Below are 57,671 nucleotides of genomic sequence, written 5' to 3'. Positions count from 1 at the left end.
CTGGACCCGCAGGCCGCGCTGCTGGTGCGGATCCTCGCCGAGGGCGCCGGAACCACGGTGATCGCTGGCGACCCCGACCAGGCCGTCTACACCTTCCGCGGTGCCGACGCCCGATCCCTGACCGATCTCGAGGTGCCGGCGGCGCGGCGGATCGTCCTGCACACCAACCACCGTGCGGGCCCGGCCATCCACGCCGCGACCGCGCGTATCGCCTCGCGCCTGCCGGGCCGGGCCGCGCATCGCACCACCTTCACCGACCTGGGTCCCGCGGAACGCGGCGAATCGGATTCGGGGGATACCGCGCCCGCCGCGCAGGTCCGGGTCCGGGTGCTCGGCAGCCCGGCCAAGGAGGCCTCGCTCATCGCGGACCAGTTGCGCCGCGCCCACCTCACAGACGGGGTCCCGTGGTCGCAGATGGCGGTGATCGTGCGATCGGTTCCGCTGCTGCTACCGCCCTTGCGCCGAGCGCTGCTGGCTGCCGGAGTCCCGGTCCGGCAGCCAGCGACCGATACCCCCCTGGCGCGCCGCCGCGGGGCCGCCTGGATGCTGCTCTCGCTGCGCGCCGTGATCGCCGGGGAAGCCGCCCGCCGGGGTACGGGATCCACGGAATCACTGTTCGGACCGGACGACGCGCTCGACCTGCTGGGCGGCCCGCTCGGCGGCGCCGATCAGATCGCCATGCGCCGTCTGCGCCGCGGAATCCGGCGCACCACCCTCGAACTCACCCGATCGACGCCGGCAGCCGCCGATGCTGCGGTCGAACCGCCCGAACCCGAGGATGCGCTACCCGCACCGGGAACCGGCCCGTCCGAACCCGGACACGTTCTACCCGAACCCGAACCCGAACCCGGACACGCGCCGGCCGAACCGGAGTACGAGCCGCCGATCCCCGACCCGGAATCGCCGCAGGCGCAGCGCCCGCACGACTTCCCGCGCCCCGAATTCTTCCGTGACGCGGACCGCCGCGCCGACGACACGGTGCGCTACGCCGAGGACGCGGACTGGTTCGGTCTCGAGGGGGACCACGCCTACCGCGACCCGTGGGACGGGCTCCCACCGGAGCGCCCGGACGAAGACGACGAGTTCGGCTCTCCGCCGGATGTGCCCGACGCAGGTACGGCATCCACAGCGGCCAGCCACTGGGCGCCGGCGGGCCGGGAGCGCGACGAGTTCGGACCGCAGCCGGCGCCCGCCGATACAGACGACGGAGTCGAGCCGTCACGAGAGCACTCGGGCGCCGGAGAGGGCTGCGGATCGCCACCGGAGGGCCCGGACAGCGACAACAGCTCCGGCTGCCTGGCAAGTGCCTACGACATACAGCGGGCTCCGGTGGACGAGAGCGGGGTCTCGGCCCGGTTCGGCAGGTTCGGACCGGGCCATAGCGGCGCCCTCGAGGACGACCTGACCGGTCACCTCGGTCCGGAACGTCGGCGGCCGGCCGAGCACCCGGTCGCGGGCAGCGCCGAGACGATGGCTCGCCGTGCCACCCCAGGAGGCCGCGACTATGGCGGTACCAGCGAGTCACCTCGGGGTACCCGCCGGGCGGCCCGCAGCGAAGACGGAGACGGAAATACCTGCACCGGTTCAACTTCGGAGGACGGCCGCCCTGTCGTCGGCGACCCCGGCGTCACCGGCGATCGCGGACAGATTTCCGATCGCCCGTCGGTGGATATCCTGCGCGACCTGCTCCTGGGTTCGGGGGACGAGCGGATCCTCGCCGGTCTCACCGAAGTCGAACTCGCACCGCTGAACCGGGCGTTGCGCGCGCTCGGCCGTGCCCGCCGGGTCCGGCATGAGGGTGGCAGCCTCGAGGATGTGCTCTGGGCGCTGTGGACCGGGTCGCGGCTGGAGAAGCGCTGGCTGGCGCAGTCGGAGCGCGGCGGGGCAGCGGGAATGCAGGCCGATCGCGATCTCGATGCGGCGGTCGCGCTGTTCGATGCGGCGGCCGCCTACACCGACCGGTTACCGGGCGCGACCCTCGAGGGGTTCGTGGAATACCTCACCCAGCAGCAGATCGCGCAGGATCGGGCGGCGCGGTCGCGGCAGGACGAGGCCGTCGATCTGCTGAGTGCGCATGCCGCGGCCGGGCGGGAATGGGAGGTCGTCGCGGTCGCCGGGGTTCAGGAGGGAATCTGGCCGGATCCACGTCCCCGCGGCACCTTGTTGCACACCGAGGACCTGGTGGATCAGATCGCCGGTATCACCGAGCGGGTGAGCCGGTCCGCGCCGATTCTGGCCGAGGAACGGCGGCTGTTGTTCCTCGCCTGCAGCCGGGCTCGCCGCTCACTGCTGGTGACGGCCGTGGAATCGGTTACCGGTGAGCGCGATCTGGTGCCGTCCCGGTTTCTGGCCGAACTGGTCGGCGGCGAATCCGACGGTGAGCCCGGCGCACTCCCGATCGCGGAGCCGGGCCGCGTGCTGGCGCTGCACGCGTTGGTGGCCGAACTGCGCGCGGTTGTCTGCGATCCGGATTCCGGTGCCGAACGGCGCCGCCGCGCCGCCGCCCAGCTGGCCCGGCTGGCGCTGGCCGGGATACCGGGTACCGCGCCCGGCGACTGGTACGGCGTGCCCGGCCTCAGCTCCACCGAAACCCTGTGGGATGACGACGGGCCGATCGCGCTGTCCCCGTCGACCGTCGAGTTGCTGCGCACCTGCCCGCTGCGCTGGGCGCTGGAGCGGCACGGCGGGTCGGACGGGGAGAACCCGCACGCGGTGAAGGGAACCTTGGTGCACACCCTGGTGCAGGCGCTGGCGGGCCGGGTACCGCTCGACCGGGTGCGCGCCGAACTCGCCCGCAGCTGGACGAGTATCGATCCCGGAACCAGTTGGCATTCCCGGCAGGAACTGCGCCGCACCGAGGCGATGCTGGACGCGTTCGTGGCCTGGGTGCGCAGTACCCGAGCCGAACTGACCCAGGCCGGTGTCGAGGTACCGGTCGACTGCGAACTGCCCGGCCGCGGCGAGGAGGAACCTGCGGTCCGGATCCGCGGCCGGATCGACCGTCTCGAACGCGACGACCGCGGCCGTTTCGTGATCGTGGACGTGAAAACGGGGAAAAACCTTGTCAGCGAGGCCGATGCCGCCCAGCACGCCCAGCTGGCGACTTACCAGGTCGCGGCGGCAGCGGGCGCACTCGACGAGACCACAGCCGACCCCGGGCCCGGCGGTGCGCGGCTCGTGTATGTCGGACTGCCGGCTTCCAGCGGTATCGCGAAGGAAAGGGTCCAACCGGCATTCGACGCCGAAGCTCTCGACACCTGGCGGGATACGATCCACACGGCCGCAGCCACCACGGCGGGCCCCGGTTTCCTGGCGATCCGCAACGACGGCTGCCGCCACTGCGCCGTGAAGAACAGCTGCCCGGTTCAGGACGCCGGACGTCAGGTGACCGACGAGTGAGCGCCCGGGTCACACCGGGGCAGCTGGCCGATGCGCTCGGCCTGCCTCCGCCGACCGCGGAACAGGCCGCGGTGATCGCCGCTGCACCGGGTCCGGCGCTGGTGGTGGCGGGTGCCGGCGCCGGTAAAACCGAGACCATGGCGGCGCGGGTCGTCTGGATGGTGGCCAACCGCCTCGTCACCCCGGAGGAAGTGCTGGGCCTGACCTTCACCCGGAAGGCCGCCCAGCAGCTCACCGCCCGGATCCGGACCCGGCTGGCCCGGCTGGCCGGATCCCGCCTGCTCCGCGACCTCGATCCGACCGGGGAGCTGCGCACCACCCTGACCGCCGCAGAACCGGAGATCAGTACCTATCACTCCTACGCCGGCCGGTTGCTGCGCGAACACGGGTTGCTGCTGCCAGTGGAACCGTCGGCGGCGCTGCTCACCGAAACCCAGTTGTGGCAGGTCGCGCATCAGGTGGTGCGCAGCTGGGACGGCGATCTGGAGACCGACCGTGCACCGCTGACCGTCACCGAGGCAGTTCTCGCGCTGTCCGGGCAGCTCGCCGAACATCTCGTAGAACCCGAACAGCTGTCCGAAGCGCATACCGAGCTGGAGAAACTGGTCCACACGCTGCCCCCCGGGCCCCGCCAGCGAGGTGGGCCGAACAAGGAGCTGCTGTCGATTCTGCGGGCGCAGCGGGAGCGGGTCGCGCTCTTGCCACTGGTCCGGCAGCTACGCGAAACCCTGTATCAGCGCGGCGCGCTCGACTTCGGGGCCCAGATGTCGCTGGCGGCGCGGCTCGCAGCCGAACATCGCGAGGTCGCCGATGCCGAGCGGGCGCGGTTCCGGCTGGTTCTGCTCGACGAATACCAGGACACCGGTCACGCGCAGCGCATCCTGCTCTCGGCGCTGTTCGGCGCCGGGTACGCGGCCGAACGCAGCGGCCCCCGGCGCAGCGCACCGCAGGCACCGGCGGTGACCGCGGTCGGTGACCCTATGCAGTCGATCTACGGGTGGCGTGGCGCGTCGGCGGCCAACCTGCCCAGGTTCACCACCGATTTCCCGTGCGGACCCGGCGATCCGGCGCCGGTCCTGCCGCTGCTCACCAGCTGGCGCAACCCGCCGGAGGCGCTGAACCTGGCGAATATGGTCGCCGAGCCGCTGCGTGCCGCGGCCCGTGCGAGCGGCGGGGTCACGGTGGATCCGCTGCGGGCCAAACCCGAGGCCGCATCCGGTGATCTCGCTCTCGCCCTGTGCGCCACCGTGACCGACGAACGCCGCTGGATCGCCGAGCGGATCGCCGCCGAATGGGCGCGTGCCCGCGCAGCGCAGCGGCCACCTCCCACCTCGGCGGTACTGATCCGCCGTAATGCCGATGCCGCCGAACTCGCCGAACAGCTACGCGCGCAGGGACTGCCGGTGGAGATCGTCGGTCTCGGCGGGCTGCTGGCGACGCCGGAGGTCGCCGATATCGTCGCGACCCTGCGCCTCATCGCCGACCCCGCCGCCGGCAGCGCGGCGGTGCGGATCCTCACCGGGGCCCGCTGGCGGCTCGGCGTGGCCGATCTGGCCGCGCTGGCACGGCGGGCCCGGGAACTGTCGATCGGGCACGACCCCGGTGGCGAAATCACCGATGCGACCACGCTGGCCGCAGCGCTGCGGGAGGTGGCGCCGGAACCCGCCGAACGTGCCGGCCCGGCCGATGCGATCGCCGACCCCGGCCCGCCGCAACGCTATTCGACCGCCGGGTATCGGCGGATCACCACGCTGGGCCGGGAACTGGCAACGCTGCGGGAACGGGCCGGGCAGCCGCTGACAGAGCTGGTCGCCGACGTGGAGCGCACTATCGGGGTCGGTGTGGAGGCACAGGCGCGTCGTGCCCTGACCGGAGCCGGCGCCGGACGCGAGCATCTGGATGCGTTCGCCGAAGTCGTGGCCGGTTACGCCGCGGATTCCGGGGCGAGCCTCGGCGGGTTGCTCGCGTTTCTCGCGGCCGCGGAATCGGTGGAGAACGGACTGGAGCCCGGGGAGGTGGAGGTCGCCCCGGACCGCGTCCAGGTGCTCACCGTGCATGCGGCCAAGGGCCTGGAATGGGAGGTGGTGGCGGTACCCCATGTGTGCAAGGAGGTGTTCCCGTCCACCCGCGGGGTGAACACCTGGCTGGGCGCGCTGGCCGAGCTGCCCACCTCGCTGCGTGGCGATCGCGCCGGCGCGGATTCGCCGGATGGGGTACCGGTATTGGATCTCGCCGACTGCGCCGACCGTGGCGACCTGCAACGTTGCCTGGCCGCGCACAAGAAGGCGTTGCAGCGCCGCCGGCTGGACGAGGATCGCCGGCTCTTCTATGTAGCGCTGACCAGAACCGAACGGGTGCTGCTGGTCTCCGCCCATCACTGGCCCGAATCCGGTGACAAACCGAAAGGTCCCTCGGAGTTCCTGCTCGAGGTGAAGGCGGCCGCCGAGTTACCGGACAGCGGTATGGAGATCGCGAATTGGGCGCCCGAACCCGGAGAAGGCGAAGCGAACCCGCTGGCCACGACCCCCGACACCGCGCCCTGGCCCGGCGACCCGCTGGGCGCCCGTCGCGCCGATATCGAGGACGGTGCCGCCCTCGTCGATGCCGCGCTGGCCGAACTCGTCTCCGGAACATCGGAACCGGAACCGGATGACGATCCGGACGGCTGGATCGCCGACGTCGATGCCCTGCTCGCCGAATTCCGGTCGACGGCTGCCACGGTCACCGATGTGGAACTGCCCAGCCAGCTCCCCGCTACCGCGCTGGTCGAAATGCGCGCCGACCCGGGGAAGCTCGCTGCCCGGCTGCGCCGCCCGCTGCCGTACCCGCCGAATGCGCTGGCCCGCCGCGGCACCGCTTTTCACGCGTGGGTTCAGCGCTGGTTCGCGACCGACCAGCTACCCGGCCTCGACGATCTGCCCGGCTCTGTGGATGCCGGGGCCGCGGCAGATGTGGAATTGGCCCGGATGCAGGAAGCCTTCTTGTCCTCGCACTGGTCGGCACGCCGTCCGGTGGAAATCGAAGTGCCGTTCGAAACCACCATCGCCGGGATCGTGATCCGCGGCCGGATGGACGCCGTTTTCGCCGAACCGGGCGACGGCTGGACCGTCGTCGACTGGAAAACCGGCGCCGAACCCGGTCCCGCCGACGAACCTGCCGTCGCCATGCAGCTGGCCGTCTACCGCCTGGCCTGGGGGCGCCTGCTGGCTGCGCGGACCGGGGAATCCGAAGAGCAGGTGCTGAAACGGGTCGGTGCGGCCTTCCATTATGTGCACACGGGCCGGACCGTTTCTCCTGACCGGTTGCCCGGGCCCGCGGAACTCACCGAACTACTCACGAACACACCGGGACCGGAACGCGCCGGCTATCCGGACGAGAAATCCCGGCAGTGACGACCCGGATGCCCGGTGTCGTGCCGGGCAGTGCGCGCCCGTGCCCACGTCCCGGCGAGCGAATCGAGGCCCCGGGCCGACCGAGCGCGGTCGCAGTCAGGATGCAGGCCGGGACCGCGGCGTCGCTCTGCCTCCGGTCCCGGTGGCGGAGCCTGCCCCGGTTGCGCACCTGCGTCGCGCGCGTGTCCGTTCAGGGACGCGGTGTCCGCCGACCCACCGCCAAAGCCTGGGTGATCAACGGCACCTGTAAGGGCAGGCGCAGCAGCGAGATCGCCTTGAGCGCGAACGGTGCTTTCGGGTTGCCCACCGAATCCGCTGTGAACTGGATATTGGCGGGGAACACAGCGATGAACAGCAGGGCCGCGAGTCGCCCGCCCAGCCGCCGGGTCCGCGGGACCAACAGTGCGGTCCCGACACCGATTTCGGCCACCCCGGACCAATACGTATAGGAGCGCGCCTTCCCCGGCAACTGTTTCGGCACGATGGAATCGAACGGTTCGGGAGTCACGAAATGCATGGCCCCGGCACCCAGGAGGATCGCGGCCAGGCGCAGCGCGGGAGCACGGCCGGGATCGGGGGTGGTACCCGAAGGTGTGTCGTCTGCCATGAGATCCACCGTAATCCGTGGATCCGGGCGAAGGCGGCCCATCGACCACCGAGCGTGCACGGCGGCCCGACGCGCTGCGAGCGGGTAGGCTCCCGAGCTGTGTCGGAGGGACTGAGGGTGTCTAATCCCCGGGGTAGCGGATGGTAGCCCCGGTCAGTGCCCGGTTCGCCCAGCTGGGTGGGCGGGGGCGGCTCGGCGGCGAGCGTCCGGATTTCGCGCTGGTCGGGTTGCTGCGCATCCCGGAGGCACAGAGCAGTCCGTGGATTTCGCTGACCCGCCGGGTGTTGTTCGCGGTCGGCCTGCTGTGCACCGCCGCGATCGTCGTCTACCTCGGCCGTGACGGCTACAACGACAGTTCCGACGGCTCGGTGGACCTGCTCGACGCGTTCTATTATGCGACCGTATCGCTGTCCACCACCGGATACGGCGATATCTCACCGGTCACCGATTCAGCGCGGTTGGTGAATATCTTCGTCATCACACCGCTGCGGGTGCTGTTTCTCATCGTCCTGGTCGGCACCACTCTGGCGGTGCTCACCGAACGTTCCCGCCAGGCCTTGAAGATCCAGCGTTGGAGGCGCACCGTGCGTAATCACACCGTCGTCGTCGGGTACGGCACCAAAGGCCGTACCGCAATCGACGCCATGATCGGGGACGGGGTGCAGCCCGCCGAAATCGTTGTCGTCGATACCGACGCGGTGGCTCTCGAAGCCGCCGCCACCGCGGGCCTGGTCACCGTGCACGGGACGGCCACGCAATCCGATGTCCTGCGGTTGGCGGGGGTACAGAACGCGGCGTCGGTCATCGTGGCCGCCAACCGCGACGACACCGCGGTGCTGGTCACTCTGAGCGCCCGGGAGATCACCAAGAAAGCGAAGATCGTCGCCTCGATCCGGGAATCGGAGAACACCCATCTGCTGCGCCAGTCCGGGGCCGATTCGGTGGTGGTGTCCTCGGAGACCACCGGCCGGCTGCTCGGTATCGCGACCACTACACCCAGCGTCGTGGAGATGATGGAGGATCTGCTCACTCCGGAACACGGTTTCGCGGTCGCCGAACGCGAGGTCGAGCCGGGTGAGGTCGGCGGATCGCCGCGCCACCTCAGCGATATCGTGCTCGGTGTGGTGCGCGACGGCGAGCTGATCCGGGTGGGGGAACCGGCTGTCGACGCCCTGGAAACCGGGGACAAACTGCTCTATATCCGTCGCGCACGCTGACCCGGATATCCCGCGGTTCGCGCCGCGATACTCTCGGGACGTGGCGGTATTCGAGCTCAACCAGATCCCCCTGTTGTCCCGTTCGGCGCTCGACCGCGCCGACCATCTGCGCGGCGACGCACAGGTGCTGGAGGAAGGCTGGGCCACCGCCCGGCTGTTACGGATAGGGCGGCGCGGTACGGTTCGCTATGAATCCGGGGCTCTGGTCTGGGAAGCCGCCACCGAACTGTCGGCCGGGCCGAGCCCGGACGCGGTGTTTCTCGGTGTCCGCGAAGGTGTGCACCTGTGGGCTGTCCGTGATCGCGAACTCGCCGGCGAACTGCGTGACCTGCGTCAGCTTGCCGACAGCCGGATCGACGATTTCACCGCCGGAGTGCTTTCCGCCGCGCTCGCCCTGATCAACTGGCATGCCGGCGCGGCTTTCCACGGCGCCGACGGTAGTCCGATGATTCCCGCCAAGGCCGGGTGGTCCCGGGTGACCGAGGACGGCCGGGAGGATTTCCCGCGCACCGATCCGGCGGTGATCTGCCTGATCCACGACGGCGGCGACCGGGTCCTGCTGGCTCGCCAGCACAGTTGGCCGGCGACGATGTTCTCGCTGCTGGCGGGGTTTGTCGAGGCCGGGGAATCGCTCGAACGCTGCGTCGAACGGGAGATGTGCGAGGAGGTCGGGCTCGAGGTCCGCGATATCCGCTATCTCGGCAGCCAGCCGTGGCCGTTCCCGCGGTCGCTGATGCTCGGCTTCTCCGCGCTCGCCGATCCGGAGCAGCCGCTGGTCTTCACCGACGGTGAGATCGCCGAGGCCCGCTGGTTCACCCGTGACGAGGTGCGCGCGGCACTGGCGTCCGGGGGCTGGCCGGCCCGGCCGGGTGCTGGAATCGACCCCGCTCCGGCCGCGGGTCCGAAGCTGCTGCTGCCGGGCTCGGTATCCATCGCCCGCACCATCGTGGAATCGTGGGTCGCCGCCGACGGTGCCGATTCGCCCGCGGAATAAGCGGTCACCCGGCGGACCGGGGGCCGCACAGCGACGGCATCGCCCGGCCGCACGGCGAACGTCTGCGGGCCGGGCGGGTGTTCACCGAGCGCGAAGCCGCCCCGTCGTGGCGGACCGGCCGGTTCGTCGCGCCTACTATGGAGAACATGCAGCTTCACGAAGCGCCGGCCGGTTCGCTCGGTGCGCGCGCGCTCCCCGGACACCACCCGGACGTCGTACCGGCGGGTGAGGCGTAATGAGCGATTTCGGATTCGGGTTCTCCCAGGGCGGCGATGACGACGACCGCGGCCGCGGTGACAAGCCGGGTGGCGGTAACGACCCGTTCGGCCTCGGTGGCGGTGCGGCAGGTTTCGATCCGGCGGCCCTGGGCCAGATGCTCACCTCGCTCGGACAGATGCTCAGCGGTATGGGACAGGGTGTGGCCGGTGGTGGCGGCTCCGGTCCGGTGAACTACGACGTAGCCAAACGGCTTGCCCGCCAGCAGCTCGGTCAGACCGTTCCTCCGGTATCGAGCGGTACGGTCACCGCCGTCACCGATGCCGCGCACCTCGCCGAACTGTGGCTCGACGATGCGACGACCTTCCCGGCCGGTGCGACGAGCGCCGTGGCCTGGACCGCCAACGACTGGATCGAAAAAACGCTGCCCACCTGGCAGCGGCTCTGTGATCCGGTAGCGCAGCAGATCTCCGGTATGTGGACCGCCGGGCTGCCCGAGGAAGCCCGCGAGATGGCCGGGCCCATGATGGGGATGCTCGGCCAGATGGGTGGGCTCGCCTTCGGTTCGCAGCTCGGGCAGGCACTCGGCCAGCTCGCCAAGGAAGTACTGACCGGAACCGATATCGGTTTGCCGCTGGGCCCGGCCGGCACCGCCGCGCTGCTGCCCACCGCGATCTCGGAGTTCAGTGAGGGGCTCGAACAGCCGGAGAGCGAGATCATGGTGTTCCTCGCCGCCCGCGAGGTCGCCCATCAGCGCCTGTTCGTCCACGTCCCGTGGTTGCGCCAGCAGCTCCTAGGCGCCGTCGAGGACTACGCACGCGGGATCACCATGGATTTCTCCGCACTCGAAGAGGCGGCCCGTGATCTCGACCCCTCGGCACTGACCGATCCGAGCAAACTCGAGGAGATCCTGTCCCAGGGCAGTTTCGAACCGCAGACGACCCCCGAGCAGAAACAGGCCCTGGACCGGCTGGAGACCTTGCTGGCCCTGATCGAGGGCTGGGTGCAGGTTGTGGTCGGCGCGGCGGTAGGTGAGCGTCTGCCCGGTGCGGGCGCACTGGCCGAGACACTGCGGCGCCGCCGCGCCACCGGTGGTCCGGCCGAACAAACCTTCGCCACCCTCGTCGGTCTCGAGCTGCGACCCCGCAAGCTGCGGGAGGCCGCCACGCTGTGGCAGCGCTTGACCGACGACGCCGGTATCGCGGCCCGCGACGGTGTCTGGGCTCATCCCGATCTGCTACCCGACGCCGCGGATCTCGATGCGCCCGCCGGTTTCATCGATTCGGTGATCGGCGGCGGTGCCGGCGCATTCGACGATCCGATGGCTCAGCTGGCCGCCACCGAGGCCGCGGAGCGGGAACAGGCCGGTAGAAGCGAAAAAGACGAGACGCAGGATCCGCCCGCCGAGCGAGGTGGAGAAGAATCCGGCCCGGAGAATCCCGAATCCGGTAAGGGCAAGGGCTGATCCGGTCGCCGGGCGGTCGCTGTCGTTCGGGACCCGGGAGCGCAGTGAAATGCCGCGGCGGACCCGGGTGTGTGCTCGTTTCGCACCGATTTCCTACGCACCTTCGAGTGGTGTCGCGAACCGCTCGCCAGCTGGCAAGATCGTAGTTATCCACAGGCCATTTGCCTGTGGATAACTCCCTTTCGGGAACCTGTTGCGCCGCAACGGCCGTCGCATACTTCGGGCATGACGACGCTTCGGCCGCGCGGGCCTCTCCTGCATCCTCGGATACCGATCCTGGTGCGCTCGACCGGCCAGGTCCAACTGGGCTGGGATCCCGAGACCGCTGTACTGTGCGAAGCCCCGGGCCTGGATACCCAGCAGGTCCTCGGATTTCTCCGCCTACTCGACGGGCTGAACAGCCGGCCGGCGATCGTCTGGCGGGCACGTTCGCTCGGTCTCGATCCCGGGCGTGCGACCGGGTTGTTCGAGGTGATCGATGCGGCGGGCCTGGTGATACATCCCTCCTGTCCCGCAGGTTGTGTCCGAACCATCCGTGTCCACGGGACAGGCCCGCTCGCCGACGCGATCAGTTCCGGGCTGTGTGCGCTCGGTATCCGGCCGTCCCGCTCCCGCGACCGGAGCGGCCGGCAGCCCGGCCCGGTCGCTCCGGCGGACCTGGTCGTGCTTGCCGATGCGTTGATTCCCGATCCGTGCCTGGTCCGGGAGCTGTTCAGGGCTCGGATCGCGCATCTGGTGGTCCGGCTGCGCGATGGTAAAGGACTCGTCGGCCCGCTGGTTCTGCCTGGATTCACCAGCTGCCTGCGCTGCGCCGATTTCGCCAGAGTCGATCGCGATGCCGATTGGCCGCGATTGGCCGCTCAGCTGCTCGGCCGGACGGGGCATGCGAGTCCTGCCGGTATCGCCGCTGTGGCCGCCCTGGCACTCGGCGAACTCGAGACGATTCTCGCCTGTGACCCGGTTTCGCCACCGGAGACGCTGAACCGCACGTTGGAGTTCGACCTCGGCACCCGGCAGCTGCGCCGCCGTTCGTGGACCCCGCACGAGCGGTGTGGTTGCCTGGCATCGCAAAACCCCGGTGTTCTGTGATGACACTCACACTTGTGGTAGCTGTGGTAATTCTCTTCGGTTTTCCGTGGCAGATCCGCCGGTCTGTCGGCCATGATGGTGGAGTGTCTGAGATCGTGCGCCGGCCTATGTCCCGCAATGCGAAGTTAGCCAAGATTCCGCTCGGTGTGGCGGGTCGTGCCGCGGTCGGTTTCGGGCGCAAGCTCGCGGGGGGCGATCGCGAAGAGATCAACACCGAGATGAATCAGAAGGCGGCCGAGCAGCTGTTCTCCGTGCTCGGTGAGCTCAAGGGCGGCGCGATGAAGTTCGGTCAGGCGCTGAGTGTGATGGAGGCCGCGGTTCCCGAAGAATTCGGCGAGCACTACCGCGAGGCCCTCACCAAACTACAGGCTGCGGCCCCGCCGATGCCCGCGGCCACAGTGCATCGAGTTCTCGATCAGCAGCTGGGCACCGACTGGCGAAAACGTTTCGAATCGTTCGACGACACCCCGGCCGCCTCGGCCAGTATCGGTCAGGTGCACAAGGCGGTGTGGTCGGACGGCCGCCAGGTCGCGGTGAAGGTCCAGTACCCCGGCGCGGACGAGGCGTTGCGTGCGGATCTGCGGACGCTGAACCGGATGACGGGCCTGTTCGCGAAGGTCATCCCCGGTGCCGATGTGAAACCGCTGCTGGCCGAGATCAACGAACGTACCGAAGAAGAGTTGGACTACCGGAACGAGGCCGCGAATCAGCGCGCCTTCAGCAAGGCATACGACGGGCACCCGGAATTCGTGGTGCCGAAGGTGGTCGCCAGCGCGCCGAAAGTCATTGTCAGCGAATGGCTCGACGGTACATCGGTTTCCGCCATCATCGCCGCAGGCGCCGCGGATCCCGAGGGCACCCGCGTCCTGCGTAACCGGGTCGCCGGTTTGATGGGGCGCTTCCACTTCTCCTCGCCCGAAATCGTCGGACTGCTGCACGCGGACCCGCATCCGGGCAATTTCATGATCACTCCCGAGGGTAAGCTCGCGGTGATCGACTACGGCGCCTGCGCCCCGATGCCGGGTGGTTTCCCCGAGCTCCTGGGACGGATACTCGCGCTGGCAGTGGCCGAGGAATACGGGGAGCTCACCGAACTACTGCACGCCAACGGCTGGGTGCTGCCCGGTAAAACCCTCACCGAGCAGGAGATCGAGGACTATCTGCGCCCGTTCACCGACCCGATCCGCTCCGAATCGTTCCATTTCACCCGCCGCTGGATGCAGCGGGTGGCGGGTAAGGCCACCGATTACTCCTCGCCGGAGATGAAAACCGCGCGAGCCATGATGCTGCCCGGTGAATATGTGATGATCTTCCGCGTGCTGGGCGGTTCGATCGGCATCTGTGCCCAGCTCGATGCCGAGGTGCCCTTCATGCAGCTGGCCTCCCGCTGGCTTCCGGGGTTCCGCCAGGAACGCGACACCGCCTGAAATCTCTTGTGGCCCAACGCCGATCAGCACACCTTCGGAAAACTTCACCCCTGAAAGCGAACGAGCCGCTCATCGGCGAAGCGATGAGCGGCTCGTTTCTTGTGTCGGCGCGAATCCGCGGGCGGATGACCGCCGCCGCGGTCAGACACAGCTGGCGACCTTACGCGGCCGGCCCCGCGGGCGCTTGCGGGCGATGACGACCCCCTGATCGAAGATCTCGCCGCCCCAGACACCCCACGGCTCGCGCCGATCGATGGCAGCGTTCAGGCAGCCCTTACGGATCGGGCAGGACGCGCACAGCGTCTTGGCCTGCTCCAACTGGACGGGGCTCTCGGCGAACCACAGATCCGGATCACCCGCCCGGCAGGGCAGAGTGCTCAGCGGCTGAGTTTCGGGATCGGTTGCCAGGGTGCGACACGCCACATCAGTAGCGGCCTGCGGCCAACTCTGGGTGGTGGTGACCACGTCGTTCTCCTTCAGCTTGTTGTGCAGCGATTCGGTGTTCGGTGCTGCGAAACCGCTGCCTTGTGAGCTGAAGGCCAAAAAAATGGCCACGGTTTCGCATATGCGACCCGTGGCCAGGAGATTCGGGGTGTTACCCCGGACCTGGTCGGCGGTGGGGCCGCCTGTTCACGGTCGCGTGATGTCCTTTGCGGAGGCTTTCTGCTCCCTTATCGGCCACTGCGGGTGCTGCTGCGGTGAGATCGATAGCGAGCGAGCCGGCGGCTGCGAATGCAGCTGCCGGGTGCCAGATCGCGACGGACCGGTCCTGCTGTTCGACGAAGTTCGGCTCATGCGAATAGCGCAGGCGCGGCTGCGCACCGAAACGATCGATGCAGGACGGACCGGTCCCCTGCAGAGCGAGGACCCCCCGGGAAGCAGCTGACAACCGCGTATTCGGGATTACGGTGGCGATTCCGTAATTCGACATGCTGTTCATCCTTCTGCCTCCCTCCTGTACTCGTGATCCGAAAATTCCGATGATGCGCGTGGATGTACCCTCCCGAGCGCGATTCCCACCTTAAGGCAATCTCACCGGACTCGACAACCTATTTTCTACCTGCGGTTTTGTGCTCGACCGCGCTACGGCTGCGAGAGAGAACGCCGCCGGGACCTGATGATCGCCAGAACCTCGGCGCCGTACCGGCGCACCTTCGCCGCGCCGACCCCGAGCGCTGCCAGCCCCGCCTCGTCCTCGGGGAGCTGTTCGGCAATTGCGGTGAGCGTGTTCACCCCGAGGATCCCGCGCGGGTCCACCGCGAGTTCCGCCGCCTTCTCCCGGCGCCAATCCTGCAGTGCCCCTAACAGTTCCAGATCCGGTTCGCCCACACACCCTTTGCATCGGCGCAGCAACACGGTCTCCGAATCGATCAGCACTCGTCCGCAGACCCGGCAGACCGGACGGGCCGCTTCTGTTCCCGGCCGCGCCGGTGTAGCGACGCGGGACGCCGGTGATTCCTCGGGGATCAGGCCGGTGAGAAACCGGGAGCGCCGGCGACTGCGGCGATCCCCGTCACCCCGCGATAGTGCCCAGGACAAGCGCAGATGGCTCCGCGCCCGGGTGACCCCGACGTAGAGGAGTCGACGCTCTTCCTCGAGCGCGGCAGGGTCGGCGACCGAACCGTCGCCGTTGAGGACATAACTGATCGGCAGTGTCCCGTCGGTCAGGCCGACGAGGAATACCGCGTCCCATTCCAGCCCCTTGGCCGCGTGCAGGGAAGCGAGGGTCACGCCCTGCACAGTCGGTGGGTGGCGTGCCTCGGCGCGCGCGGCGAGTTCGCGTAGCAGTCCGGCCGGATCCAGTTCGGGATGCTGTTCGGTGAGCTCTTCGGTGAGGCGCACCAGCGCGATCAGCGACTCCCAGCGTTGCCGGGCCTGCGCCCCGGCCGGCGCCGCGGCGGTGAGTCCGATCGGGGCCAGCGTCGCCCGGACCAGGGTGACCAGATTCTCACCGGTACGTGATGCGGCGGGCAGATCGTCGCGGACCGCGGTTCTGCGTAGTTCCTCGACCGCTTGGCGGACCTCCGGCCGCTGGAAGAAGCCCTCGCCGCCGCGAACCTGATAGGCGATGCTCTGTTCGGTCAGTGCCTGTTCGTAGGCCTCGGATTGGGCGTTGATCCGGTACAGCACGGCGATCTCCGCGGCGGGGGTACCGCCGGCCAGCAGATCGGTGATGCGGTGTGCCACCGCGGCGGCCTCTTCGCGCAGGTCGGGGTATTCGGCGAATGCGGGCTCCGGCCCGTCGTCGCGCTGGCCGATCAGTTGCAGCCGGGTTCCGGCTATCCGGCCCTTCGCCATCCCGATCACCCGGTTGGCCAGATCGACCACCTGTGGTGTGGAGCGGTAGTCACGTTCCAGCCGCACGACCGTCGCGTCCGGGTAGCGGCGGGAGAAATCCAGCAGGTATGTGGGGCGGGCGCCGGTGAATGAATAGATGGTCTGGTTGGCGTCGCCGACCACGGTGAGGTCGTCCCGGTCGCCGAGCCAGGCATCCAGTACGCGCTGCTGAAGGGGAGTGACATCCTGGTATTCGTCGACGACGAAGCAGCGGTAGCGTTCCCGGAACACGTCGGCGACCGCCGGATAGCCCTCGAGCGCCGCGGCGGTGTGCAGCAGCAGATCGTCGAAATCGAGCAGCATGCCTTCCGGTGTGGTCTTCAGCGTTTCGTAGGCCGCGTACACCTCGCCGATACGCGCCGCCGGGAAGGGGATATCACGCTGCCGGGCTGCGGCCGCGGCCGCGTAGTCCTCGGGTGCCACCAGTGCGGATTTCGCCCATTCGATCTCGCTCAGCAAATCCTTCACGCTGTCGGTGCCCGACGCGACTCCCACCCGGTTCGCGGCCTGGGCGACCACCGGGAACTTGCGGTCGAGCAGGCGCCACGGGACCTCACCCACCACCTGCGGCCAGAAATAGCGCAGCTGACGCAGCGCCGCCGCGTGAAAAGTCCGAGCCTGGACCGTATTCGCCGCCGCACCCAAGCCCAGGTCGCGCAAACGCCCACGGAGTTCGCCCGCGGCGCGCGCGGTGAAGGTGACCGCCAGCACCTGGTCGGCGCGGACCTGCCCGGCCGCCACGAGGTGTGCGATGCGATAGATGATGGTGCGCGTCTTGCCTGTCCCGGCCCCGGCGAGCACACAGACCGGCCCCCGCGGTGCGCGGACAGCGGCGGCCTGATCCGGATCCAGTGCGGAAAGATCGACTGCGGCCACGCGTCCATTGTGCACAGGCGGTCCGGTGGCCTCGGAATCGCACGCCCCGTCGTTCATCCCGGCCTGGTCCACGTATCTCTGTTCGGCGCCTGGACAGGATCCGGTGGTCGGCGCTGCAGAGGTGAGCGTCCTGCCGTGGTCGGCTGGTGGTAACCGGTATCGCCGGTCTGCGTCACCGAGCCGGGGGGGTACCGACTCCCCACACGGTGGCCGTACAGGGTCGAACGGTGACCCGCTGCGTACCGCTGCGCAGCGGTCGTTCGATGGAGGACGAGAAATCGAAGGGCACCGTGCGGAACACCGGCGACCGGGGCGGCGTTGCTCTCTGCGTGAGTGATTCGACACCTGACCTGACCATGTACTCCACCACCTGGTGCGGTTACTGCCGCCGGTTGAAGACCCAGCTGAAAGAGGCCGGGATCAGCTATGTAGAGATCGATATCGAGCAGGATCCGGCCTCGGCGGATTTCGTGGGCAGTGTGAACAACGGCAACCATGTGGTGCCGACCGTGAAGTTCGCCGACGGCTCCACGGCCACGAACCCGTCGCTGGCCGATGTGAAGCAGGCACTCGCCCGTCAGGCGTGACCGGCCGGCTGCCGCTCACCTGAGACAGATAGGTGAGCGCGGTCTGCTCGCGCGTGCCTGCGGGCCTCGGGCGGGTTCGGATCGCTAGTGTTGACCGGGTGAATCGTCGGATCATCACGCTCCTCGTCGCCCTGGTCCCCGTCCTGTTGCTCGGTGTGATCGGCAGCGTCTACACCGTGCCGTTCGTCGCTCTCGGACCCGGGCCGACCCATGACACGCTGGGGAAATTCGAGGGCCGCGAGGTCGTGGAGGTGACCGGTGCCGAGGTGGACCGGACCGCCGGCCAGCTGAATATGACCACGATCGCCATGCGTGACGGCCTCACCCTGTTCGAGGCTCTCGGGTTCTGGGTCAGCGGCCGGCACGGCATCGTGCCGCGGGCCGAGGTGTACCCGCCGGGGGTGTCGCGCGAGGAAGTGGACAAGTCCAACGAGCAGGAGTTCACGAACTCGGAGAGCAACGCCGAAGTCGCGGCGATGCGTCAGTTGAACCTGCCCACCGCGGTGCTGGTGCACCGGGTGTCCGAAGGTGGCCCATCCCAGGATGCGCTGCGTCCGGGCGACCAGATCGTCAGCGTGAACGGCACCCCGATATCCACTCCGCAGGATGTCGTCACCGCGGTCTCCGACAGCGCGCCGGGGACGGTACTGTCGCTGGTCATCCGCCGCGACGGTGCCGAGCAGACGGCGAACGTCACCCTCGGTGCGCGCCCCGACGACGAGACCAAGGGGTATCTGGGCCTCACTCCCACCGAGGCCGCGGCACCGCCGATGCAGGTCGATTTCTACCTGCCCGATATCGGCGGGCCGTCCGCCGGATTGATGTTCAGTCTGGCGCTGGTCGAGAAGTTGAGCCCGGGTGATCTGGACGGCGGTGCGTTCATCGCCGGCACCGGCACTATCGACGGGGACGGCAACGTCGGTCCGATCGGCGGAATCCAGTACAAGATGATGGCCGCCCAGGAAGCCGGCGCCGAAACCTTCCTGGTGCCGTCGGACAACTGCAGCGAGGCCATCCAGCGGGTGCCGGACGGTCTGCGGCTGGTCCGGGTGGAGACGCTGGCGGGTGCGGTACAGGCGCTGCAAGACCTCTCGGCGGGCGAGCAGGCCCCGAGCTGCGGCTGATCCCGGGGCCCCACGGCGGTCAGTCTCCGGAGTCCTCCAGCGTATGGCGCAGCGCCTCGACCAGATTCGGCGCGAGGTCCGGATAGGTCCGCAGATCCAGGTCGCCGTCCTCGTCGGATTCGTCCTCGGGCCGTAGCTGCAGCAGGCACAAACTGTTTCCGGTCCGTAGCGCGGCGGCGAACAGGCGGGCGTCGCGTCGCCCCGGATGTGCGTGGGCGGCGGCCCGGCCGGCCGCGTCCGCGGCGTCGGCATCGGCCAGCAGCGGAGTGAGCGCGTCGTCGAGATCTTCTTCGGCGTCCGGGGGCAGGACGACGATCTCCTGCACCAGGACACACCCGGCGACCGCGGGCGGCCAACTCGTGGTGGCCAGGAATTCGTCCAGCGGCATCGTTCCGACGGTGACTTCGTCGGGGAGTGGGTCCTGCGCCACCGGAGTCAGTTCGTTCGCGGTGTCGATCTGGTCTATGAGGGTAGGTTCGGCGACCACCAGATCCGCGGTCCGCACCAAGGCGAACATCTGCGGCGCGGCGCCCCAGCCCTCGGCGTCCACGAACTCGGCGACCTCGTGGACGGAACGGGCAAGGACTATTTCGGCATGCAGGTCGTCGCTCACCGGACCATCCTCGCATCCTGCGCGGCGACACCGGTCGAACCCTGCGTTCGCCAAGATGTCCGTTTTCCGTAGAGTGGGCGCTGAAGGTCCGTACGGACCCGACCGCAACAATTCGGACTGCGGTGCAGCGGCCGGTGGCGCTACCGGTTCGCCCGCCGCCGGACCCTGGAGAGTGGCATCGTGGGCATGCGCCCCCAAGCCGGTTTACCCTCGCTGTCCCGGCGCAGCCGTCTGCTGCTCGTGGCTGCGGTGGTGCTGGCCGCACTGCTGTTGGTAGGGCCACGGCTCGTCGACACATACACGAACTGGTTGTGGTTCGGGGAGGTCGATTTCCGTGGCGTCTACCTAACCGTTCTGCTGACCAGGGTCGCGATCTTCCTGGCGGTCGCGGTCGTCGTGGGCGCGATAGTCTGGCTGGCATTGCTGCTGGCCTACCGATCCCGGCCGGTATTCGTGCCGACCTCGGGGGCCGGTGATCCGATCGCGCGCTACCGCACGACGGTGCTGAGCAAACTGAAGGTGTTCGGTCTCGGTATCCCGGCGCTGCTGGGTATTCTCTCGGGGCTGGTGGCCCAGTCGAGCTGGGTGACCGTCCAATTGTTTCTGCACGGCGGTTCATTCGGCAAAACCGATCCCCAGTTCGGTTTGGACGTCGGTTTCTACGCCTTCGATCTGCCGTTCTACCAGATGGTGCTGAACTGGCTGTTCGTCGCCGTGGTGATCGCTTTCTTCGCGAATCTGGTGACGCACTACATTTTCGGCGGACTGCGCTTGACCGGTCGCGAGGGCGTGCTCACCACTCCGGCACGGATCCAGCTGGCGGCGCTGGCCGGGACCTTCGTGTTGCTCAAGGCCGTCGCATACTGGTTCGACCGTTATCAGCTGTTGATGAGCAGCCGTAAGGAACCCACCTTCAACGGTGGTTCGTTCACCGATATCAACGCGGTACTGCCGGCCAAGCTGATCTTGCTGTCCATCGCGGTCATCTGCGCGATCGCGTTCTTCGCCGGGATCGTGCTGCGTGACCTGCGAGTGCCCGCGATGGCGGCGGCGTTGCTGGTGCTCTCGTCGGTGCTGGTCGGTGCGGTGTGGCCGCTGATGGTCGAGCAGTTCTCGGTGCGCCCGAACGCGGCGGAGAAGGAACGCGAGTACATCGAACGCAATATCGACGCCACCCGGAACGCGTACGGCATCACCGACGACCAGATCGAATATGTCCCCTACAAGGGGGAGAGCAGCAAGAACCCGGCGGACGTACCGGTCGACCACGCCACCATCGCCAACGCCAGGCTGCTCGACCCGAACATCCTGTCGCCGACGTTCACCCAGCTGCGGCAGCTGAAGAACTTCTATGGGTTCCCCGAGGCCCTGGATATCGACCGGTACGAGCTCAACGGTCAGATCCAGGATTACATTGTGGCCGCGCGTGAACTGTCACCGGCCAGCCTGACCGGGAACCAGACCGACTGGATCAACAAGCACACCGTCTATACCCATGGGAACGGTTTCGTCGCGGCGCCCGCGAACCGGGTGAACCGTCCGCAGTCCGAGGATGCCAACGCTGCCAGCACCAGCAGTGACTCCGGTTATCCGATCTTCATGGTGAGCGATCTGTTCACTCCGAAGGATCAGCAGCAGATTCCGGTCGACCAGCCTCGCATCTATTACGGCGAACTCATCTCCCAGTCCGACCCCGACTACGCCATCGTCGGTGCAGAGGGGGACCAGGCTCCCCGCGAGTACGACTCCGATGAGGCCCGGTTCACCTACGACGGTGCCGGTGGGGTGCCGATCGGTAACTGGTTCAACCGGCTGGCGTTCGCCTCCAAGTACGCCGAACGCAATATCTTGTTCTCCTCGGCGATCGGCAGCGATTCGAAGATCCTCTACAACCGTTCGCCGAGGGAGCGGGTAGAGAAGGTCGCGCCGTGGCTCACTCCGGACGGCAACGCCTACCCCGCGGTCGTGGACGGCCGGATCAAATGGATCGTGGACGCCTACACCACGCTCGACAGCTACCCTTACGCGCAGACCACGTCGTTGGAGGGTGCGCTCGAGGACAGTATCGACCAGCGCACCGGCCGGTTGCTGCCTCGTAAGGAGGTCAGCTACATCCGCAACTCGGTGAAGGCCACCGTCGATGCCTACGACGGCACCGTCGAACTCTACGAGACCGACCCCTCCGATCCGGTCCTGCAGGCCTGGCGCGGGGTGTTCCCCGATGCGGTGAACCCGGAGAGCGAGATCAGCCCCGAGCTGCGCGCGCACTTCCGCTATCCGGAGGATCTGTTCAAGGTCCAGCGCGAGATGCTCACCAAGTACCACGTGGACGATCCGCGCGAGTTCTTCACCAACAACGCGTTCTGGTCGGTGCCCGCAGATCCGACGGTGGAGGGTGTATCGGCGAGCCAGCCGCCCTACTACGTGCTGCTGGGCGATCCGGAGACCGGTAAGCCGACGTTCAATCTGACCAGTGCGATGGTCGGCTACAACCGGCAGTTCCTGTCGTCCTATATCTCGGTGCGCTCCGATCCGGAGGGCTACGGCAAGTTCAGGATCCTGCAATTGCCGACCGATACCCAGACGCAGGGTCCGCAGCAGACGCAGAACACGATGACGACAGCGCCGCAGGTCTCGCAGGAGAAGACGCTGCTGTCCAACTCGAACAAGATCAGATACGGCAATCTGCTCACGCTGCCGGTCGCCGACGGCGGGATCCTGTACGTCGAGCCGTTCTACAACGAGCGCAATACCGGTCAGAACACGGCGACCTTCCCGCAGCTCCTGCGCGTTCTGGTGAGCTACCGCGACCAGGCCGGAAGTGTGAAGGTCGGGTACGGGTCGACCCTCGCCGACGCGCTGAATCAGGTGCTGCCCGGTGCCGGTGCGCTGGCGACACCATCGGGTGGCGATCCGGCCACGCGGCCCAGTCCCGGTGCCGCGCCGCCCCCGGCCGAATCGGATCAGCAACCCCAGGACCAGGGTGCCGGTGCCACCGGGGAGACCGCTCCGCCGCCGCCGGCCACGGGTTCGGCGGCCCAGAGCGCGGCCGCGGCCGAGCTGGACCGCAAGATCGAAGCGGTCCGCACCGCGATGCGTACCGGGAACTTCGAGGACTTCGGCCGGGCGCTGGACGAGCTGGATGCCGCGGTCAAGGCATACCAGGACGCCGGTAGGTAACAACTGGGCCGGTAGCAGGGCCCTGGATAACAGAAGAGGCGCTGCCATCCTTCGGGATGGCAGCGCCTCTTCGTTTACGCGGTGATCGGCGCCCGGTCAGGCGCCGTGCGGTGTCACAGGTTCGAACCGCACACCGGCCAGGCGCCGGGGCCCTGAGTATCGAGCACGTTCTCGGCGACGCGGATCTGCTCCTCGCGGCTGGCATTGTGCGCCGAGCCGCTACCACCGTGGGCCTCCCAGGTGCTCTGAGAGAACTGCAGGCCGCCGTAGTAGCCGTTGCCGGTGTTGGTGGACCAGTCGCCGCCGCTCTCGCACTGGGCGACAGCGTCCCAGTTGCCCGAGGAAGCCGAGGCGGTGGCTGTGGAAAGACCGAACGGTACGGCAACGAGAGCCCCGGCGATAGCGGTCATGCCGAGGGCGCGGGTGCTGAACTTTCGAGTCTTGGTCATATGCGAATCCCTCCCTGTGCCCACCGGCAGCGCGTTGGAAGCTGCGTGCCCCTGTCCCCAGGTTGTTGTGTCGGGGTTTGTTCCGAACCGTGGGACAGGGTTGCCGGTGTTCTCCGGTTCGGCCGGCCCGTCCCGGTCTGGTCGGGGCCTGGGAACGACCGTAACGAAGAAATCTCCGCAGATCACGTATCGATAACTATCAATATGTGTATTGGTGATATCCGGGAATATATGGAAAACTGCTGGTCATAATCCGAATTTCCGCTACCCATCTCGCTCTGTGATCACACGGAAATGTGATGGGGATCACTCAAAAATCGTAACCCGTGTCACGTGTTTCGCGTTCGAGATCCAGGGCAATCGATCCGCTAACACTTATCGCGCCGATGCTGACGAGGTCGGGGGCCGTCTGGCCGATGCATTCCTGCACTCGGGTGTGCCCGAGGTGTCGTTCGCGTTGTCCCCCGGAGTATCAAAATGTGTTTGACCTGGCGATTTGGCAGACCATAGAGGTCGTGTGTAATGTTGTGTTCACCCAACGCGGGGTGGAGCAGCTCGGTAGCTCGCTGGGCTCATAACCCAGAGGTCGCAGGTTCAAATCCTGTCCCCGCTACTACCGGAAGGGCCCGGAGAGGATTTCCTCTCCGGGCCCTTCTCTTGTTCCTGGAGCGTGTTCGCCCCGCTGCCCTGGTCGTATCCGGTGCCGCTACGGCGGTTGTGGCGTGGGCAATGCTGTGCTTTCTCGGGTTCTGTGGACGGTCGTGGGCGGTCCGCCGCCGGGCTGGATCGCAGGGTTCTGCGGCGTGCGCCGATGCGGGGGCGACCGCATTTCGGGGGGCTTCGGTCGGCTGTGGCTGTTTCTGTCGCTACCCGAGGGCTCTGTCCGATGGTCCGCGCTATCCGGTGATGCGATGTGGCAAATCATCAGCTAACTGAAGGGGTGCGGTCTTCGTAGTGTCGTTGCGGGTTCGCCTATTCCGAACAGAAGGCGTCGAGAACTTGGTGAGATAAGACATTTTCGGGGCCTCGGAAAGTTATTCGGGCGAATCGCATTCGTGTAATTCATTGTGTCGGTTCACGGGAGGTCACGCAGCGGCAACGAAGAATGTACGAGGTGGTCGCGAACATTGCGCGGACGCAACGGATTCGAGGCGATAACGACGGCGACCGGTGGGCGGTGATCCCTGGGAACGCTGCGCGAGTGCGTCGAACCCGCCGTGGGCGTTGCCGGACCGAGACCCGAACTGGTTTGCTGGTACCCGCTGCCCGAACTGGAGGATGACCTGCCATGCCGTCGAATTTCACGCTCAGGGCCGTCAATACGGCGCACCGCGCACTGTTGCGGCTCAGCTTCGGCAAGCTGGGGACCGAGTACTTCGGGATGCCGGCTCTCGAACTGATCACCATCGGCCGGAAATCCGGTCACCCTCGTTCGGTCATGCTGACGGCACCGATCGTGGCCGGCGACGACTACATAGTCGTCGCCTCCCGGGCGGGCGACCCGGCGAATCCCGCGTGGTATCTCAACCTCCGGGACAACCCGGCGGTTGAGGTGGCGTTCCGCAACGGGCCCCGTAAGCCGATGATCGCGCACGTTCTGCCTCCGGAGGAGCGAGCGCCGTTGTGGCCCAAAATCGTTGCCGACTACCCGGTCTATGGCGACTACCAGAAAAGGACCACACGTGAGATCCCCTTGGTGCGGCTCACACCCCGCGCGGCGGAGGGACGGCCGACAACGCCAGGGGAGTAACGGCCCCCGAACAATGAATCGCGCCGCGCCCTGCCGATCGGCTCTGCGATGTCCCCACGTGGCGGCAGGTGGAATCGGTATGGAGTGACGCTCGAGCGCGGCCGACTGCTTACCGGCTCATATGCGGTGGCGCGACTGACCGGGGGGCGTTTATCGGGCGCATCCGATCCTCGAGCGGGGGTGACGCGCGAGAATCCCGCCTACCCCGCCGTGTCGCGGCGGATCCGGGAGTCCGCTTTTGCTCCTTCCGGATGGTGATCAACGGTCGGGTATGGGTAGGAGTCGTGCGGATCAGGCATTGCGGGTGAGGGACGGCGGGAACGGTTCGGATTCGCCGGCCGGGCCCGGCGAATCCGGGTCGGCCATGATGTCGCGCCACCAGGCGTCCAGACGGCTGGGCTCGGGCCAGATCACAGGGGTGTGGTCGGCGGTCGTTTCCACGTCGTTCTCCTCGGGGCCGGTGTTGTCGGGCATCCTTGCCTCCTGTACACGTGGTGCGCCGGCGGGTTGTCACGCGTGGGTACGCTGCTTCGATTTTCGCCGCCCCCGAAACCGGTTCGCCGGAAATTCCCGCGACCGAGCAACGTTGTGACAGCAGATCGCCGGACCCGCCCGGTACCAATGTGCCGCAATTCTAGCCTTTTTCGACGGAGACGCGCTCAGATTTGTCGCGCCCCGATTTTCCGGATTCGAAGCGTGGCCATGGTTCTCGATGTACCGGTAATGTGGATAAGTCTGTGCGGGAACGAGTTCGGGGTATCTGCAGGTCGTGGACAAGATCATGATCGACAAAACGACCGGTTCGTAGAATATGGCGGGAGTATTACGCGATCCGCGTGGGAAATATCGCATTACTGCATGTGTAAATGTTCTTTCATTTGCGGGTGCAGGATGCGGGCGCAGATGAAATCGTGGTGAAGAACCGGACCGCACGCGTGTGCCTGCCCACGGTGACGCTGGGTACACTGCCAGACATGTCGGTGGCTTCACCGCAGTCGCGGATCCCGGGGGCGGTCAATGGGTACGAGGCGCGCTGGCAACAGCACAACACCGAACGGCAGCGCCTGATTCTGCAGGCCGCGGTGGAACTGCTCGAGGAGAAGCCGGCCGGGGCGGAGGTCCCGGTAGTCCAGATCGCCACACGGGCCGGTGTGGCCAAATCGGTCGTATACCGGCAGTTCAGCGGTCGCGAAGATCTGGACCGGCGGATCCGGTCGTATCTGATCGACGACCTGGGCGCTGTTCTGGACGCGCAGCTGGATGTGTCCACCGGTTCGGTGCGCGAGATCATCACCCGCACTGTGCGCGCGGTGGCCGACTGGATGGGCGACCATCCCAACCTCACCGCGTTCGCGCGGTCCGGTCCACCAGCGGGCGGGCCGGACGGTATCGACGCGATCAGTAGCCTGAAAACTCGCATCTCGGCGCGTTCACGTGAACTCATCGAGGTGATCGGCAGGATCGTGGGGGTCGATTCGGCGGCCCTGGAGCCGGTGCCGTTCGCCGTGGTGACGATGGTCGAAGGAGTGCTCGCCGCCTGGGTCGCCGATCCGCGGCCGGTGCGGACTCGCGCCGAGGTGGTCACCGATCTGGCCGACTACGCGTGGTTCGTTCTCGACGGCGCCGCTCGGGCGGTCGGCATGGTAGTGGACCCGGACCGGGAACTGGCCGAGGTGATCGCCGGGCTCAGCCTCACCCAGTGAGTTTCCGGCTCCGGACCGGGGAGTCCCGGTCCGGAGCCGAAGTGCCGGGTCAGGCGACCGCGGGCCGGATCCGGCGTTCCGGTTCGCTGCGATAGCGGGAGCGGTCGCCGTCTATCCCCAGTGCCCGCCACAGCCGGGTGGTGACCGGGTTCATCAGCCCCAGCTCGTCGGCGAGGGTGCGCATATCCCCGAAGTAACCGGACAGGATCCCGCGGGAGTGCGGACTGCGCCAGAATGCCTCTTTGATCACCGAGCGCGGTATATCGAATCGGCGGGCGAATTCGGGCGCCGGGGCCATGATCTCGCCGGCCAGCCAGCGCAGCGCCAGCGGGAAGGTGATGCCGCACAGCGCGGTCGAGACCGGGCCGAGTTTTTCGATGTGTGCGCGCAGGAACTCACCCGCGAACGAGATGTGCCGGGCTTCCTCGGCGATATGGATCTCCATCGTCCGCACCACCAGCGGCGGCAGATTAGCGCCGTTGCGGATCATCGCCTTCTGGTAGTGGTCGATCGGTTCCTCGCCACCCAGAATTCCGAGGAAGAGAACGACATGGGCGTAACCGCCGGCCACTCCGATGAGCGGGGACAGGGCCCGGAAGATAGGCCGCATCCCGGGAACATCGTCGCCGATCCGGTTCACCAGCTCCTGGAACATCTGGATGTGATTGCACTCTTCGGTCATCTCGTGCAGGCAGTAGCGGAACTCCGGCGATCCGTTGGGCAGTTTCGCGATGTACTGCATCATGCCGCGGATCAGGACGGTTTCGAAGGCTGCGCCCACCTTGATGGCGTTGGCGATACGCCACCGGCCGATCTCGATCTGCTTCTCGACCGGCAACTGCCGATACCAGCTGGTGGCGCCGAGTGGATCGTAATCGGGGGAGAGGATCCAGCGCGGATCGTCGCGGTCGAGAGCTAGTTCGGGCGCGTCCCAATCGATATCGAGATAAGGGTCGAAGCGGCGGTGCACCGAGCCTTCCGACAGCGTTTCCAGCATCTCGCGGTAACGGGCGTCGAGCTTCGGGGTCCGGGGCAGAGTCGACGGCGTCATCGATGCCTCCTCATGCGTTGATGGCGTACATCTCTCCATCAAAATTTACCGGGACTTGGAGTCTCAGTAAATAGCCGGGAGGTTCTCGCAACGGAATCGTGCCCCGACCTGCGGCTGCGGCCGTGAGCACGCCAGGCCGGGGCGGCGGAGGGACTGCTCTGCGTCAGCCGACTGTGCTCGTGTGGACGCGGAGGGTTTCCAGACGTGGAGCCGCCGGATGGAAGTCGAAGATCAAGAGCACCGGACCGTCCGGTGTTTCGCCGCTGACGGTCACCGAGCGCCCCGCGGCGAGGGTTTTTCCGCAGCGCAGGCCACGGGCTCGCGCCACCAGTTCCGGAACGGAAACGGACTCGCCCGACCACAATCGCACCGTTTCGCGACCACCCGCCAGTTCGGTGACGGTCGCCGCATCTCCCGCGGCCGCGGCCGCGCACAGCCGGTGTGCGATCTCTTTCCCGGTCCGCCCGATGCCTGTACATGCCTGGGCCATGCCCACCAGCCCGGACATGCCCTGATTGCGCAGCAGCAGCCCGCCGAGGCGAGTGCCCGCCCGCAGGCCGGCGATCCCGGTTCCCATGAGCTGCCCGATCATCGGCAGTAGTTCCCAGTAGGCCGCGAGATGGGAGATGCGCAGGTCGCCGTCTTCGGTGGCGATCTCGTAACGCAGATGCATCGGTACTCGCACCTGGGCGCCGGTCGACATGGTGATCGTGATGGCGAGGTCGCGTACGACGGTCGCCGGGCCCGCGAAATCGTGGGCCACGTCGAAAACGATGTCGTTGGGGGCGATGAAGGTGTCGTAGAAGCGGGCGATCGCATCGGGCCCGCGGTGCGGGGCGGCGCCGACGGGATCGTTTACCACCGCGTCGCGGGCGAACAGGCCCACCCAGGCGGCCCGATCGTGTGCGGCCACCGCGCGCGGTGAAGCCAGCACGGCGTTCCGCAGCTCGGTGGCGGTCGGGTCGAGCGGCACGATGCCTCCTTCGGTGTCCGGATCGCGGCCATAGTAGAACACGTTCTAGCGTGGTCGGAAGGTCTTGCCATGCCTGCGTGTGAAGATGTCGGTGCGGTGCGGCATCATCTGTGCACGCAGCTATTCGACGAAACAGTGAGATTGCCGGAGTGCCCATGCCGTCGCGAACACCATCGAGCGCGAAGCCGAAACCCCTGTCCGACAACGACCTCGAGCAGATCTCCACGGAGATCGCAGCGGGCCGCCCACCGATGGTGTGGTTCACCGCCGCGGCGGTGGGGGTCACCGAGGGGCGTTCGGGCAAGGTCGTCTCACTCGGCGACCCGTCCGACGGTGATTTTCTGCAGGTCCGCCCCACCGGGTCGAAGGACGTACTGTCCTTCGGGCCCATCGAGGTGACACTCACCAAACCACCGCGTGACAAGCCCGCGCCCACGGCGCCGAAAACAGCGCCCGAGCCGAAAACCACCCCCGAGCCGAAGGAAGTACCCGTGCCCACCGCCGCGTCCCAGACCACCTCCGAGAAACGGGCCGCCGAATCCGCTGCCGGCACCGCGAACAAGCCCGCGGCCGAAGCCAAACCGGCTGCCGCGTCGCGCACCCCGGCGCCGGCCAAGGCGGCCAAAGCGCCCGCCGCGCGCAAGGCCAAGGCGGCGGAGGTCGTGGTCACCATCAACGGCACCGCAGACGGTGAGTGGACCGTCGATGTGACCAGCGGTAAGAAACGCACCGCGCGCGCCGTGCCGGTCGCCGGTACGGCGATCGCCCAGGCAGCGAAACTGCTGAACCCCGAGGTCGCCGAGGTGGTCGAAGGCTTGCTCGAAACAGTGCGTGGTGCGCAGGAAGCCAAAGTCCAGCAACTGCAGGCCGAATTGGAGCAGGCCCGCAAACTGCTCGAGGAACTGTCGGACTGAGCCGGTTCGCGCACGAATCGGATTCGGACTGTGACTTCCCGATGCGGTCCGAATCCGGTTATCAGACCGCTGTCTCCCGGTGCCAGCCGTGCTGAACGGGCTCGGCCGGAGTGTGCCGCATGGCGTCGTGGAACATGTAGCCGAACCCCCGGCGCTTCGCCAGATACATGGCCGCGTCGGCGTCGCGGATGAGGTCGTAGACGGTGGCGTCGATAGTGCGTGGTCCGCCGCACGCCAGCCCGATACTGGCGGTGAGTGGTACCTCGCCGATACTGAGCCCGAACGGTTTCATGAAAGTGCCCAGTAGGCGTTCGGCCATTTTGGTCGCCTCGTCGCGATCCAGCGGTGCCAGCACAACGAATTCGTCGCCGCCGTACCGGGCCACGACATCGTCGCGGCGTACAGCTGTGCGAATCCGGTTCGCGGCCTCGGCGATCAATTCGTCGCCGACCGTATGCCCGTAACTGTCGTTGATCGCCTTGAACTCGTCCAGATCGACGAACAGCAGGCACAGTGACCGCTCGGCCCAGTCCGCATGTTCACGGTGCAGAACGCGCAGCAGCGCCGAACGGTTCAGCAGTCCGGTGAGCGGATCGTGATCGGCCTGGTACTTCGCCTGGCGTTCACTGCGGGCACTGCGCCCGATGGCGCGTTCACTGCGGATCAGCAACCCGATCAGCAGCAGTGCCAGCACTACCGACACGATGATCTGATCGAGCGGGCTGAGTGGGGCCCGGGCCACCGGAACGAGTGAGGAAACCACCAGGGCCACCGCGATAACGCTGGCGCGCTGCCGGGAATGGTGCAGCCGGATCGACCGCGGTGCGCTCAATGCCGTCATCGTCGGGTGCAGCGCCGCGGCGCCAACCGCCACGTAGGTAACCAGGAGTGGGAGAAGCAGCACGTCCGGATCCACCGTCAGCGCGCCCGCCGCCGCCAACCGGTAGCCGATATCGGTGAGCAAGGCGCCCGCCACGCCGAGATGCAGTAGCCGTAGTGAGGTTTCCGTTCGGCTCGAGGTGGCCAGGGAATGCGCGAGCAGGGTGAGCAGCAGCGCATCGAAGACGGGAAAGACCACCGCGGTCAGCGTATTCATCGCCACTTCGTCGGAGTGCCGGACGGGGGCGATGAGAAAGATCCAGGACGCCAGCAGGGCACCGAGCCCGATCAGTCCCGAGTCCAGCAGCACATCGGGATGCGCGCGGGCGCGGCGCGGCCGCAGCCACAGCAGCCCTGCCAGCGCGGTTCCGATATATCCGGTGAGGGTGCAGATCTCGTCGAGAGGGGTGGACGCCGCCGGGGTCAGTTCACGGACGACGGTACCGATGGCGAAGGGGGCGGCCGAGATCGCCAGCAGATACCAGGGCAGAGCCGGAACCGGCCGGTGCCGGCGCACCCCGATCACGATCGCCGCCGCGGCGCCCAGTGCGGCCGATACCGCCACCAGCAAGGACAGCACGCGGGAGTCGACAACCAGGTGAACCGCTACCGCGGCAGCCGCGATCGCAGAAACTACCGCCCAGCAACATAACCCGTGGAAACCGTATCTTCCTGCACGCTCTGGATCGCTGATGATCATCAGCCCCCCTTGTTGTCGCTCCATTCCCGGTGAAATCGAGCCGCGTCTCAGGTCGGAAATCCTTGTCTGTCCTGCTCTACCTGCCCAGCGAGCGGCGGCTGACGAAACCGAGTCTTCCTGTACGAGGGGATGTCCGAGCCGGGCGCTGCGCGTCCGGCACCAAAACTGGACTATTGGTCCGATGATGACATGCAGTGCCGAATTTGTCGCTGTCTTGGCGCAACAACGTCGTAACGGGTGTTCCGAGCACCGGCGACGTACCGGCCGGCCGCCGGTCGCAGCTCGTACGGTGGTCCGGTGACCGAAAGCGAGGAGAGGTCCGGCGCGCGCCGCGTTTGGTCGGCGCCCGGCCGGGTCAACCTGATCGGTGAGCACACCGACTACAACGACGGGTTCGTCCTGCCGATCGCGATACCGCTGGCAGTCACCTGCCGCGGCGTCCGGCATGCCGACGAGCTGGTACGGGTGCGATCCCGGCAGCGCCCAGGTGAACCGGTGCGCCTACCCGCCGCGGACCTGGCCGCCGAACGGGACCGGGTACCCGGCTGGGCACGGTATCCCCTCGGGGTGCTTACCGAGTTCGGGCGGCGCGGGCATCGGATCGAGGGACTGGACCTCGAATTCGACGGCGACGTACCGGCCGGCGCCGGATTGTCGTCCTCGGCCGCATTGTGCTGTGCCGCCGCGGTGGCTCTGCGAGATCTCTGCGCGCCGGCGACCGGAGACCGGGAACTGATCGATATCGCCCGTGCCGCCGAGAACGACTACGTGGGCGCGCCCACCGGGATCCTCGATCACGCCGCCTCGATCCTGTGCACCGCCGGACATGCGCTGTTCCTGGATGTGCGCGCCTTCCAGAGCGCGGAAACCGGGGGTTTCGAACAGCTCCCGTTCGACCTGGCGGCGACCGGACTGCGACTACTGGTCATCGATACCGGTCAGACACACGAGCACGCCGGTGGCGAATACGCCGCCCGCCGGGCCGAATGCGCCGAAGCGGCGGCCGCGCTAGGTGTGGGTTCGCTGCGCGATATCGGCGGTGTAGATCAGCTCACCGGCCTCGACGACCCCGTGCTGTACCGGCGCGCACACCATGTGGTGAGCGAGAACGAGCGGGTGCGCCGGGTGGCCGAACTGCTCCGCGAGGGGGCCGACCCCCGGGCGATCGGCCCCCTGCTGAGCGAAGGGCACACCTCGCTGCGCGACGATTTCGCCGTATCCACCGAGGTCCTGGATACCGCTGTCGACACGGCACAGGAGGCCGGGGCGCACGGGTCGCGGATGGTGGGCGGTGGATTCGGGGGCAGCATCATCGCCCTGGTCGACACTGCCGACGCCGAGCGGGTCGGGTCGGCGGTGCGGCAGCGCCTGGCCGAGATGGGGTACGACCGGTCGAGAACTTTCGAAGCCGTCGCCGGGCCGGGAGCCGGACCGGTCGTATGAACTCTGCGCCCCGAAACCCACCCGCGAGCCCCGGGGCGCCGGCTGCCCGATCCAGGACCGTACCTTGCCTCCAGGCGTAGCAGTGTTCCGGTCGGCGTGGTATTCCGGATGCGCGAAGTAGGGCGGCGATTCGCTGAGCCCGGCCTGCGCCCTGCCCGACCGGTTCCCCGACCCTGCCGCGGCAGGATCTGCCCCTGCCATAGCCCGAGACCTGGCCCTACTGCGGCCCGAGACCTGGCCGCGTTGCGGCGGGATCCGACCCTGCTGCGGCGGGAGACGCCGGCTTCATGCGGTTGGGCCCGACCCGCTGCGGCCCGGCGGGGCCCGGCACCGCTGCGGTAGCCCGCGCGCTCCGGAAGTCGCCGGGCCGGCACGGTGCTCACGAGGTCGGGGGCCCGGTCGGGGTCACCGCCGCAGTCTGCGTTCGGATGCAATATCAGGCCGGTTGCCTCCGTACCCGTCCGACGATGATGTCGACCACCAGAAAGGCCAATAGGCTCAGGCCGAAAACCGGTGCGAACCAGCCGATCACCGCCGCTACCACCAGGAGCGGGCCCGCGAGGAGCAGAGAGCGGCGCAGCATACCGCGCCGTGGTGGTTTACCCACGGCGCGCCAGGTGCCGGCGGTTGCGGGGCGACGGTGCCACCACATGAGGTACCCGCGCACGATCACGGTGACCAGGCCGGCCATCGCCGCCAACAGCAATAGCTGGTTGAGCAGGCCGAACATCAGGCCCATATGGAGCTGGATGCCCCAGTTGGCCAGTTTGGCCATGAGATTCCACTCGGAATAGGGCAGCCGGTCGGTGATCGCACCCGTGGTGCCGTCGACCGCGACCGCGTCCACCGTGAGGGTGCCCGACCGGCGCAGTTCCTTGACGGCGAAGGCGCCGGCGTCATCGCCGGGAACACTGATTTCGGCAGCCTGGGTCACTCCGGCGTTGCGGGCGGCGGCCAGTACGGTGTCCAACTGTTCGATCCGCTCGGCGGGAACGGTGTGTGTCATCGCGGGCCCGCCGTGATGGCCGGCGTGACCGGAGTGCTCCGCCGGCTCTGTATCCGGTAGTGCGGTGTCGACCGCCGGTGTGGTCCAGCTGAGGTTCTCCCGCAGCTGTTCGATATTGGCGCCCGCATATGTCGACCAGGTGAGTCCTGTTGCCGACAGCAGGAGCAGAACCGGCAGGGTCCACATGCCGGCCGCGCCGTGCCAGTTCAGCCGCCGTCCGCGCGTATTCGGTGTCAGATCGGGGGCGAACAGCCAGGTTGCGGAGTTGCGCCGCCGTCGCGCTCGCACTCGCCGCACCCACAAGACCAGCCCGGCCAGGGCGATCAGCCACAACCACGAGGCTGCCAGTTCGGAATACAGCCGGCCCGGCTCGCCCAGGTGCAGGTGACGGTGCGCCTGAGATACCCAGGCCCGGACCGGCAGCGCGCCGGAACTGCCGTATACCACGGATTCGCCCACCGGCTGTGCAGTGACAGGATCGACGAAGACCGCGCGCCGATCGGACTCCCCGAGGCCGGGATCGCTGAACAGCACACGGGTCGTCTCGCCCGGTTCAGGGGCTGGAGCCACCGCGACCAGGGTGAGGTCCGGTCTGGTCGCGACACCTGCGGTGACCTGCTCGGACAGTGGTCGTTGCGGACCCTCGGAATCCGCGTACAGCACATCCCGGTCGACAAAGGATTCGAGGGTCGGGGAGATCGCATAGAGGGCTCCGGTCACCGCCGCGATCAAGAGGAACGGCCCCACGAAGAGGCCGGCGTAGAAGTGCAGCCGGAGTGCGAGCGCACGGAATGCGCCTCTGCCCGGCCCGTTCGTATTCGTCGCGGTAGCGGCGTTCTCGCGCGCTGCGGCGACCTCGGTGGTACTCAAGGTTCTACCTGCCTGTGCTGGTTCGGACGCACCACCGGACGGTGCCGGGCGTGCGCACAGACCCCGGCGGCCGGCTACGGCTCGCCCGGGGTGGGGAATCCGGCGCGGGCGAAGGCACGACCGTGCGGCACGGCGCGGCCCGCGGGCCGGAACGAGAGATCAGACCAGGGCGGTTGCGGGCGGGGCGCGCGTGCCCCCGGTTCCGGTGACGAGGATGCGTGGAACCAGACGACCACGGTGCGTCGTACGTAGTGGTGCCGGTCCGCAGATCGCGGAGGCTCGCGGAAAGAACGGGATGATCCGGGCGAGCGCCGCGACACCCGTCCGATAAGCGGCCTCTACGCCCCGGACGAGCAGCGCGGCGGCCCACGCGGCCAGTACGTGCGCCGCGATCATCGCGGGCGTCAGTTGGAGGTCACCGTGGTGCAGGTGCCCGCTGCCCCAGCCGAGACAGAAATGACCCAGCAGCTGGCCGGCCGCCAGAGCGGCGGTGAGTCCGGCTGCCCCGGTCCGCAACCCGGATACCAGCGCACCCAGTACCGCGGTGGTGGCACCGAGCAACATGAGCGCCGTGCTGTCCGGGACAGCGCTCGGGGCGGCCCAGCCGTGAGCAGCTACCGCTACGCTGCCCGAGATCAGTCCGGCCACCGCGCCGCGGACGTGGGCGGCACCACGACCGTCCACGGGATGGGTGGCGCCGAACCTGATCTGCACCGGCCGATGATAACTGTGTTTCCGGGGTGCCGGCGCGCGCGGGTTTCGGCCCCTGGTCGTCTACGGCGGCGGTTCCTTCGGTATCACAACCACGGCCGATCCCCTGGGCTCGCTACCGGCGTCTGCGCTGCGGCTGGGCCCGAGCCGCTCCTCGATACGTTCGGGGTGGAGTGTCCGGTGTGCCGGCCGCGACCGGTGGTGAACCGCGCGGTACGACTCGGGCCGCGCGGTCCGTCCGGGTCACTGGCCGGAATCCAGCTCCGTCAGGGGTTTGCGGAGCAGTTTGCCGGTGGCATTGCGGGGGAGTTCGTCGAGGAAGACGACTTCGCGGGGGACCTTGTAGCGGGCGAGGTTCGTCTTGACGTAGTCCTTGATCTCCTGCGGGTCGCGTGCCGAACCCGGTCCGGGGACCACTACGGCCCGCAGGCGTTTGCCGAATTCGTGATCGTCCACACCGACCACCGCGGCCTCCAGGACGTCGGGGCGGTTGGCGATGAGATGTTCGACTTCCTGGGGGAAGACGTTCTCGCCGCCGGAGACGATCATGTCGTCGTCGCGGCCGTCGATGAACAGTAGGCCGTTACGGTTCAGGTGCCCGACATCGCCGGACGACATCATCCCGTCCACCTGCTCCTTTGTGCGGCCGTCGGTATAGGCCTCGAACGCGTGCGGATTGTCGATGAAGATGGTGCCGGTCACCTCGGGTTCGGTGATGCGCTTGCGATTCTCGTCGTACAGCGCGATCCGCACCCCGACCGGCGGGCGGCCTGCCGTGGTCGGCTCGGCCCGCAGTTCCTCCGGGGTGGCCACGGTGATCACCGCGCATTCGGTGGAGCCGTACAGGTTGTACAGCACATCGCCGAAGTATTCGCCGGTGCGCACCACCACATCCTGCGGGATGGCCGAACCGGCGGCGAAGATCACCCGCAGCGAGGACACGTCGTAGCGGTCCAGAATCTCGCGCGGCTGGTCGAGGAGGCGCTGCAGCATGGTCGGCACCACGACGAGCGAATCCGCCCGGTAACGCTCGATATTGGCGAGGGTGAGTGCAGGGTCGAAACGGCGCTGCTGGAAGATCACCCGGTTACCGAGGCCCAGACCGAGGCTGAACTGAGACAGTCCCGTGCCGTGGAAGATCGGGGCCGCCATCACCATGGTGCCGTTGCTGGGCAGCGGCACCCGGTCGATGAACTGTGCGGAGATGAAGGGGCTGACCTTGTCGCGCGGGGCGCCTTTCGGGGTGCCGGTGGTACCACTGGTCAGGATGACCGTGCCGCCGGGTTTACTGGGTGCGGCCAGCGGTGCGGTGGACCGGCCGGCGGAAACCGATTCGACCGTGGGGATCTCGGGATCCGCGTGATCGGATTCGTCGACCCAGGTCAGGATGCGCGGGATCGATGCCGGGATCGCGCTCATCAGTTCGAAGAATTCGCTGTCGTGCAGCACGGCTTTGACCTGTTCGCGTTCGGCCACATCGGCGAACTGCGGTTTGGCGAAGCCGGTGTTCATCAGTACCGCGCGCAGACCGAGTTTGCCGGAGGTCAGCATGCTCAGCACCATGCCGCGGTGATCGCGGGCCAGGATTGCCACCACATCACCGGCACGCAGGCCGCGTTCGACGAGTCCGCGCGCGAAGGCGTTCGACTGCTCGTCCAGATCGCGGAAGGTGAGTTCGCCTTTTTCGTCGGCGATCGCGGGGGAATCGGGCCGGTCCTGCACGGCATGCATGACGACAGCGGCGAACGGGCCGTACTTGCCCGCATTGACCATCGACTTGACAGCATGGTCGAGCCGCAGCGGATCGAACAGGCCGCGTTTACGCATCACGTTCACAGCCAGCGCGATATCGCCGGCCTTGCGAACGGGGCCGGGCAGCGACAATGTCATCGGCGACAACCTTCCGCGGCACAGCCGCCGGACCGGCGGCCTACCTGTTCGAGCTCCAGTGGGCCAACCCTAGCAACCCGGTCCACTGCTGCGGCGAGATTGTCTCGGACAGTAAAGAAACCGGGACATTTCTGTGGAATGTCCCGGTTTCGTCGCTCGAGAGGCGGTGTCAGACCTCGTATTCCACGAGGACCCGGCGCAGAAGTTTCCCGGTGGGGTTGCGCGGCAGATCTTCGAGGAAGACGACCTCACGCGGAACCTTGTACCGGGCGAGGCTCTCCTTCACGTGGGCCTTGATCTCATCCTCGGTCGGAGTGTGGCCGGGTTCGGGCACCACGAACGCACGCAACCGCTTACCGAACTCCACATCGTCGACGCCCACCACGGCGGCATCGAAGATGTCCTCGCGTTCGAGTAGCAGGTTCTCCACCTCCTGTGGGAAGACGTTCTCGCCGCCGGAGACGATCATGTCGTCGTCGCGGCCGTCGACCATCAGCAGGCCGTCCTCGGTGAAATGGCCGACGTCCCCGCTGGACATGTAGCCGTCGATGATCTGCTTGTGCCGGCCGTCGGTGTAGCCCTCGAAGGGTGCACCGCTGCGGACGAAGATCCGGCCGGTGACGTTCTTGGCTGTGACCTGCTTGTCGTTGTCGTCGTACAACCGCACATCACAGGTCAGCGGGGGACGGCCCACGGTGCCGGGGGCCTTGGCGAGTTCGGCCGGCTGGGCCACCGTCGCGATGGCGACCTCGGTGGACCCGTAGAGGTTGTACACCACGGGCCCGAAGACCTCCGCCGCGCGGATGCTCAGCTCCGGCGAGAGGGCCGATCCCGCCAGCACGATGCCCTTCAGAGACGAGGTGTCGTACTTCGCCCGGACCTCTTCCGGCAGTTCCACCATCCGGTGCAGCATGGTCGGCACCGCGACGAGCATGTGGGCCTTGTGATCGGAGATCATCTTCAGTGTTGCCTCGGCGTCGAAACGGCGCCGCATGACGATCTTGTTCGTCAGGCCGGTGGCCACCAGCCAGGTACCCAGGCCCGTGCTGTGGAAGATCGGTGACACGATGACCATCGTGCCGCGTTTGCGGAACGGCATCCTGTCCAGGAACTGAGCGGTGGCCACCGGGGAGGCCTTCTCGCGCGGGGCGCCCTTCGGCAAGCCGGTGGTGCCGCTGGTCAGAATGATGAAACCGCCCGGCTTACTCGGAACGGGCAGTTCGTCGAGGCCGTTCTCGGCGATCAGATCGTCGAGACTCTTCGCACCTTCGGGGAGTTCGGCGCCCTCGTCCACCCAGGTGAGGAAGCGCGGCATATCGGCCGGCAGGGCGTCGAGCAGGCCCAGGAACTCGCTGTCGTGCAGGACCGCCTTGACCTTCTCGCGTTCACACACCTCGGCGAACTGCGGTTTGGCGAAACCGGTGTTCATCAGGGCGATCTTCACACCCAATTTGCCGGCGGCGGCCATCGACAGGATCAGGCCGCGATGATCGCGGGCCAGGATGCCGATCACGGTGCCCTCGGTGAGACCGGCCTTGCGCAGGCCGTGCGCGATCTTCGTGGACTGCTCGTCGAGTTCGCGGTAGGTCAGCTCGCCGCGCTCGTCGACCAGGCCCGGCGCATCCGGGGCGATGCGGGCCGAATGCATGATCAGCGTCGCCTGCGGGATGTAGGTTTTGGAATCCTTGAGCGTCCGCAGGGTTTCCCCCGGATTCTTCAGATCGATGAATCCACTGGACTGCAGTAGCCCATATGCCTTGACAGTCTCCAGCGTATGCGCCAGGTTCACCCTCGAACACCTCCACAGATCCTCGCGTCGGCACTCGACCTAGCGATTCCGAACGGCATATCGGGGCTCACGGTAGCAGTGAAAGTGCGTCGGCTCACAACATACGCACCGGACAAATGCGACACCGCCGCTGTGGGCGGAACATCCCGTGAAAATGGGCACGCGCCGGATGCCCGGCGCGTGCCCAGCTGTGCTTATCTGCCGGAAAGTCAGTTGTAGATCGAGCCCAGCGACGGGAAGGTGATCTCCCCGCGCGCGTACTGGAACCCGTCCGGGTGCTCCGCGCTCACCGGGACCGGCCACCGATGCCACAGACTGCCGTAGACGGCGGCCACGACCAGGCCGGGTCCCGGATCGATCACCCGGGTGCGGATGGTGGTGTCGGCGATGATGTCGATGTGCTCGGTCAGCGGTTCCATCCCGCTGCGGCCGTTCGACAGGTTGAGCCAGACCACCTCCAGTCGTGCACCGTCCTGGTTAGGGGCGATGGTGCCGGGGCCACCGAAGAAGGCGAACCGGGACCCGTCGATATTCAGCGCCACACCCGACCCGTACATACCCGGCCCCCCACCGCGGCCGATATTCGATTCGGCCGGGATCTGGAACGGCTGGGCCGGCAGCGCGGCCTCGCGAGCGGCATTGGTGACCCGCGGATCGCCGATGAGCCGATCGACGGCACGTTCGGCGCCGAGGTTGCCCGCGGCGGCCGTCCGTAGCTGCTGGGTCGCCGAAGCCCAATCGACCTGGGCCGGCTCGGCGGTGGCGTGGCCGCTGAAAAGCATGGTGGCCGCGGCCGTAGCGGTGAGCGAGGTGACGAGCCGACGGGCGAAGCCCTTTGTGCGCATAACCAGTCTCCTTGCAGATACGTTGTCCGGGAACTGCACCCGGTGGTGGGTTCAGCAGGGTGGAGAGGGGCAATACGTACCGGCGGATCCGGGCGTCGAGCGGATCCGAACCAGCCGGGTCGAACCAATCGCAAAACGTTGTCACCAACATGTCACCCGGTCGGCGCACTGTCCAGAACGCCGCGCGGACGTCGTGGGCGCAATATCGGGTTCCGGCGCACCTCCGATCGGTGCGGGGCGCGGGTGAAGGAGAACGGCGTACCCGTTCGGCCTGTGCAGAACGGGTACGCCGTTGGACACGTAGAACGCGGGTCCGGGCCGCTGTGGCGACCCGGACCCGTTCGTTTTCGCTGCCTACTTCAGTTCGGCGCTGGTCTTGTTCAGGACCCGTCGGGCGACGATGAGCTGCTGGATCTGCTGGGTGCCCTCGAAGATGTCCAGGATCTTTCGGCCGGTTCTGGCTGAGCTGGCGAAATCCCCGATTTTTCACTCCTGAGCTGCGCGAATGCATCTCAGGAGTTCTCGTGTGTTCTGGTGCTTTTCCGCCGTCCGACGGCCTGGATACGGCCTGGCGTCGAGTCGGGTGACTTCCCTTCCCCTGCTTCCTCATACTGGCCATCCCTGAACTGAGGGAGGTCGTGTCAAGGGCGCTCTTTCCCTTGACTCGGCCGAGTGAGGTCAGACAATCGGGCCATGAGGAGGCAGGGACCACACAACCAGCCCAGTTCGCCATGAGATTCATTCGGCAATCCATTCGCGCAGGTCAGTAGGTGTCGAACTTCCTGCGACCGGACCACAGCCGGTTGACCGGGCAGAGTGCCGGCCGATTCGTGTGCGACTGCGGGAGGTGAGTCGGGTACGGCTCTCGTCGTGCCCACACTTCTCGGTTATCGAAAATCAGCCATCTCGGGTCAGGTGGTGACGGTGCAGCGTGTCGCCGACGCACCGGTCGTCCGGGTGAGCGAGGCACGAGCGAGGCCGGTGCGGCCGTGGTGCGGCGGCGGCGCGCAGCGCCGTCGCCCTTGAACCTATATAGCGAAATTCGGCAACCACTCGCGGAACGTGCTGTGCGCAGGAAGAATCGAGAGCATGACTGGTCTCGTGCTGACGCCTGAACGCCGAACCGAACTGGCCGCATTGCTCGATGATGGGCCACGGTTGACGGCGGAGTATCCGAAGGTCGCCGAGTATCTGGATACCGCGCCGATGCTGTCGGGCACCGCGAATCCGGAGGCTGACGGGGCATTCGATCTACGGTTCGTGCACTTCATGACCGGAGGTTCCGCAGCGTTCGGCAATCCGTACTGGGAGATCGTCGGCCCAGCCGTCGGGTCTGATGCCGAGCGGCGGGTGGTCAACGGTGGAAGCGCGAATGGCAGTGTTCGGCTGGGGTTCGTGCAGACGATTCTCCAAGCTGCTTACGCCTACGCGATCCCGTCTCCTGAGACACTGGACTGGGTGAAGACGTTCGCGGGTGGGCGCGCAGTAGTCGAGCTGGGGGCCGGTCGTGGGTACTGGGCGCGGCTTCTCGCGGACCAGGGCGTGACGCTGAAGGCGTTCGATTCCGAGCCGCCGGACGCCACTGCGAACCCGTCCTTTCCGGATACGGCTGGGCAGCCTGCCGTGTGGTTCCCGGTGGGTGGGCTCGATGAGTTTGCTGCCGCGCTGGATGAGGATTCGGTGTTGTTCCTGTGCTGGCCGCCGGGCTGGGGCAACACGATGGCGTCCGAGGCCCTGTCGCTGTTCGAGTCACGTGGTGGTCGACGGTTGGTGTTCATGGGTGAGCCCAAAGGCGGCAAGACCGGTGACGATGCGTTCTTCGATCGGCTGTCGTCGGCCTGGTCGCTGGAGAGTGTCGACGAGCAGTACGTGTCCTGGTGGAACCTTGCCGACGTGGCGCAAGCCTGGGTTCGGCAACCGTAGCCCGAGACGAAACATGGCCCGGTCCTCAATGGATCGGGCCATGCTTGTGTTTGTGGAGGGTCAGGGTTGCGGCTCGAGGTTCATGCGGAACACGAACGAGTCGTAGCGATCCTTCGGATAGGACACGTCGGAGACCATCAGCACTCGACCATCGTTCTTGAGGAACCGCTGACGGACGTTCTTCACGAGCTCGCCGGATGAGACTTCGAGCCAGACTGCATGTGTCGGTGATGGCGGCCGGTCGGCCAGTATCTCTTCCAGCTGCTCGGCTTCGGCAACGTTGGTGCCGGGCAGCTGGTAGCTGTCGGAGATCGAGGTCGGTTTCCCGTACTCGGAGGCGGACACGGTGATGTGTTCGATGTCGTCACCGGGGCTGATGCCGAAGATGTCGGCCAGTTCTTCGTCTGCCTGCTTGATGGTCGACTCGCGCTCGATGCGGACTTCGTCGTCTCCGCCGGCCGCTTCGTTCCCGAAAGTCACTTCGGGGTCCTCCATCTGCCGTTCGGGTGAGATCCGAACCAACGTCGGCCGGGCGGCGACGAACAAGCCACGGCGTTCGATCGCGTAGACCAGGCCCTGGCTCAGCAGTAGGTCCCTGACCCTGCGGATGACGATTTCCGAGACGTTGTGCTGTTTCGCCAGCTCCGCGTAGCTCGGTAGTTGAGTCCGGGCGGGCAGAGCGCCACTGCGGATGTCGCGCGCGATCTCTCCTGCGATCCGGACGTACGCGGGCTCAGTCATGGATTCCCCTATCGCTCGTATCGGCCGTTCTGTCGATACACAACTGCGTATACGCACAGTCAGCGTACGCGCCTTCCGGCAATCGGGCGTCAACCCGCCTTGCGTCTGCGTATACGCAAACCTCTTGTGCGTATACGCAACTGCGTATACAGTGTTGTGTATGCACAGAAAGTGCAGAGTTCAGACACTAAATACACAAGGAGTTTGAGATGGCGATGAAGAATCTGTGGTTCACCCCGGCGTTCACCGACGCGTTCCCGCTGGGCCTGTTCCTGCTCGGCGAGGTCGAGCCGATGTTGGAGTTCAACGCCGACCGCAACGCCCCGAAGCGGCAGCGTCAGGACCTCGACGCGGAGGGCAACGGTTCCGGTAAGCGGCTGTGGAAGGCCACGGTCACCGATCCGGCGGCCCCGAACGCGAAGCAGGCGAGTTTCGATCTGGTGTTCGTCGCCGATCAGATTCCGGTTCCTTCGACTTCCGAACTCGCGCCGGGTATGCGGCCGATCGTGTTGGAGGGGTTGCAGGTCAAGCCGAAGATCGCCGGTCAGGGGGAGTTCAAGTCCATCGGCTGGAACATCCGGGCGACCGGGTTCGCTGGGGACAACTCCGGTTCGAAGCAGGCTCCGGCTGATCAGGGTGCGGCTCGTCCGTCCGGAAAGGCCGCGTGATGGCTGCCCTGGGTTTGCATGTCGCGACCGATGAGCCGATCACGGTGCGGTACATCCCGACTATCCCCCTCGTCGCGGCCGCCGATTACCCGGCGCACATGGTGATGCGGTTCTCGGAGGGTTCGGGTACTGCCTGGTTGACCCCGGATGAGGCTCGCGATCTGGTGTCCGAGTTGTCGACTGCACTGGCTGAACACGACGCGGCCACCACCTCGTCTGCTGGTTCTGCTCAGGTTGGGGTGTCGTGATGCGGGCGGCGGATCAGTCGGCGGGCATGCGTCTTGCACGTTGGTCCGCCGCGCTCATCATCCTGGGCGTGGGGGCGGCAGCGTTCCGGTTGTCGTTCTCCACCCTGGAAGACCTCGCCCGGCTGGCTCGGATGCCTGCCGATGATGCGTGGTTGTTCCCGCTGATCGTCGACGGAACCATTTTGTTGGCCACTTTCGGGCTGCTGGTCTGCTCGCAGCACAAGTCCGAACGGAACTTCTTCCTCGGGGTGCTGGTGGTCGGTTCACTGGTCTCGGTGGCTGGTAACTCGGTGCACGCTGTCGCTGCTGGTCAACCACTACCCGGTTGGGCTGCCGCTCTGGTCGCGGCGGTGGCTCCGATATCGCTGCTGGTGGACACGCACGGCCTGGCCTTGCTGTTCCGTGTCGCTGCCCGCCAGCGTGCCGAAGCTCGAACCGAACCTGTCCAGGTGGCCGAGCCTGAGCCTGCCTCGGTGATTGTGCCGGCCGAATCTGCTCCCGAACCGGTGACCGATCCGGTTCCCGAACCTGAACCCGAACCGGTTGCGCCGCCTGTGCCTGTGCTGGCCCCGGTTCCCGATCCGACCCCGGCCCCGACTGTTCCGGCTCCGGTCGCGCCGACTCGTCCTGTCCGTTCTCCGCGTCCGGTGCAAACGATGCTGCCGCTCGCTGTTCCCGTTGGGAGTGCCTGATGATCTCGCCTGACCTGTTGCTCATGGGCGGTTCTGCTGCCGTGTCCGCGTTTACCCTGTGGCGTTGGCGTCGCCTCGACGGTGGCACCACTCCTGCTGTGGCCGAGGAAACCGCTGGTGTTCCGGTGGAACTGGGTCCGGCGGTCTCGATCGTCACCGATTCCGCTCAGCTGGCCGTGATGTGGCCCGCCCTCGGCCTCGGCTCGTGGGAGACCGGGTTCCCGACCATCACCGCCGCGACGTTGACCGAGGCCGGGATGCTCGTCGAAGTCCAGATTCTGGGCGGACAGTCGTTGCAGCACTGGGCCAATGACGCCACCCGCGAAGTCCTGGCCGCCTACTTCGCGGTCCCGGAAGTCCGGGTGACCAGCCCGCACCCGGGGTTTGTGCACCTGGAACTACGCACTGTGGACACCCTCGCCGAATCAGTACCGGTGACGAGCTTGCTGGCTTACGGGGTGGATCTGGAAGCGGTCCCGGTCGGGGTGACCGAAGACCACGATGTGTGGCGGTTGCGGGTCATGTACTCCCACATCCTCATCGCCGGTGCGACCAACTCGGGCAAGGGCTCGGTGTTGTGGTCGATCGTGAACGGTCTCGGCCCCGCGATCAAAGCCGGACTCGTGGACATCCTGCTGGGTGACCCGAAAGGCGGCATGGAATTCGGGGCCGGTGAAGACCGGTTGTGGACCGACTTCCAGTGGACCGCCACCGGCATTATCACCATGTTGACCAGTGCGGAAGCTGAGATGCAGGAACGTGCGGCCCGGTTCAAAGCCGCCGGTATCCGCAAGTTCACGCCCAGTGCCGACGAACCGCTCAAGGTCGTCATCATCGACGAATACGCGGCCCTGTCGGCGTTCGCCACCCGCGAGCAAGTGACCGAGGGGTTGCGGCTGATCGGCCTGCTCCTGACTCAAGGCCGGGCGGTCGGCTACAGCGTGATCGTCGCGATCCAGGACCCGTCCAAGGACAACATGCCCAACCGGCAACTGTTCTCGACCCGGATCGGCCTGCGCTTCGACGAATCCGGCCAAACCAGCATGGTCCACGGCAAAGAAGCCGCCGACCGTGGTTCGCGCTGTCACATGATCTCCGAGGCCACTCCGGGTGTCGCCTATGTCGGTCAGGACGGCACCAAGGACTTCCGGCGGGTCCGCGCCTTCTGGGTCTCCGACACCGATATCGACCGCATCGTCGACACCTACTCCCCGGCCCTGCCGGACCTGTCTCCGCAGGCCGATTACAGCGGGTTCGACCCCGACGACCTCGGCGACGAACCGACCCCGGTCGCGGCATAGACCCCGGAACCCATTCATCCCTCGAACGGAGATATCACCATGACTCGCAAGCCGATTCCTGCCCCGGCCACCGCTGATGTGATCGACCTGGCCGCTCGTCGCCGCTGCGCCCTCGAACGTGCCGGACACGACCCCGTCTCGGTCGCGGTGGGCATGCTCGCCGACACCGGACAGGTACCGGGCTGGGACTTCACCACTGACCCTGATGACGGTTCGGGGTGGGCGGCATGACACAGCCGGCCGAAAGTACTCGGCGGGAACCGAACCGGATCGTCGTAGAGGCTGCCGACCAGGTTCACCGCAGCAGCAAACGCCTTCGTCAGGTCCGTAAGAACCTGCACGAACCCTGCACCGATCAACTCGCCCTGTTCGACCCGGAGAAGCAGTCATGAGCCTGACACTGTCGACCACCAACCATGGCAACAGCTCCACCGCCACCGTCTCCACCACCGGCACCCGCCGGGACCCGTTCGACCTGCTCGGGCTCGCGGTCCTGAACTCGGGCTGGTACCTCATCAAGGGTCTGGCTACTGCGATCCACTGGGCGGTCCTGTTCCCGCCGATCTCGGTCCCCATCGGCTTCGCGATCACGGCGGGTGTGGTGTTCGGGTGGCCCTCGGGGATCGCGCTCGGTGTGGCGTTCGCTGCGGTGATCATGCTGTGGCGACGCAGGAGTCCGGAAATGTTCGAGCGGTGGATCACTCACCGGGCCCGGACCCGGTTCCTGACTTGGTGGCGATATCGCCGGAACTGGTCCCGCCTGATGAATGCCTGCCACCTCACCGTGGCCAACCAAACCCGCACAGTCACACCGAGCTTCGTCGGGGTCGCGATCGGTAAGGGCACGGATCGGGTGCGGTTGCGGATGTTGGAAGGCCAGTGCCCGGCCGACTACGAAAACCGCGCCGAGACCATCGCCCACGCCTTCAAAGCCGAGCAGTGCCACGCCACGATTGTCGGACCGGCCACCGTTGAGCTGCGGTTCCGCTTCGGAGACGCCCTCGCCGACACCGTGCTCCTGCCCCGTGTCGATCACTGGACCAAGCCGGAAGGACACACCGCCTGATGAGTAGTGCTACCTCGGTTCTGCACGAGGGGCCCGGTGCCCGGCAGACTGCGGCCCAGCGTCGTAGCCTGCCGGATTTCCGGGATATCGCCGCGGACCTCGCCGAACAGGAACACATCTGTGCGCGGCCGATTCCGATGCGTGGGTTCGATTCCGACGCCGGGAAAATGGCCTACGTCGGTGCCCCGTGCAAATCCACGCTCGCTTCTGTCTGCCCGGCCTGTGCGGAGAAAGCCCGGTTCCTGCGGATCACCCAGTCCCGCGAGGGCTGGTACCTGACCAGTGAACCCGAACCCGTCAAGACCAAACCCACCGAGCATCAAACCGCGCTGCTGGCGGCCCGCTCGGACCTGTTCGAGACCTATCAGCAGGCCAAAACCGACGGTGATCAGGACATGATGTCCGGCATCCGCGAAGTCGTGGCCGATCTCGATTCCGAGATGCGTGACTCCGGGTTTCGTGGCCGGTTGCCTGATTTCGACAGCGAACCCAAGGCCCGGCGTGCCCGGTCGACTCGTCGTCGCCAGGATGCCCCGAATCTGCCTCGGCTCAAGGTCGAAAAGAACACCCTGGGCCGTGAATACGCGGGGCATCGGCCATCGATGATGATCACACTCACGATGCCTTCGTATGGCGGGATCAACCGTGATGGCGCGGTCAATGACAAGGGCGAAACGGTCGGTGATGGCTCGCCGCGTGATCCGGAATCGTATGACTACGAGCGTGCCGCCCGTGATGTCGTGCACTTCTCCGCGCTGTTCGACCGGTGGATACAGAACCTGCGTCGGGCGGTGGGCTGGAATGTCCAGTACTTCGCGACCGTGGAACCGCAGAAGCGCGGTGCCCCGCACCTGCACATCTTGATCCGGGGCACGGTGTCCCGTGAGATCATCCGGCAGGTTACGGCGGCGACGTATCACCAGGTGTGGTGGCCTCTGCACGACCGGGCCAGCGAGGTATTCCCCGGGGATGTTCTCCCGGTGTGGGATCCGGCCCGGATGACGTTCGTTGATCCTGATACCGGTTCGTCGCTGCTGGGATTCGATGATGTGCAAGACCTCCTGGATGATGTGGAGGAATTGGAACCGGCGCATGTGGTGCGGTTCGGTGACCAGATCGACCGTGCCGATATCCACGGCTACGTCCCTGGTAACAAGGCTGATCGCGCTGTCGGCTACGTCACGAAGTACCTGACCAAGTCCATCGCTGAAGTCTTGGAAACCGATTCCGACCGGACGCGGCGCCACTATGACCGGCTGCACGAGGAGTTGAAGCACACCCCGTGCTCGCCTCGGTGCGCGGTCTGGCTGCGCTACGGCGTCGTCCCGCAAGGTGTGAACGAGAAGACCATCCCCGGCCGGTGCAAGAGCAAAGCCCACCGGCGGGACACCCTCGGCCTGCCCGGTCGCCGCGTGTTGGTGTCGCGGCAGTGGTCGAACAAGACCCTCCCGGACCACAAGGCCGATCGCGCGGAATTCGTTCGGCAACTGCTGGCCTCGGTCGGGATCGTCAGACCCGATGCCCCGAACCTGAAGCTGTCGGTGGTCAAACCGGGAGACCAGTCTGCCCCGCCGATCGCACATCTGGTCATGGCCAACATCGCCCAGCGCAAAGTCTGGCGCGCGGAATACACCCGTGCCCTGCTGGAGGCCGGTCCACCAGCACTCCAAGAACATTCGGCAATACAGGAAGCGGCGTAGGAAGGAAACACGATGGAGCTGCCAGAGAATCGGTTGTGGACGGTCGAGGAAGCGGCGTATTTCCTGAACGTGCCGGTGAAGACGTTGTACCAGTGGAAGTGGCTGGGGGACGGTCCGCCGGTCCGGAAGATGGGTCGGCACCTGCGGTACAACCCGGCGAAGCTTCGGGCCTGGGCTGAACCGGAAGCACAGGCAGCCTGATGGGCCATGTTGAAGATCGTTGGCAGCGGCCGAAACGGGATGAGAACGACGACCTTGTCCTGAACGGCCGGGGTAAGCCGGTGATGGAGCGGACCGAGCTGTACGGCCGTGGGATGCGGTACCGGGTGCGCTATATCGATCCGGCTGGGGCTGAGCGATCCAAGTCGTTTCCAGATCGGCAGCGCAAGCGCGCGGATGACTTCCTGATCGAGGTCGAGTCGGACAAGCGTGAGGGCAAGTACATCGATCCTCGGTCGTCCAAGAAGACCTTCCGGCAACAGGCCGAGAGTTGGGTTCGTGCTCAGTCGGCCGACCCGGCTACACGAGAGACGTTGCGTAGTCGGCTCGAGTCGCGGATCTATCCGGTATTCGGTGATCTCCCGGTTGGCCGTATCGCGGCATCGACCATTCGTGATTGGGTTAGCGCTCTCGAAGAACGGAAGTATGCGGACAACTACAAGGCGGTGCTGTTCGACATCGTGGCCGGTGTGCTGGAGACGGCCGTGGACGATCGGTTGATCCGGGAGAATCCATGCCGCGCGAAAACAGTTCGCCGGCCGATTCGTCGTAGCCCCAAGGTCGAGATCTGGCCCGATGAACGTGTCGCGCTGGTTCGGCGTGGTCTGTCCGTGGTCGGTGATCGGTATTCGGTGGTGGTGCCGATCGGTGTCGGTCTGGGCCTTCGGCAGGGTGAGTTGCTCGGGTTGTCGCCGGACGATATCGACCGTGAGGCGATGACGGTACACGTTCAACGGCAGGTGAAGTACGTCAAGGGCACGCTGATGTTTGCTCTACCGAAGCGCGAGAAGACCAGGTACGCCCCCTTGTCGCGGACACTGCTCGACGTGATTGATAGCCACGCGGAGCAGTTCCCGGCTCAGCCGGTCACTCTGCCCTGGGCCTCGGCAACTGGCGAGCTAGTGACCGTTCGCCTGCTGATCGTAAAGGCCGATGGTATGGCGTTGAGCGGCGACCTGTTCAACAAGATCGTCTGGAAACCAGCCTTCGGCAAAGCGGATCTGGCCTACCGGAATCGGGCCGATGGAATGCACGCAATGCGGCATCTCTACGCGTCCAAGTTGCTCGGGCGTGGGGTGAGCGTCAAGGAGTTGGCCGACTACTTGGGGCACGACGATCCGGGATTCACGCTCCGGGTCTACACCCACCTGCTCCCGTCCAGTCACGAGCGGGCACGCCAGGCCGTCGACGATGCTGCTGGCATGTGGGAGCTTCCTGCCGACGACGGCCTACAGGCGGCCTGAGCGCCGATGCAGGCAACGAACGCTCTCGCTGAAAACACGAAACCGGTCCGGGCCACTGCGGCGACTCGGACCGGTTTTACGTGTCTGACCTGCCTACTTCAGTTCGGCGCTGGTCTTGTTCAGGACCCGGCGGGCGACGATCAGCTGCTGGATCTGCTGGGTGCCCTCGAAGATGTCCAGGATTTTGGAATCGCGGCCCCACTTCTCCAGCAGCAGGCGCTGCGAATAGCCCACGGAACCGGCCAGTTCCACCGATTTCAGCGTTACATCGGTGCCGGTGCGGCCCGCTTTCGCCTTCGACATCGAGGCCTGGAGCGAGTTGGGCTGCTTGTTGTCGGCCATCCAGGCTGCCCGCATCGCCAGCAGGTAGGCGGATTCGTAGTCGGCCTCCATCCGCAGGAATTCGGCCGCCGCGGCGTGCTGGTTGTTCGCCGGGCTGTCGTAGGAGATCTCGATTCCCGCGTCGGTGAGGATGGTGCGCAGTTCCTCGAGCGCGGCCCGGGTGACGCCGACGGCCATCGCCGCGACCATGGGGCGGGTGTTGTCGAAGGTCTGCATGACCCCCGCGAAACCCTTCTCCACGTTCACTTCCGGGCTACCGAGGATGTTGTCCTTCGGGATCCGGCAGTCCTGTAGCAGCAGTACCGCGGTATCGGAGGCCTTGATGCCGAGTTTGTGTTCGAGCCGGGCCACCGACAAGCCGGGGGCGTCGCGCGGGACCACGAACGATTTGATGGCGGCGCGGCCGAGACTGCGGTCCACCGAGGCCCACACCACGATATGAGTGGAGCGCTCACCGGCGGTCACGAAGATCTTCTCGCCGTTGAGCACCCATTCGTCGCCGTCGAGGACGGCGGTGGTGGTGACGGCGGCCGAGTCGGAGCCGAAGCTCGGCTCGGTGATGGCCATGGAAGCCCATACCTTGCCGAACCGTTCCAGCTGCTCATCGGTGGCGACCGCGGCGATCGCGGCATTACCCAGACCCTGATACGGGATCGACAGCATCAGCCCGACATCGCCCCACGAGGTTTCCAGCGCGTTGAGCAGCGCCGACATATTGCCGCCGTTGGCGTTGACGGGCATCGTGGCGGGAGCTGTGTCCTCGGCGGACTCGTCGGACCGGCCGCCGGCGGCGCCGCTGATCTTCTGGGTGCCCGAATCGCTGAGCCCGTCGACCATGGCGGCCATCGTGTCGAGCTCCACCGGGTACTCGTGTTCGGCGAGGTCGTATTTGCGTGAGATCGGCCGGAAGATCTGCGCAGCCACCTGGTGCGCCTGATTCGCGCTGGCCCGCAGCTTCTTCGGCAATTCGAGATTGATCATCAAAGTCTCCTGGAAAAAATCGTGAATCCGCTGCCCAGCGCATCGGCCGACCGGTGAGGCAACGACGTCATCGGGTTCACATCCATGGTTCGGGGCCCGTCTCGTTCTGGAGCGACAGAGCGGGGGAGCGAAGCGGAGGAGCGGCGGAGTGAAGAACGAGACCCAGGGGGCCCCGAACCCGCGCCGCCGGAGGCGGCGCCATCAACACAGCACGATTCCTTCGGCGATACCGATACCGCGCAGATCGCGGTACCAGCGTTCGACCGGGTGCTCCTTGGTGAAACCGTGCCCGCCGAGCAGCTGCACACCATCGAGACCGAACCGCATCCCCTTGTCGGTCGCCAGCTTCTTCGCCAGCGCGGCCTCGCGGGCAAAGGTGAGGCCCTGCTCGGCGCGGGCGGCGCCGCGCAGAGTCACCAGTCGCAGGCCGTCGAGTTCGATGGCCATATCGGCGACCATGAAAGCCACGGCCTGCCGGTGGCTGATCGGTTCGCCGAATGCCTCACGCTCGTTGACGTAGGGGATGACGTAGTCGAGTACGGCCTGGCCGGTGCCGGCGGCCAGTGACGCCCAGCCCAGACGGGCCAGCTGTACTGCGTCCCGGTAGTCGGCCGCGTGCTGTTTGGCATCGCCCTCACCGAGGATCGCGTCGGCAGTGACGGCGACGTTGTCCAGGACGAGCCGGCCCAGGCCGGCCGCGCGCAGCCCCATGCTGGGATCGGCCTCCACCGACAGGCCCTGGGCGTCGGATTCCACGATGAACAGGGCCGGTCGGCCGTCGAGTTCCGCACCGACCACGAAGATCTCGGCGTCGGCAGCGGCCGGGACGAGGCTTTTCACGCCGTTGAGCCGGTAACCGCTGGGGGAACGCACGGCCTTGGTTTGCAGAGCGAACGGATCGAACAGAGCGCGTGGTTCACTGATGACGACCGACGCCTGGGGAACGTTCTCGCCGGTGAACGCGGGCAGGTAGGTCTGCTGCTGGGCGTCGGTACCCCACTGGGACAGTGCGACGGCGACGCCGCTGGGCGCCAGCAGTGGCAGGGCCAGACCCATATCCCCGTGTGCGAGCGCCTCGGCCACCATCGTGTTGGTGACGGCGCCGCGTTCGGTGGCCGCGCCCTCGAGTTCTTCGGGCACATTGATCAGGGTGATGCCGAGTTCCGCGGCACGACCCAGGAGGTCTTTCGGCGCGGTGGCGGCCTCGTCGGCGTCGTGTGCGGCCGGGCGCAGGATCTCGGCCGCGAACTCACGGACCGTCTCGACGATCATCTGCTGTTCGTCGGTGGGGGTGAGATCGAAGTAGTCCTTGGTCTTCGACTCGTTGTCCGGGAGGCGCTTGGGCGCGCCACCGCCCGCGACCTTGTTGAATGCGCGGGTCGCGGCACCCAGAGTCCGGAAGCCGGTTCTGGTGCTTTCGTAGGTGACCCGGTCGATCGGTTTGCGAAGGTTGTATTTCTCGGCGAGTTCCGATCCGGTGATCGTCGACATGACCCGCATGGCGGCGCCCATCCAATCCCGTTTGGGTTGGTGTAGGCCCACTCCGTTCTCCTGGCGGCCGCCGTTGTCCGGACGCCGCTTGGTAGCGCTGTCTCGAATGCTCATCATCACCTGTTTTCTCGCGCGGGGTGAGGGTCTGGCCCCAGCTATCTTACTGCGGAGTAAGGCTATCTTACTGAAGAGTAAGAACGGCGTCGAGTTGTGCACTCGTCCTGGTGAGCGGACATATGGGGTATACCCAACTTCCGCACAGCGGTACCGCCCGTCCGGAAGGGGACGGGCGGTACGGGCAACGTGCGAAGACCCCGGATACGGCCGGGGCCGCAGGGGCCGCTGTGATCGAGCCGGCGGCAGCGAATTCGACCCGGCCGCGCGCTACTCGCGTACGTACCAGCGCAAGGTGGCGTACGCGGTGAGCCCGGCGAACATCACGCCGACCGGTACGACCATCAGCGCCGTGGTGAAAATATCGTCGAAGGTGATCGCCGGGAAGACATTGCTCGCGAACAGATCGCCCAATGCCCGGTCGATCACCAGCGGGCGGGCCGCGAACAGGCCCGCTGTCGCGAGCAGACCACCCGCCAGCGCGGCGACGACGGCCTCCAGCAGGAACGGCAACTGGGTGTACCAGCGGGTGGCACCGACCAGACGCATGATGTGCACCTCGGTGCGCCGGGTGAACGCCGCGATCTGCACCATGTTCGCGATCAGCAACAGCGCGGCCACTGCCTGCAACACGGCCATTCCGAATGCCGCATTACGCAACCCGTCGAACAAGCTCACCAGCCGGTCCACGATGTCCTTGTCGTTGCGCACCATGCCCACCCCGGGGCTTTCGGAGAATTGCTCGTAGATCGTCGGGTAGAGCGATGCGTCGCTCATCTTGACCCGCAGCGAGGCCGGCAGCGGCGTCTCGCTCACATACTCGGCGAGTTCCGGCTGGTCCTTGAAGGTTTTCTCCTTGGCCTCACGGACCGCGGCGTCGCGGTTCAGGTATTGCACCGTCTCCACGCCGTCGACGGACTTCAGATCGGCCATCAGAGTGTGGCAGAGATCGTTCGCGCAGTCCGGATCGTTCGCGGAGATGTCTTCGGTCAGATACAGCCGCACTTCGAGCCGGTCCAGGAAGTACTGCTCGGTCTTGTCGGCGATCCGGATCGCCAGAATGCCGCCACCCAGCATGGTCAGCGAAACCGCGGTCGTCAGGATCATCGCGATCGTCATGGTGACGTTGCGGCGCAGGCCCTCGGAGACCTCGCCGAACAGGAAGCCTGCGCGCATTACCGGCTCACCTCGTAACCACCGGTCGCCTGATCGCGAACCAGGCGGCCCTCGTAGAGCTCCACGACCCGGCGCTGCATACCGTCCACGATCAAGGGGTCGTGCGTAGCCATGAGCACGGTGGTGCCCATCCGGTTGATGTGCTCGAGCAGCAGCATGATCTCGTAACTCGTCTCGGGGTCGAGGTTGCCGGTGGGTTCGTCGGCCAGCATCACCAGCGGCCGATTCACGAACGCTCGCGCGATCGCGACCCGCTGCTGTTCGCCGCCGGACAGTTCGCTGGGCAGCCGGTCGGCTTTACCGCCCAACCCCACCAACTCCAGGACCTCGGGCACGGTCCGATCGATGAACTGGCGGCGTTTACCGATCACTTCCAGCGCGAACGCCACGTTCTGGGCGACGGTCCGCTGTTGCAGCAGCCGGAAGTCCTGGAACACACAGCCCACCCGCTGGCGCAGCCGGGGGACCCGCCGTCCGGGCAGCCGGTCCACCCGGAAGTCCGCGACGTGGACCTCGCCGCCGGTCGGGATCTCCTCTTTGATGAGCATCCGCATGAAGGTCGATTTGCCGGAGCCGGAGGGGCCGATGAGGAAGACGAACTCACCCTTGCCGATATGGACGGTAACGTTCTCCAGTGCGGCTCGCGTCGCGGTCGGATACGACTTGCTGACGTCGCGCAGGGTGATCACGAGGAGTCAGTGTAACCATTCGATAACGAACCCGTCGGCGGGCGGTGCGAGGGCCGCTACCGAGCGGGAACCACCAGCGCCGGAACCTGCTGCACCGGGGCCGCGGGGGCGGGCGCGGGCTTGTGCTGAGCGATATCGTCCGGTTTGACGAACAGGTACAGCACGAAGATCGCGATCCAGCTCCCGGCCAGCACCAGCGTCGATCTACGCGCGCGCATTCAAACCCTCCCGGCGCATCGCCGCGGCCACCCGTACCCGCAACTCCCGGCTGACCTCGAACTGTTTGCCCGGCAGTGTCCGGGCCACCATCCGGATGTTCATCTGGTCCACGGTCAGGTCCTCCACGCCCATCACTGTCGGCTCGTCGAGCAGCAGTGGTTCGAGGCGGGGATCGGCGTAGGCCTGCCCGCCCACCGCATGCAGCACCTCGTTGATCCGCAGGATATCGGCGCTCGCCGCGACCGGCACATCGATCGCGGCCCGCGCCCAATCCTTCGACAGGTTCGTTACTTTCACGATCTGGCCGTTCGGGACGGTGATCACCTCCCCGTCCGGGTTGCGCAACTTGGTGACTCGCAATGTCACATCCTCGACCGTGCCCTCGGCCGGGTCCGCAACACCGGTCACCGCGATCCGCACCACATCACCGAAACCGTATTGGCGTTCGGTGATGAGGAAGAACCCGGCCAGGATGTCCTGCACAATGCGCTGCGCGCCGAAACCGAGGGCGGCGCCGAGGACCGCGGCGGGCGCGACCAGCCCCGACATGGAGAAGCCGAGCCGCTGCAGCACCTCCATGGCCACCAGTACGTAGGCGACGGTCAGAACAACCCAGGTCAGCACCTGGGCCAGGGCGTGCCGGTGCTTGGCCTCCTCGGACCGCACGAGCGCATCGCCCCCGCGGAAACCCGAATCGATGCGCTGGGTCACCCGGTCGCGCACATAGGTGGCGAAGCGGGCGAACAGCATGGACCCGAGGATCAGTAGCACGATCTCGAGTCCGGACGAACGCAGCCAGGACGTTACATCGGAAGACAATGCCAGGGACAGGGCCAGGGTGTCGGTCCCTTCCACCCTCATCAGACCACCTGTTCCCGCATCCATTCCGGATCTCGTGTGCTTCCCCGGAATCGGGGAGTGCTAGCTCTCCTGCAGAACTGTACTCATCCGCCAGCGGATTCCGGATTCGATGAAACCGTCGATATCGCCGTCGAGGACGGCCGAAGGGTTGTTCACCTCGTAGTTGGTGCGCAGATCCTTGACCATCTGATACGGGTGCAACACGTAGGACCGCATCTGATTACCCCAGGACGCGCCCTCGTTGGTCTTGAGCGCATCCATCTGCGCGCGCTCTTCCTGCCTTTTGCGTTCCAGCAGTTTGGCCTGCAGCACCCGCATGGCCGAAACCTTGTTCTGCAGCTGCGATTTCTCGTTCTGGCAGGTGACCACGATCCCGGTGGGAATATGGGTGATCCGGACGGCCGAGTCGGTGGTGTTGACGCTCTGCCCGCCCGGGCCCGACGACCGGTACACATCGACCCGGATATCGGTTTCCGGGACGTCGATGTGGTCGGTGGTCTCGACCACCGGAAGCACCTCGACCTCGGCGAACGAAGTCTGGCGGCGACCCTGGTTGTCGAACGGGCTGATCCGCACCAGCCGGTGGGTGCCCATCTCCACCGAAAGGGTGCCGTAGGCGTACGGAGTCTTCACCACGAACGTGGCGCTCTTGATACCGGCTTCTTCGGCGTAGGAGGTGTCGTACACCTCGACCGAGTACTTGTGCCGATCGGCCCAGCGGATGTACATGCGCATCAGCATCTCGGCCCAGTCGGCCGCGTCCACACCGCCGGCGCCCGAGCGGATATTGACCAGCGCGTCGCGTTTGTCGTACTCGCCGGACAGCAGGGTGCGCACCTCGAGGGCTTCGACATCGGTATGCAATGCGGCGCGTTCGGCATCGGCATCGGCCAGCGCTGCGGTTCGCGCCTCGCCCTCTTCCTCTTCTGCCAGCTCGTAGAGCACCGGCGCATCTTCCAGGCGCTGCCGTAATTCTTCGACCCGGCGCAGCTCACCCTGCGCGTGGGAGAGCTCACTGGTCACCCGCTGCGCATGATCCTGGTCGTTCCACAACTCGGGATCGGCCGCCTGATGCTCCAGCTCGTCGATGCGACGGCGCAGCTCCTCGATATCGAGGACCGACTCGATAGTCTTCAGGGTCGCGTCGAGTTCGGCGAGGTCGGCGGTAACGTCAGGGTGCACGGTCCCCAAGGCTACTAGCAGCATCGGGCGCGATGAAACCGCACAGGCGCGGAGACTGTCCGCCGCTTCCTCGCCTGCGCGGCGCAGCGTCCACCGCCCCCGGTGCTCGGCGGCTCCGCCGGGAACCGGCGACGAGGGCACCATGGCGCTGGTGACGCGGCTACGTCGATCCGGTGTCGTGCACCGTGCGAATCAGCGGAATCAGCCCGATACTGCGCGGAGGCCGCCGTGATGCCGGCCGGCCAGACCGTCCAGGGCATCGGCGGTCGCCGGATCGGCCGGTAGCTGGACGATCAGCTGCTGATCGTCGTCGGCGGACAGGGCCAGGGTTTCGAAGGCGAGGCGAAGCGGGCCGGCCTCCGGATGCTCCAGCCGGGTGATCCCGGTGGGAGCGGGCAGGTTGGGGACCGTGGCCAGGCGTTCGGTGAAGGACGCACCTGCGGCGATCGTGAGCTGATCGGCCAGCGCCGCGATACGAGGGTCGGCGCGGAAGGGGCCCTGTTTGAGGGTGGCGACGATATGGTCGGCCTGATGATCCCAATCGGGGTACACGGTGCGGGCCCGGGGATCGGTGAAGGTGAAGCGGGCGAGATTGGCGCCGTGGTCGGAGTCGAGCGCGCCGGTCGGTGCCATCAACCGCCGATAGCCGGCGGTGCAGGCCAGCATTTCGGTCCGGCTGTCGATCACTGCGGCCGCGGCGGGTTCGAGCTGGTCGAGCAACGCCTGCACCGTCGGGCGGATCCCCCGGACCGCTGGTCCCGGGCCGGTGCAGCTGAAACCGGTATCGGCCTTGGTCAGCCGGTACAGATGGACCCGCTCGTTGGTGGACAGGCCGAGAGCATCCGCCAGCGCGGACAGTACCTGCGGTGACGGATTGCGATCACGCCCCTGTTCGAGCCGGATGATGTACTCCACGCTCACCCCGATCAGCATCTATTTAGCTGATACTAGTTGCCCGTCGCGGACGCGACGATTTTGGGCGTGTGCCAGTGCAGTCTGCTTTCGGTGTGAGATGACACAGGACTGTCAGTGGTTTGACCTGGTGATGCGACAGTTGTGTCCGGGGCCGGCGACAGTACATGTCAGCAGGCCTCTTCGCGGGAGTGTCTGCGCCGAGAACTGGTTCAGCTGTCGAACCTCCGGAAATGTATGTCCTTTGTTCATGGGCAGAGCTCGGTTCGTAGATCTGTGGGGACATCCGGCGGCCATGGCGCGGATTCGAAGTCCTGTCCGCCCCAGCGGCACAGGGAACCGGCGACGTCGTCTGCGGAGCCGATGTTCCACAGTCGCACAGTGTCGTCGCTGCCGCCGGTGGTCA

Annotated in this window: 47 protein-coding genes, 1 tRNA gene and 1 pseudogene (1 of these 49 running past the window's edge); 26 read left to right on the top strand and 23 right to left on the bottom strand. The window is 66.8% G+C overall.

All coding sequences use genetic code 11. The features are described from left to right. Positions 1–3,399, top strand: partial view of a PD-(D/E)XK nuclease family protein gene (locus NS6_RS34375; protein WP_245669565.1) — the 3' portion only. 1,035 nt of this gene lie to the left of the window's left edge; the window shows 3,399 of its 4,434 coding nt (coding positions 1,036–4,434); its start codon lies off the left edge, out of view; the stop codon is at positions 3,397–3,399. Then, positions 3,396–6,791 (top strand): ATP-dependent helicase, encoded by a 3,396-nt coding sequence (locus NS6_RS29935; RefSeq protein WP_068048977.1) that lies wholly within the window; start codon positions 3,396–3,398, stop codon positions 6,789–6,791. Before NS6_RS34375 ends, NS6_RS29935 begins: the two co-directional genes overlap by 4 nt. 190 nt (positions 6,792–6,981) lie before the next feature. Here the strand turns inward: NS6_RS29935 and NS6_RS29930 are convergent, their stop codons facing one another. Beyond that, positions 6,982–7,398: a DoxX family protein gene (locus NS6_RS29930; RefSeq protein WP_068049116.1), complete on the bottom strand. Its 417-nt coding sequence runs from the start codon at positions 7,396–7,398 to the stop codon at positions 6,982–6,984. A 140-nt stretch (positions 7,399–7,538) separates the two neighbouring features. Between NS6_RS29930 and NS6_RS29925 the strand changes: the two genes are divergently transcribed. The 5 genes from NS6_RS29925 to NS6_RS29900 all read left to right on the top strand — a co-directional run bounded on the left by NS6_RS29925 (position 7,539) and on the right by NS6_RS29900 (position 13,806). Further along, entirely contained in the window at positions 7,539–8,615 is a 1,077-nt protein-coding gene (locus tag NS6_RS29925) for a potassium channel family protein (protein ID WP_068048974.1), read from the top strand. Positions 8,616–8,655: 40 nt separating this feature from the next. Continuing rightward, the gene (gene nudC / locus NS6_RS29920) at positions 8,656–9,609 is read left to right on the top strand and encodes an NAD(+) diphosphatase (protein ID WP_068048972.1); all 954 of its coding nucleotides are present in this window, start codon (positions 8,656–8,658) and stop codon (positions 9,607–9,609) included. 235 nt (positions 9,610–9,844) lie between these two features. After that, positions 9,845–11,290 (top strand): zinc-dependent metalloprotease, encoded by a 1,446-nt coding sequence (locus NS6_RS29910; protein WP_068048965.1) that lies wholly within the window; start codon positions 9,845–9,847, stop codon positions 11,288–11,290. 225 nt (positions 11,291–11,515) lie between these two features. Then, positions 11,516–12,379 carry a hypothetical protein gene (locus NS6_RS29905; RefSeq protein WP_068048962.1) on the top strand — a complete coding sequence of 288 codons (864 nt, stop codon included), beginning with the start codon at positions 11,516–11,518 and terminating at the stop codon, positions 12,377–12,379. 83 nt (positions 12,380–12,462) lie between these two features. Next, positions 12,463–13,806: an ABC1 kinase family protein gene (locus NS6_RS29900; protein WP_068049113.1), complete on the top strand. Its 1,344-nt coding sequence runs from the start codon at positions 12,463–12,465 to the stop codon at positions 13,804–13,806. Positions 13,807–13,947: 141 nt separating this feature from the next. Here NS6_RS29900 and NS6_RS29895 read toward each other — a convergent pair whose 3' ends face one another. Then, positions 13,948–14,229: a WhiB family transcriptional regulator gene (locus tag NS6_RS29895; protein WP_068049110.1), complete on the bottom strand. Its 282-nt coding sequence runs from the start codon at positions 14,227–14,229 to the stop codon at positions 13,948–13,950. A 660-nt stretch (positions 14,230–14,889) separates the two neighbouring features. Continuing rightward, positions 14,890–17,076 carry an ATP-dependent DNA helicase UvrD2 gene (locus NS6_RS29885; RefSeq protein WP_084471545.1) on the bottom strand — a complete coding sequence of 729 codons (2,187 nt, stop codon included), beginning with the start codon at positions 17,074–17,076 and terminating at the stop codon, positions 14,890–14,892. 299 nt (positions 17,077–17,375) lie between these two features. Between NS6_RS29885 and NS6_RS29880 the strand changes: the two genes are divergently transcribed. After that, entirely contained in the window at positions 17,376–17,606 is a 231-nt protein-coding gene (locus NS6_RS29880) for a mycoredoxin (protein ID WP_068049104.1), read from the top strand. 98 nt (positions 17,607–17,704) lie between these two features. Continuing rightward, positions 17,705–18,730, top strand: coding sequence for a YlbL family protein (locus tag NS6_RS29875; protein ID WP_084471538.1), 1,026 nt, complete (start codon positions 17,705–17,707; stop codon positions 18,728–18,730). A gap of 19 nt (positions 18,731–18,749) precedes the next feature. Here NS6_RS29875 and NS6_RS29870 read toward each other — a convergent pair whose 3' ends face one another. Beyond that, on the bottom strand, positions 18,750–19,343 hold the full coding sequence (locus NS6_RS29870; protein ID WP_068048957.1) for a PPA1309 family protein: 594 nt from the start codon (positions 19,341–19,343) through the stop codon (positions 18,750–18,752). Between the two features lie 180 nt (positions 19,344–19,523). On the opposite strand from NS6_RS29870, the gene NS6_RS29865 reads away from it, so the two are divergent. After that, the gene (locus tag NS6_RS29865) at positions 19,524–22,523 is read left to right on the top strand and encodes a UPF0182 family protein (protein WP_068048954.1); all 3,000 of its coding nucleotides are present in this window, start codon (positions 19,524–19,526) and stop codon (positions 22,521–22,523) included. Between the two features lie 116 nt (positions 22,524–22,639). Here NS6_RS29865 and NS6_RS29860 read toward each other — a convergent pair. Continuing rightward, a pseudogene (locus NS6_RS29860) lies at positions 22,640–22,972 on the bottom strand (transglycosylase family protein); the annotation flags it as partial. 539 nt (positions 22,973–23,511) lie between these two features. On the opposite strand from NS6_RS29860, the gene NS6_RS29855 reads away from it, so the two are divergent. Together NS6_RS29855 and NS6_RS29850 are read left to right on the top strand one after the other, a co-directional pair. Continuing rightward, positions 23,512–23,585: transfer RNA gene (locus NS6_RS29855), tRNA-Met, on the top strand. Between the two features lie 675 nt (positions 23,586–24,260). Beyond that, a complete protein-coding gene (locus tag NS6_RS29850; protein WP_068048948.1) occupies positions 24,261–24,722 on the top strand; it encodes a nitroreductase/quinone reductase family protein in 462 nt (153 codons plus the stop codon). Positions 24,723–25,013: 291 nt separating this feature from the next. On the opposite strand, the gene NS6_RS29845 is transcribed toward NS6_RS29850, so the two are convergent. Continuing rightward, positions 25,014–25,196: a hypothetical protein gene (locus NS6_RS29845; protein WP_068048946.1), complete on the bottom strand. Its 183-nt coding sequence runs from the start codon at positions 25,194–25,196 to the stop codon at positions 25,014–25,016. Between the two features lie 500 nt (positions 25,197–25,696). Between NS6_RS29845 and NS6_RS29840 the strand changes: the two genes are divergently transcribed. Then, entirely contained in the window at positions 25,697–26,425 is a 729-nt protein-coding gene (locus NS6_RS29840) for a TetR/AcrR family transcriptional regulator (RefSeq protein ID WP_068049097.1), read from the top strand. Positions 26,426–26,474: 49 nt separating this feature from the next. Here the strand turns inward: NS6_RS29840 and NS6_RS29835 are convergent, their stop codons facing one another. Both NS6_RS29835 and NS6_RS29830 read right to left on the bottom strand, forming a co-directional pair. Continuing rightward, on the bottom strand, positions 26,475–27,476 hold the full coding sequence (locus NS6_RS29835; RefSeq protein ID WP_068048943.1) for an AurF N-oxygenase family protein: 1,002 nt from the start codon (positions 27,474–27,476) through the stop codon (positions 26,475–26,477). A gap of 163 nt (positions 27,477–27,639) precedes the next feature. Further along, positions 27,640–28,449, bottom strand: coding sequence for a nuclear transport factor 2 family protein (locus NS6_RS29830; protein WP_068049095.1), 810 nt, complete (start codon positions 28,447–28,449; stop codon positions 27,640–27,642). A 155-nt stretch (positions 28,450–28,604) separates the two neighbouring features. Here NS6_RS29830 and NS6_RS29825 point away from each other — a divergent pair, with 155 nt between their 5' ends. Then, the gene (locus tag NS6_RS29825; protein ID WP_068048939.1) at positions 28,605–29,363 is read left to right on the top strand and encodes a DUF6319 family protein; all 759 of its coding nucleotides are present in this window, start codon (positions 28,605–28,607) and stop codon (positions 29,361–29,363) included. A 61-nt stretch (positions 29,364–29,424) separates the two neighbouring features. Here NS6_RS29825 and NS6_RS29820 read toward each other — a convergent pair whose 3' ends face one another. Beyond that, positions 29,425–30,942 carry a GGDEF domain-containing protein gene (locus NS6_RS29820; RefSeq protein WP_084471537.1) on the bottom strand — a complete coding sequence of 506 codons (1,518 nt, stop codon included), beginning with the start codon at positions 30,940–30,942 and terminating at the stop codon, positions 29,425–29,427. A 297-nt stretch (positions 30,943–31,239) separates the two neighbouring features. Here NS6_RS29820 and galK point away from each other — a divergent pair, with 297 nt between their 5' ends. Then, positions 31,240–32,385, top strand: coding sequence for a galactokinase (gene galK, locus NS6_RS29815; RefSeq protein WP_068049089.1), 1,146 nt, complete (start codon positions 31,240–31,242; stop codon positions 32,383–32,385). Positions 32,386–32,821: 436 nt separating this feature from the next. On the opposite strand, the gene NS6_RS29810 is transcribed toward galK, so the two are convergent. From NS6_RS29810 to NS6_RS29790, 5 genes are all read right to left on the bottom strand, one after another. Then, positions 32,822–34,261 carry a PepSY-associated TM helix domain-containing protein gene (locus NS6_RS29810; RefSeq protein WP_068048934.1) on the bottom strand — a complete coding sequence of 480 codons (1,440 nt, stop codon included), beginning with the start codon at positions 34,259–34,261 and terminating at the stop codon, positions 32,822–32,824. 159 nt (positions 34,262–34,420) lie between these two features. Continuing rightward, positions 34,421–34,975, bottom strand: coding sequence for a hypothetical protein (locus tag NS6_RS29805; RefSeq protein ID WP_210746921.1), 555 nt, complete (start codon positions 34,973–34,975; stop codon positions 34,421–34,423). A 240-nt stretch (positions 34,976–35,215) separates the two neighbouring features. Next, positions 35,216–36,862 (bottom strand): acyl-CoA synthetase, encoded by a 1,647-nt coding sequence (locus tag NS6_RS29800; protein WP_068048932.1) that lies wholly within the window; start codon positions 36,860–36,862, stop codon positions 35,216–35,218. 169 nt (positions 36,863–37,031) lie between these two features. Then, positions 37,032–38,651 carry an acyl-CoA synthetase gene (locus tag NS6_RS29795; RefSeq protein ID WP_084471536.1) on the bottom strand — a complete coding sequence of 540 codons (1,620 nt, stop codon included), beginning with the start codon at positions 38,649–38,651 and terminating at the stop codon, positions 37,032–37,034. A gap of 209 nt (positions 38,652–38,860) precedes the next feature. Then, positions 38,861–39,496, bottom strand: coding sequence for a hypothetical protein (locus NS6_RS29790; protein ID WP_068048925.1), 636 nt, complete (start codon positions 39,494–39,496; stop codon positions 38,861–38,863). A gap of 1,089 nt (positions 39,497–40,585) precedes the next feature. Between NS6_RS29790 and NS6_RS29785 the strand changes: the two genes are divergently transcribed. Then, positions 40,586–41,419, top strand: a complete 834-nt coding sequence (locus NS6_RS29785; protein ID WP_068048922.1) for a hypothetical protein — start codon at positions 40,586–40,588, stop codon at positions 41,417–41,419. Between the two features lie 60 nt (positions 41,420–41,479). Here the strand turns inward: NS6_RS29785 and NS6_RS29780 are convergent, their stop codons facing one another. Then, on the bottom strand, positions 41,480–42,160 hold the full coding sequence (locus NS6_RS29780) for a GntR family transcriptional regulator (protein ID WP_068048919.1): 681 nt from the start codon (positions 42,158–42,160) through the stop codon (positions 41,480–41,482). Positions 42,161–42,369: 209 nt separating this feature from the next. Here NS6_RS29780 and NS6_RS29775 point away from each other — a divergent pair, with 209 nt between their 5' ends. From NS6_RS29775 to NS6_RS29735, 10 genes are read left to right on the top strand one after another with little or no spacing between them, the layout of a single operon-like run. After that, positions 42,370–42,828, top strand: a complete 459-nt coding sequence (locus tag NS6_RS29775; RefSeq protein WP_068048917.1) for a hypothetical protein — start codon at positions 42,370–42,372, stop codon at positions 42,826–42,828. Beyond that, a complete protein-coding gene (locus NS6_RS29770) occupies positions 42,828–43,076 on the top strand; it encodes a hypothetical protein (RefSeq protein ID WP_068048914.1) in 249 nt (82 codons plus the stop codon). Before NS6_RS29775 ends, NS6_RS29770 begins: the two co-directional genes overlap by 1 nt. 26 nt (positions 43,077–43,102) lie before the next feature. After that, the gene (locus NS6_RS29765) at positions 43,103–43,768 is read left to right on the top strand and encodes a DUF2637 domain-containing protein (RefSeq protein WP_084471542.1); all 666 of its coding nucleotides are present in this window, start codon (positions 43,103–43,105) and stop codon (positions 43,766–43,768) included. After that, a complete protein-coding gene (locus NS6_RS29760; protein WP_068048906.1) occupies positions 43,768–45,069 on the top strand; it encodes an FtsK/SpoIIIE domain-containing protein in 1,302 nt (433 codons plus the stop codon). Before NS6_RS29765 ends, NS6_RS29760 begins: the two co-directional genes overlap by 1 nt. 39 nt (positions 45,070–45,108) lie before the next feature. After that, on the top strand, positions 45,109–45,300 hold the full coding sequence (locus NS6_RS29755; protein ID WP_068048903.1) for a hypothetical protein: 192 nt from the start codon (positions 45,109–45,111) through the stop codon (positions 45,298–45,300). Further along, positions 45,297–45,461, top strand: a complete 165-nt coding sequence (locus NS6_RS35030; RefSeq protein WP_157113020.1) for a hypothetical protein — start codon at positions 45,297–45,299, stop codon at positions 45,459–45,461. The genes NS6_RS29755 and NS6_RS35030 overlap by 4 nt, the downstream gene beginning before the upstream one ends. After that, positions 45,458–46,135, top strand: coding sequence for a hypothetical protein (locus tag NS6_RS29750; protein ID WP_068048901.1), 678 nt, complete (start codon positions 45,458–45,460; stop codon positions 46,133–46,135). Before NS6_RS35030 ends, NS6_RS29750 begins: the two co-directional genes overlap by 4 nt. Continuing rightward, entirely contained in the window at positions 46,135–47,835 is a 1,701-nt protein-coding gene (locus NS6_RS29745; RefSeq protein WP_068048898.1) for a replication initiator, read from the top strand. Before NS6_RS29750 ends, NS6_RS29745 begins: the two co-directional genes overlap by 1 nt. 12 nt (positions 47,836–47,847) lie before the next feature. After that, positions 47,848–48,036, top strand: coding sequence for a helix-turn-helix transcriptional regulator (locus tag NS6_RS29740; RefSeq protein ID WP_068048895.1), 189 nt, complete (start codon positions 47,848–47,850; stop codon positions 48,034–48,036). Beyond that, a complete protein-coding gene (locus NS6_RS29735) occupies positions 48,036–49,298 on the top strand; it encodes a tyrosine-type recombinase/integrase (protein WP_068048889.1) in 1,263 nt (420 codons plus the stop codon). Before NS6_RS29740 ends, NS6_RS29735 begins: the two co-directional genes overlap by 1 nt. A gap of 93 nt (positions 49,299–49,391) precedes the next feature. Here NS6_RS29735 and NS6_RS29730 read toward each other — a convergent pair whose 3' ends face one another. The 8 genes from NS6_RS29730 to NS6_RS29700 all read right to left on the bottom strand — a co-directional run bounded on the left by NS6_RS29730 (position 49,392) and on the right by NS6_RS29700 (position 57,286). Further along, positions 49,392–50,621 carry an acyl-CoA dehydrogenase family protein gene (locus tag NS6_RS29730; RefSeq protein ID WP_068048886.1) on the bottom strand — a complete coding sequence of 410 codons (1,230 nt, stop codon included), beginning with the start codon at positions 50,619–50,621 and terminating at the stop codon, positions 49,392–49,394. Positions 50,622–50,822: 201 nt separating this feature from the next. Beyond that, positions 50,823–52,232 (bottom strand): acyl-CoA dehydrogenase family protein, encoded by a 1,410-nt coding sequence (locus tag NS6_RS29725; RefSeq protein WP_157113019.1) that lies wholly within the window; start codon positions 52,230–52,232, stop codon positions 50,823–50,825. A gap of 264 nt (positions 52,233–52,496) precedes the next feature. Then, the gene (gene ftsX, locus NS6_RS29720; RefSeq protein WP_068048881.1) at positions 52,497–53,402 is read right to left on the bottom strand and encodes a permease-like cell division protein FtsX; all 906 of its coding nucleotides are present in this window, start codon (positions 53,400–53,402) and stop codon (positions 52,497–52,499) included. Next, positions 53,402–54,091, bottom strand: a complete 690-nt coding sequence (gene ftsE, locus NS6_RS29715) for a cell division ATP-binding protein FtsE (RefSeq protein WP_068048879.1) — start codon at positions 54,089–54,091, stop codon at positions 53,402–53,404. Before ftsE ends, ftsX begins: the two co-directional genes overlap by 1 nt. Before the next feature lie 56 nt (positions 54,092–54,147). After that, the gene (locus tag NS6_RS35305) at positions 54,148–54,309 is read right to left on the bottom strand and encodes an Rv3103c transmembrane domain-containing protein (RefSeq protein WP_168443440.1); all 162 of its coding nucleotides are present in this window, start codon (positions 54,307–54,309) and stop codon (positions 54,148–54,150) included. Beyond that, complete coding sequence (locus tag NS6_RS29710; protein WP_068049082.1) at positions 54,296–55,171, bottom strand: mechanosensitive ion channel family protein; 876 nt, start codon at positions 55,169–55,171, stop codon at positions 54,296–54,298. Before NS6_RS29710 ends, NS6_RS35305 begins: the two co-directional genes overlap by 14 nt. 60 nt (positions 55,172–55,231) lie before the next feature. Beyond that, on the bottom strand, positions 55,232–56,353 hold the full coding sequence (gene prfB, locus NS6_RS29705; RefSeq protein WP_068049078.1) for a peptide chain release factor 2: 1,122 nt from the start codon (positions 56,351–56,353) through the stop codon (positions 55,232–55,234). Positions 56,354–56,554: 201 nt separating this feature from the next. Next, complete coding sequence (locus NS6_RS29700; protein ID WP_068048877.1) at positions 56,555–57,286, bottom strand: helix-turn-helix domain-containing protein; 732 nt, start codon at positions 57,284–57,286, stop codon at positions 56,555–56,557. Positions 57,287–57,671: the final 385 nt, after the last annotated feature.

The organism is Nocardia speluncae NBRC 108251, from assembly GCF_001613245.1.
GTDB classification, from domain to species: domain Bacteria; phylum Actinomycetota; class Actinomycetes; order Mycobacteriales; family Mycobacteriaceae; genus Nocardia; species Nocardia speluncae.
Note: the sequence above shows the minus strand (reverse complement) of the source record. Positions and strands in the feature narration are given on the sequence as shown.

Bases quoted from the DNA above. Each gene is read 5' to 3' on its own strand.
- NS6_RS29765 (WP_084471542.1), top strand. From the start codon at position 43,103: ATGCGTCTTGCACGTTGGTCCGCCGCGCTCATCATCCTGGGCGTGGGG.
- NS6_RS29730 (WP_068048886.1), bottom strand. From the start codon at position 50,621: ATGATCAATCTCGAATTGCCGAAGAAGCTGCGGGCCAGCGCGAATCAG.
- NS6_RS29735 (WP_068048889.1), top strand. From the start codon at position 48,036: ATGGGCCATGTTGAAGATCGTTGGCAGCGGCCGAAACGGGATGAGAAC.
- NS6_RS29910 (WP_068048965.1), top strand. From the start codon at position 9,845: ATGAGCGATTTCGGATTCGGGTTCTCCCAGGGCGGCGATGACGACGAC.
- NS6_RS29850 (WP_068048948.1), top strand. From the start codon at position 24,261: ATGCCGTCGAATTTCACGCTCAGGGCCGTCAATACGGCGCACCGCGCA.
- NS6_RS29820 (WP_084471537.1), bottom strand. From the start codon at position 30,942: ATGATCATCAGCGATCCAGAGCGTGCAGGAAGATACGGTTTCCACGGG.
- NS6_RS29925 (WP_068048974.1), top strand. From the start codon at position 7,539: ATGGTAGCCCCGGTCAGTGCCCGGTTCGCCCAGCTGGGTGGGCGGGGG.
- NS6_RS29880 (WP_068049104.1), top strand. From the start codon at position 17,376: ATGTACTCCACCACCTGGTGCGGTTACTGCCGCCGGTTGAAGACCCAG.
- NS6_RS29905 (WP_068048962.1), top strand. From the start codon at position 11,516: ATGACGACGCTTCGGCCGCGCGGGCCTCTCCTGCATCCTCGGATACCG.
- NS6_RS29835 (WP_068048943.1), bottom strand. From the start codon at position 27,476: ATGACGCCGTCGACTCTGCCCCGGACCCCGAAGCTCGACGCCCGTTAC.
- NS6_RS29775 (WP_068048917.1), top strand. From the start codon at position 42,370: ATGGCGATGAAGAATCTGTGGTTCACCCCGGCGTTCACCGACGCGTTC.
- ftsX (WP_068048881.1), bottom strand. From the start codon at position 53,402: ATGCGCGCAGGCTTCCTGTTCGGCGAGGTCTCCGAGGGCCTGCGCCGC.
- NS6_RS29845 (WP_068048946.1), bottom strand. From the start codon at position 25,196: ATGCCCGACAACACCGGCCCCGAGGAGAACGACGTGGAAACGACCGCC.
- NS6_RS35030 (WP_157113020.1), top strand. From the start codon at position 45,297: ATGACACAGCCGGCCGAAAGTACTCGGCGGGAACCGAACCGGATCGTC.
- NS6_RS29885 (WP_084471545.1), bottom strand. From the start codon at position 17,076: ATGAACGACGGGGCGTGCGATTCCGAGGCCACCGGACCGCCTGTGCAC.
- NS6_RS29740 (WP_068048895.1), top strand. From the start codon at position 47,848: ATGGAGCTGCCAGAGAATCGGTTGTGGACGGTCGAGGAAGCGGCGTAT.
- NS6_RS35305 (WP_168443440.1), bottom strand. From the start codon at position 54,309: ATGCGCGCGCGTAGATCGACGCTGGTGCTGGCCGGGAGCTGGATCGCG.
- NS6_RS29825 (WP_068048939.1), top strand. From the start codon at position 28,605: ATGCCGTCGCGAACACCATCGAGCGCGAAGCCGAAACCCCTGTCCGAC.
- NS6_RS29710 (WP_068049082.1), bottom strand. From the start codon at position 55,171: ATGAGGGTGGAAGGGACCGACACCCTGGCCCTGTCCCTGGCATTGTCT.
- NS6_RS29755 (WP_068048903.1), top strand. From the start codon at position 45,109: ATGACTCGCAAGCCGATTCCTGCCCCGGCCACCGCTGATGTGATCGAC.
- NS6_RS29760 (WP_068048906.1), top strand. From the start codon at position 43,768: ATGATCTCGCCTGACCTGTTGCTCATGGGCGGTTCTGCTGCCGTGTCC.
- NS6_RS29790 (WP_068048925.1), bottom strand. From the start codon at position 39,496: ATGCGCACAAAGGGCTTCGCCCGTCGGCTCGTCACCTCGCTCACCGCT.
- NS6_RS29700 (WP_068048877.1), bottom strand. From the start codon at position 57,286: ATGCTGATCGGGGTGAGCGTGGAGTACATCATCCGGCTCGAACAGGGG.
- NS6_RS29930 (WP_068049116.1), bottom strand. From the start codon at position 7,398: ATGGCAGACGACACACCTTCGGGTACCACCCCCGATCCCGGCCGTGCT.
- NS6_RS29785 (WP_068048922.1), top strand. From the start codon at position 40,586: ATGACTGGTCTCGTGCTGACGCCTGAACGCCGAACCGAACTGGCCGCA.
- NS6_RS29750 (WP_068048901.1), top strand. From the start codon at position 45,458: ATGAGCCTGACACTGTCGACCACCAACCATGGCAACAGCTCCACCGCC.
- NS6_RS29840 (WP_068049097.1), top strand. From the start codon at position 25,697: ATGTCGGTGGCTTCACCGCAGTCGCGGATCCCGGGGGCGGTCAATGGG.
- NS6_RS29800 (WP_068048932.1), bottom strand. From the start codon at position 36,862: ATGACATTGTCGCTGCCCGGCCCCGTTCGCAAGGCCGGCGATATCGCG.
- NS6_RS29780 (WP_068048919.1), bottom strand. From the start codon at position 42,160: ATGACTGAGCCCGCGTACGTCCGGATCGCAGGAGAGATCGCGCGCGAC.
- NS6_RS29770 (WP_068048914.1), top strand. From the start codon at position 42,828: ATGGCTGCCCTGGGTTTGCATGTCGCGACCGATGAGCCGATCACGGTG.
- NS6_RS29745 (WP_068048898.1), top strand. From the start codon at position 46,135: ATGAGTAGTGCTACCTCGGTTCTGCACGAGGGGCCCGGTGCCCGGCAG.